Origin of the sequence: Nocardiopsis suaedae (assembly GCF_027706745.1) — a bacterium.
Taxonomy (GTDB): Bacteria; Actinomycetota; Actinomycetes; order Streptosporangiales; family Streptosporangiaceae; genus Nocardiopsis_A; species Nocardiopsis_A suaedae.
Genome location: NZ_JAQFWP010000044.1, coordinates 1 through 57,671, shown reverse-complemented (window position 1 = coordinate 57,671; position 57,671 = coordinate 1). Strand labels below are relative to the sequence as shown.

Sequence of the window (57,671 nt, the reverse complement as noted above, 5' to 3'; positions counted from 1 at the left end):
CCGTGTACGGGCTGTCCTACCTGCGCGTGGTCATGGAGCGGATGCGCGCGGCCCAGCAGCGGCTGGCGGGCGCCGCGGTCGCCCGGGAGCGCCTCCGCTTCGCCCGCGACCTGCACGACGTGCTCGGCTACAGCCTGTCCTCGATCATCCTCAAGGCCGAGCTCGCGCACCGGATGGCCCCGACCCGTCCGGCCCAGGCCCAGCAGGAGGTCGAGGACGTCCTGGCGACCGGGCGCCAAGCCCTGTCCGACGCCCGCTCGGTCGCCCACGGGTACCGCGACCTGTCCCTGGACGACGAGTGCCGCTCGGTGCGGTCGGTGCTCACCGCGGCCGGCGTCGACCTGCGGCTGCGCGCCGAGTACGGGGACCTGCCCCCGCGGGTCGGCACCGTGGTGGCCGCCCTGGTGCGCGAGGGCGCCACCAACCTGCTCCGCCACAGCCGGGCCGAGTCCTGCACGATCGCGCTCGTGCAGGGGCCGGAGCGGATCACCGCCGAGATCGTCAACGACGGCGCGCCCGGGGACGAGGGGGCGGCGCGGTACACGCGGGCCCTGGGCGACCTCGCCGGACGCGCCCGCGCCCTCGGCGGATCACTCACCGCGGAGTTCCTCGGAGGCGAACGCTTCCGCCTGGCGCTGGAGCTGCCCCTGGAGCCCCTCAGAGCCGGTCCTCACCGGCCGGAGACCGGCGCCCGGTCCGTCCGGCGACCGTCCCGCCGACACCTCGCGTAGACAGACAGGCACGGGCTCCGCCGTTCCGGTGCCGCCGCGCCCGCCCGCGGCCGCGGGGTCTGGGCCCCCTCCCCCGCTTCTCCGGCGTGCCCGGCGCGGGTTAGTTTGAGCGTGGGCCGGTCACGGACGCGTTCCCACTCGGCGCGTTCCGCCGCACCATCGCCCCCGGTCGGCCGACCGTGTCGACCGCCCGCCGCCTGCGAGAGGGAACGACGCCGTGACGACGGGACCGAACGCGTCCACCACCGCCTCCGCCGTCCTCGGCCCCTCCTCCGCGCCCCACGGCATGGCGCCGACCTTCGCCTGGGCCGTCTCCATCACGGCCGTGGCCGCCTTCTTCCTGAGCAACCTGCAGATCACCTACGTCCACCCGTTCACCGACCCGGCCCACCGCGCCGCCGCGTTCGCGGTGCTGCCCGTTCTGCTCGTCCTGCAGCTGCTGGTGTGCCTGTGGTACGGCCGGGCGGACCGGCGCACCGCCTCCCGCGCCTGCCTGGCCGCGCAGGCGGTCCTGGTCTTCGCGCCGCCGCCGGTCTTCCAGGACGCGTGGATGGGCATCTCGGGGTACCTGGCCGGCAGCACCCTGCTGGTCCTGGGACCCCGCGCCGGATGGACCGCCTTCACCGCGACCGCGGCGAGCGTGGCCGCGGTGCACGCCTGGTTCAACCCGCTTCCGGCGAGCGTCCCCGCCGGGCCGCTGTTCATGACCATCCAGGTGGTGGTGACCGGGCTGATCATCTACGGCCTCACCCGGTTCAGGAAGATGGTGGTCGACCTGCACGAGGCGCGGACCGAGCTCGCCGAGGCGGCGGTGGTCCGCGAGCGGCTGCGGTTCGCCCGCGATCTGCACGACCTGCTCGGCTACAGCCTCTCGGCGGTCACCCTCAAGGCCGAGCTGGCGCACCGGCTCCTCCCCCTCCGGCCCGAGCAGGCCCAGGACGAGCTGTCCGAGCTGCTGGACACCGGACGCCAGGCGCTGACCGACGTGCGCGCCGTCGCCCACGGCTACCGGGACCTGTCCCTGGAGGAGGAGTGCACGTCGGTGCGCTCGGTGCTGACGACCGCGGGAGTGAACGTGCGGATGGAGGTCGGCCACGGCGAACTGCCCACCCAGGTGGGCACGGTGGTCGCCACGGTGCTGCGGGAGAGCGCCACCAACCTGCTGCGCCACAGCCGGGCGGAGAACTGCGAGATCACCATCCGGGAGGAGGGCGACCGGGTCCGCGCCGCGTTCACCAACGACGGGGTCCGCCCCGAGCGCTCCTCCGGGTCGGGGGAGCGCTCGGGCGGCCTGGACAACCTGGCGGACCGCGCCGCGGCCCTCGGCGGCACCCTGGTCAGCGGGATCGGCTGCGACGGCCGGTTCCATGTCACCGTCGACCTGCCCAAGCACCGCCACGGCGACACCGGCGGCGCCCGACCGGCGGTCGCCGCCGCGTGGCCCCTCCGTCCGGCAGGGAACGCCCCGGAGCCGACGGAGGCCCAGCAGACAGGGACGAGCCCCTCCTGACCTGAACCGCTCGCGCATCCCTTCGCCGAAGCGGCGATGATCCTGGCGGTGCCGACGGCGGCCTCGCGCATCGGGAAGCGGTGACCCGCCCGCCCCCTCCATGACCCCCTCACAGGGGAAGCGGTGACGGAAGGGCCGGGAACGCAATGGATTCGAACAATACCATCGATGCTTTCCGCATATTGCTCCGAACAGGGCCGGAAAATAGCATTGCCACAACACCAGGAAAGACTGCCGTCATTCCCTGCCCAATCGGCGCGCCCCGCACCCCTCCGCGGCCCCCTTTCGCGGCGACGAGGCGAAGCACGCCCGGGCGACCGACGAGGAAGGGCACATTGCGCGCGTACTCTATTTCGGTATCTCCAATCCTCTGATCCCGAATCGGCTCCCCGTGACCCCGGGCGCTGTTCTCTCGCCTGACCGATCCCTCCGGAGGGGCAGAATGAGTGATACCACGGAAAAGCAAGCGGTGAAGGGATTCGGCGCGCCGGCCCCCGGGGGTCCGGCGCCCGCCGTCAAGGCACGGGACACCCCGCGCCTGCCCGGAGCGCTCCCCGCCCCGCCCGGCGCGGCGGGGAGCGAGAAGATCCTCGAAGAGCTGTCCGAGGAGCTGTTCGCCTCCCTGCGCCGCACCGACCAGCGGCGCAGGGGCTCCGACTATCTCCGCGGCCTGCTGACCACGCCGGGGCGCAAGTCCATCCGCAACATGGCGGCCCTGCTCGGGGGCATCGGGACCGGGCAGAGCCTGCACCATTTCGTCTCCAGCTCCACCTGGGACTGGGTGCCGGTGCGCAGGGCGCTGGCCGAGTACCTGGTCCGCACCGCGCCCCCGCGCGCCTGGGTGGTGCGCCCCCTGCTCATCCCCAAGACCGGGCGCCACTCGGTGGGCGTGGGCCGCTACGGCGGCAAGGACTACCCGGTGAGCGCCCAGATGGCGATGGGTGTGTGGGCCGCCTCCGAGTCCACCGCCGTCCCCGTCCACTGGAGCCTCCACCTGCCCGCCTCCGACGAGGCGCCCGGCACCGCCGCCGACGGCGTCGACGCCGGCCTGGAGGTGCTCACCGACTGGGGGCTGCCGCCCCGTCCGCTCGTACTCGACCTGGAGGGGGAGGCGGTGGCTCCGGCGGTCCGCCGACTGCGCGCGGCGAGGCTGCACCCGGTCGCCCGGATCACCGGCGACGTCCGCCTCCAGGTGGCCGACCCGGCACTGGTCGGCCACAACGGACGGGTGCTGCACGCCGAGGAGGTCCTGCGCGCCGCGCAGGACCTGCGCCGCCCGGTGCGCGGCACCGGCGGCGGACCGGGCACCCGGCCGCGCGCTCCGCGCCGCCCTCTCGCGGGGCGGCCGGACATGGCGGCCGCGGTCCGCGTCGGCCTGGCGGACCGGTCCCGCGCGGGGGCGGGACTCGTTCTGGTGGGGATCGGACCGGCGAACCGCTTCTGGCCACGAGAGGTATGGCTGTCGACCCTGCCCTATCCGCAGAGCACGGTGGCGATCCCCGCCTACGGCGGCCTGCTCCGCATGACCGACCACGTCCAGGACTCCATCGGCACGAGTGTGGGACTCCGGGACTACACCGGGCGCTCCTACGCCGGATGGCACCGCCACGCCACCCTGGCCTCCGCGGCGCACGCGGTGGCGATGCTCTCCCGCTGACCGCGATCACCCTGGAGACACCTGGAGAGAAGGGGCCAAGGCCCTGACGGGCGCGCCTTGCCCGGGACGCGACACCCGGGCGCCCGCGGGGCACCGCACCCGACCGGCCATCGGCCCCCGTCCGCCACACCTGGGCGACATGCAGCCGTGCGTGTCACGTACTTGACGAAGTCCCTGACGGCCTTTGGCGACCCTTCGCACAGCTCGCGCATGATGAGCCCCGCACTCAGCCGTGCGGCGGGCGGAACGCCCCGGTCCCTTCTGGGCCCCGGGCCGCCGCCCACTCCATCACCCGTTGAGGAGTCCGTCGTGGACGAACCCGCCCTGCTCGCAATCGACTCCCGGACCGTCCTCCAGCAACCCGACTGGGCACAGGACCCCTATCTGCCAACGGTCCGCCGTGCCCTGGGCGCCCGACCGCCGCTGGTGCGTGCGAGCGACACCGACCGCCTGCGCCGTACGCTGGCCGACGTGGCCGAGGGGCGCCTCCTCGCCGTGATCGCCGGGGACTGTGCCGAGGACCCGTCGGACTGCACCGCCTCCGACGTCGCCGCCAAGACCGGCCTGGTAGAGCTGACCGCCGGGGCCCTGCAGATCGCCGCGCGGCGCCCGGTGGTGCGCGCGGCGCGCATCGCCGGACAGTCCGCCAAGCCCCGTTCCCGGCCGACAGAGGTCTGCGGCGGCGTCGAGGTGCCCGCCTACCGCGGGCACATGGTCAACGGGCCCGAGCCCGATCCCTCCGCGCGGATGCCCTCCCCCTCCCGCCTGCTGACCGCCTACACCTCGGCCCGCTCGGTGCTGGGCCACATGGGGTGGCTGGGCTCAGGCGCGCAGGGCTCCCCCTCCGTGTGGACCGCCCACGAGGCGCTGCTGCTCGACTACGAGCTGCCGCAGATCCGCACCGCCGACGACGGCCGCCGCCTGCTCACCTCGACGCACTGGCCCTGGATCGGCGACCGCACCCGCGACCCGGACGGTGCGCACACGGCGATGCTGGCGGAGGTGTCCAACCCCGTCGCCTGCAAGATCGGCCCGTCCATCGACGCCGCCGAGCTGGTGGAGCTGTGCGCCCGGCTGGACCCCGGCCGCGAGCCGGGACGGCTCACCCTGGTCGCCAGGATGGGCGCCGGTACCGCCGCCGAGCGGCTCGGCGGCCTGGCGGCCGCGGTCCGCGCGGCGGGGCACCCCGTGGTGTGGCTGTGCGACCCGATGCACGGCAACACCGTCACCACCTCCTGCGGGCTGAAGACCCGGCACGTCGAGGCGATGGTCCGCGAGACCGGCGAATTCCAGGAGGCGGTGCGCAGGGCCGGAGGCGTGGCCGGAGGGCTGCACCTGGAGGCGACCCCCGAGCAGGTCACCGAGTGCGTGCGCGACCAGGGCGACGAGCACGAGGTGGTCGGCAAGTACACCAGTTTCTGCGATCCGAGGCTCAACCCGGTGCAGGCGGCGGAGGTGGCCTCGGCATGGTCGGCCTGAGCACGGCCCCGCACCCCGCCGCCCGGCACACCCCCCTGCACGCCCCTCGACGGAGGACGACCATGCCCGCGATCCCGCCCATCTCCGCCTACCCCATGCCCGACGAGGACGACCTCCCGGTGAACACCGCCGACTGGACGCCCGACCCCGACCGCGCGGTCCTGCTCCTGCACGACATGCAGCGCTTCTTCCTGCGCCCCTTCGACGAGGCCGGCGCGCTCCGCGACGACCTGATCGGCAACTGCGCCCGGCTGCGCCGCGCCTGCGCCGCGCTGGGGGTGCCCATCGCCTACACGGCGCAGCCCGGCGGCATGTCCGCCGAACAGCGCGGCCTGCTCAAGGACTTCTGGGGACCGGGGATGACCATGTCCCTCGAAGACCGGGAGGTGGTGCCCGAGCTGGCACCGGAGCCCGGCGACTGGACGCTGAGCAAGTGGCGCTACAGCGCCTTCCACCACACCGGCCTGCTGGAGCGCCTGCGCGCCTCCGGCCGCGATCAGATCATCGTCGCCGGGGTCTACGCCCACGTCGGCGTGCTGATGACCGCCGTGGACGCGTTCACCAACGACATCCGGACGTTCCTGGCCGCCGACGCCGTCGCCGACTTCTCCCCCGGGTTCCACCGGCTGGCCCTGGACTACACCGCCCGGCGCTGCGGGGTGGTCGCACTGACCGGGACGCTGGCCGGAGCGCTGGAGGGGGCCGCCGACGCACCGGCCCCCCGCGAGGAGGCGGTGGCATGAACACCGGAAGCACCCTGTTGGAGGAGGTGCTGGCCGACCGGAGGTCCTCCTTCGCCCTGCTGTACCGGCCCGAGTCGGCCGCCGGTCCGGACGCGGTCGAGGTGCTGGCCGGACCGGCCTCCACCACCGCGTCCCTGGCCGACCTGCCACTGGACCCCGCACCCGCCCGGGACGCCGGGGAGGGCACCACCCCGGCGCGGCACGAGCTGCTCGCCCTGGTCCCCTACCGGCAGATCCGCGAGCGCGGATTCGACTGCGCCGACGACGGCGCCCCGCTGATCACGCTGCGCGTCGAGGACCAGGGACGGGTGCCGCTGGCCGGATTCCGCGCCCGCGTCCCCGACACCGGCATCACGCTGTCCGACGGCGGGTTCGACGTGGACGACGCCGCCTACGCCGCCACCGCCCGCCGGATCATCGACGGCGAGATCGGCAACGGCGAGGGCGCGAACTTCGTGCTGAAGCGCTCCTTCACCGCGACCGTCGAGGGGTTCTCCGCCGCGAGCGCGCTGACCCTGTTCCGCCGACTGCTCAGCCAGGAGTCCGGCGCCTACTGGACCTTCGTGGTGCACACCCCGTACGGCACGTTCGTCGGCGCCTCCCCCGAGCGGCACGTCAGCCTGGACCGGGGCACCGCGGTGATGAACCCGATCAGCGGCACCTACCGATACCCCTCCTCAGGGCCGGCGCTGGAGGGGGTCAAGGCCTTCCTCGCCGACCGCAAGGAGGCCGACGAGCTCTACATGGTGGTGGACGAGGAGCTCAAGATGATGGCCCGGATCTGCGACTCGGTGCCCCGGGTCATCGGTCCGCGCCTCAAGGAGATGGCCCGCCTCGCGCACACCGAGTACCACATCGAAGGGGAGAGCTCCCGGGACCCGCGCGAGATCCTGCTCGAGACCATGTTCGCCCCGACGGTCACCGGCAGCCCGTTGGAGAGCGCCTGCCGGGTGGTGGCCCGCCACGAGCCCGAGGGGCGCGGCCACTACAGCGGCGCGGTGGCGCTGATCGGGCGGGATTCCGGCGGCGGGCGCGCCGTGGACTCGGCCATCCTGATCCGCACGGCGGAGATCTCGCCCGAGGGCGGCCTGCGCCTGGGGGTGGGTGCGACCCTGGTGCGCCACTCCGACCCGCAGGCCGAGGTCCAGGAGACCCGGGCCAAGGCGGCCGGGGTGCTCGCCGCGCTGGAGGCCGACCGCACCCGGGGGCTGGCCGACCACAGCGAGGTCCGTTCGGCCCTGGCCCGGCGCAACGAGCAGGTCTCCGGATTCTGGCTGGGGCGCTCGGGGCGGGCGGCCGTCCCGGAGCTGGCGGGGCTGGGCGTGCTGGTCGTGGACGCCGAGGACACCTTCACCGCGATGCTCGCCCACCAGCTGCGCGCCCTGGGCCCACACGTGGAGGTGCGCCGCTACGACGAGCCGTTCCGGCTGGACGGGCGCGGGCTGGTGGTCATGGGCCCCGGTCCGGGTGACCCGCGGGACACCGTGCACCCCAAGATCGCGGGGGTGCGCAGGGCCGTGCGCGCGCTGCTGGCCGCCCGGGCGCCGTTCCTGGCGGTCTGTCTGAGCCACCAGGCGCTCTGCCTGGAGCTGGGCCTGGAGGTGATGCGCCGGGACACGCCCAACCAGGGCGCCCAGCACACCGTCGACCTGTTCGGCCGCCACGAGCGGGTCGGCTTCTACAACACCTTCGCCGCACGCTGCGCCGAACCGGTGTTCGTCCCCGCCGGAGACCTCCCCAGCCCGGTCCAGGCCGCCCGCGACGCACGGACCGGGGAGGTGCACGCCCTGCGGGGGCCCGGCTTCGCCTCAATGCAGTTCCACCCCGAATCGCTGCTGACCCGGGACGGCGTGGGCATCCTGGCCCGGACCCTGTCCGGAGTCCTCCGGCCGGACGCCGTGCCGGTCTGAGGCGACGGGGCGGCGGCCCCGCCGGAAGACCGCCGCCCCGCCCGGACCGGCACCGCGCGTCACAGCCGCACGGCGCCGGTGTTGATGCAGGCGAGCAGCGTGCGCGCCTGGACGTTGACGTAGTGGCCGTGCCGGACCAGCGCGTTCAGCTGGCCGGGGGTGGCCCACACGAACCCGGGCGGCGGCGCCAGGGGCGTCAGCCCTTCGGCGTCGACCACCATGTAGCGGCTCCGCGCGTTCAGGAAGCGTCCGCCCTCCTCGGAATGGACGGCCTCGTAGCGGATCCGCTCAGGGGGAGACCCCAGCACCGCCGCGAGGAAGGGCGGGCGATCCGCCGAGGGCAGGTGGGCATGGTTGCGCGGGGTGCACTGGACGGTGGGGCCCAGCTCCACCGTGTCCAGGAAGCCGCCCTCCACCCGGGCGTTCACCAGGACGTGCGGCACGCCGCCGATCCTGCGGGTGAGAAAGGCGGTCACGCCCGTCCCGCACGGCTCGATCAGCGGCTGGGTCCAGCCGCCGACCTCGCGCGTGCCCGCCCGCACCCGCACCCCGACCACGTCGAAGTACCGCCCCTCCCGGTGGCGGACGCGGTCCGGCTCGCGCACCCAGTCGGGGATGCCGGCCAGCGGGACGGTCTCGGCCCGCACCCGGTAGCGGGAGCGCTCTCCGGTGAACCAGGACAGCAGTTCGGGGTCGGGGTGCAGCGCCTGCGGCTCCTCCTCGGCGACGGGGGCGCACGCCAGCACCGTGCGGGCGTCCATGTTGACCAGGTCGTCGTGGCGCAGCAGCTCTCCGAGTGCCCCCATGCTGACCCAGCGGAAGTCCTCGTGCACCGGCACGTCCGCGTCCGGTGGCACCTCGACGATCATGTTCCGGTTGCTCTTGCGCAGGAACCACGAGCCGTGCTCGGACTGCAGCGCGTCGGCCAGCACCCGGGCGCGGCCGGGCTCGGTGAAGTACTCGATATAGCGCACCGCCCGGCCGCCGTGCGCCCGGGTGTAATTGCTCCGGGTCGCCTGGACGGTCGGCGAGAGCTGGACGGTGTTGGCGTTGCCGGGCTCCATCTTGGCCTGCATCAGCATGTGCGGCAGGCCGTCGATCTCCTGGACGAGGATGCCCAAGACGCCGACCTCGTTCTGGTCGATGATCGGCTGGTGCCATTCGGGCACCGGAACACCGCCCTCGACCCGCACGTGCAGCCCCGACACGGTGAAGAAGCGGCCGCTGCGGTGGGCCAGGTCGCCGGTGCGCCGGTCGAAGCCCCAGCCGTCGAGGTCGGCGAAGGGCACCCGGTCGACGCGGAAGCCGCCCGCCGCGCGGCGCTCGGCCACCCAGTCGGCGACGCCGTCCGGACCGGAGAGCGGCGGCGGGGCCGAGTACACCTCCACCGAGCGGCGCAGGCGTGCGCCGACGGCGGCCTCCTTCCTCCATCGCAGGGCGGGACCGAGCCCTCGGGCGTCGGGGAGGGCGCCGACCTGTGTCGGCGCCGTACGCGGGTTCATCGGCTCCTCCTCTCGCCGCCGCGGCGGCTCAGGTGCGCACACCGGTCCGGCGCAGCGGCTTCCACCAGGCGGGGTTGTCGGCGTACCAGGCGACGGTGCGGGCCAGCCCGCGCTCGAAGGGGACGAGCGGGGCGTAGCCGAGCTCCTCGCGGATCCGGGTGTCGTCCACCGAGTAGCGGCGGTCGTGGCCAGCGCGGTCTTCGACCCGTTCCACTGCCGACGCGTCCGCGCCGCACAGCTCCAGCAGCAGCTCGGTGATCTCCAGGTTGGTGCGGTCCTCACCGCCGCCGACGTTGTAGACCCGGCCCGCGCGGCCGCGGGTGAGCACCTGGTGCACGGCCCGGCAGTGGTCCTCGACGTGGAGCCACTCGCGGACGTTGCCGCCGTCCCCGTACAGGGGCACCTTCTGCCCTTCCAACAGGTTGGTGATGAACCGGGGGATGAGCTTCTCCGGGTGCTGGTTGGGCCCGTAGTTGTTGGTGCAGCGGGTGACGGACACGTCCAGGCCGTGGGTGCGGTGGTAGGCCAGGGCCATGATGTCCGACCCGGCCTTGGAGGCCGAGTAGGGCGAGTTGGGGTCGACCGGCTCGGCCTCGTCCCAGGACCCTTCGTCGATGGATCCGTACACCTCGTCGGTCGACACGTGCACCACGCGCCCGGTGCCCGCCTTGAGCGCGGCCTCCATCAGCGCCTGCGTGCCCAGCATGTTGGTGCGGGCGAACGCGCCCGCGCCGGCGATCGAGCGGTCGACGTGGCTCTCGGCGGCGAAGTGGACCACGGCCCCGTGGCCGGGCAGCAGACCGTCCAGCAGGGCGGCGTCGCCCACGTCGCCGCGGACGAAGGTCAGACGGGGGTGGTCCATCGGCAGGTTGGCCGTGTTGCCCGCGTAGGTGAGCAGGTCCAGCACGGTGACCTCGGCGCCCTCGTACCCCGGGTAGCCGTCCTCGAGCAGCGTCCGGACGTACTGCGAACCGATGAACCCCGCGCCTCCGGTCACAAGGATCCTCATTGTCGGCACCTTCCTTTCCCGTGCCCGGCCGCGGCCGGGCACGGAAGCGACGCGGCCCGGTTCCCGGGGCCGCGAGTTCACCTCCGACCTTCGCGTCCGGGAATCATTTCGGGACAGCCGCTTCCGGCCGGTGTGTCACATCCGCACCTCTGGATCCGATTCCACGCCCGATCTCGGACGGCATCCCATGACGAATTCACGGGCCCGTTCACGGCGAACACGCCCATCGCCGTTCGAAGAGCGTCCGCACGGCGGCCGAGAATGCCTTGGAACGGGGATCTCGACGCCCCGCCCCGCCCTACGAGGGGCCCCTCTCGCCCGTGAGGAATTCATACGGCGACGGAGGACCGGAGCACTACCGGATCGGTGCCCCCGCCTTCACGATGCCCCCCTGCCGGTCGTTCTCGGCCGGGGCGAGCCGCTGGTCCGCGTCGGCTACGCCCATGACGGGCGCTCGATCACGGGGGTCTCCCGGGGGTCCTGGAACGGGGGCGCCAGCTCGGCCTCAAGGGTGAAGGCCGGGGTCGGCGCCGCGGCGAACGACTCGGCGACCTCCATCACGTAGCGGCCGTAGGGCGACTTGGCCAGGCGCTCGCCCAGCCGGTGGCACTCGACCGCGTCGATGAATCCCATGCGCAGGGCGATCTCCTCCAGGCAGGCGATGTTCACCCCCTGCCGCTGTTGCAGGATCTGGACGAACTCTCCGGCCTGGACCAGGGAGTCGTGCGTCCCGGTGTCGAGCCAGGCGAAGCCGCGGCCCAGGTCGACCAGTCGGGCCCGGCCCTGTTCCAGATAGGTGCGGTTGATGTCGGTGATCTCCAGCTCGCCGCGCGCGGAGGGGGTGAGCGTCCGGGCGATGTCGACCACCTGCCCGTCGTAGAAGTACAGCCCGGTGATCGCCCGGTTGGACCGCGGGCGCTCGGGCTTCTCCTCCAGGGAGAGCAGGCGGCCCTCCGCGTCGGCCTCGCCGACGCCGTAGCGCTCGGGGTCGGAGACCGGGTAGCCGAACAGCGTGCACCCGTCGACGCCGAGGGCGCTGCGCTGGAGCAGCCCCGACAGCCCCGGGCCGTGGAAGATGTTGTCCCCGAGCACCAGGGCGGAGGGCTCGCCGCCGACGTGCCGGGCGCCGATCAGGAAGGCGTCGGCCAGGCCTCGGGGCTCCTCCTGCACCGCGTAGTCGAGGGACAGGCCCAGCTCCTCGCCCGTGCCCAGGAGCCGCCGGAAGCCCGGCAGGTCCTGCGGGGTGGAGATGAGCAGAATCTCCCTGATCCCGCTGAGCATCAGCACCGAGAGCGGGTAGTAGATCATCGGTTTGTCGTAGACCGGGAGCATCTGTTTGGAGACTCCGCGCGTGATCGGGTGGAGTCGGGTTCCGCTGCCTCCGGCCAGGATCATCCCTTTCACGGGTACCTCCGATTCGGCCTGGGTCGGTTTCCTTCCAGCGTCCGTGCGCCAGCCGCCGACACGGGCTCTACGCCGGGCGGAACGACTTTTCCCCGGCCCCCTTCGCCGACGTGAGCGGCAGGGAGCCCTTGACGCTCGTCGCCCCGGGGATTATTCGCCCGCCGGGCTCCCGGGCGGGAGTGCGAGCCTCACGAACCCGGGGGTGGATGCGTCACAGCGGGCGGGAGGCGGTCACCCCACGGCCGACCCTCGATGAAGAATTCATAAACGGTTCGGTGATGTGCGCACTGCCGCCGCCGCCCCGTTTCAGAGCAGAATGACGGTGCCTCGAGCCTGAGGAGCAGTGTTGACGGCCGAACTGCACCGGAGACCGCGCGCGTCGCCCACCACCGGTCGGCGGACACCCGAACACCGCGTACAGAAAGGGACGAGAAGTGGAGAAGACGACGCCCGCCCGCGCCGGCCGACGCGAATGGATCGGGCTGGGGGTGCTCGCGCTGCCCACCGTGGTCCTGTCCATGGACCTGACGGTGCTGCACCTGGCGGCCCCCACACTCAGCGCCGACCTCGATCCCACCGGGAGCCAGCTGCTCTGGATCCTGGACGTCTACGGATTCATGGTCGCGAGCTTCCTCCTGGTCATGGGGAGCCTGGGCGACAGGATCGGCCGCAGGCGCCTGTTGTTCATCGGCGCCGCGGCCTTCGCCGCCGCGTCGGTCCTGGCCGCCTTCGCTCCGACGGTCGAGACGCTGATCGCCGCTCGGGCCCTGCTCGGCGTGGCCGGCGCCACACTGATGCCGTCGACCCTGGCCCTGTTGACCAACATGTTCCACACCTCGGCGCAGCGGACCTTCGCCATCGCCGTGTGGATGACCTGCTTCACCGCGGGTGAGGCGATCGGCCCGTTGATCGGCGGGGCACTGCTGGAGCTCTTCTGGTGGGGGTCGATCTTCCTGATCGGCGTTCCCGTCATGGCGCTGCTCCTGGCGGTGGGCCCCTTCGTGCTGCCGGAGTCCTCTGAACGGCTCCCCGGGCGCCTGGACATGGTCAGCGCCACGCTCCTCATCGCCTCGGTCCTGCCGCTGGTGTACGCGGTCAAGAAGCTGGCCCTGTCGGGCGTGGGGCTGGAGCCCATCGGCTGGGCCGTCCTCGGCCTGGCGGTCGGCGCCGTCTTCTGCCGGCGCCAGCTGCGGATGGACGACCCGATGATGGACCTGCGCCTCTTCCGTCTGCCCGCCTTCAGTGCGGGACTGACCACACAGGTGATCGCGGTGGCGGCGATGGCCGGCAGCCAGCTGCTGGTCCTGCAGTACCTGCAGTCGGTGCTGGAGCTGTCGCCGTTCCAGGCGGGCCTGTGGACCGTGCCGTCCATCGTCCTCGGCATCATCGCCACACTGCTCGCGCCCAAAATGGTCACGCGCATCCGCCCGGCGAAGGTGGTGGGCGTCTGCCTGGCCATTGCGGCCGTCGGTTCCGGCATGCTCGCCGTGACCGCACCCATGCAGAGCCTTCCGGCGGCCATCATCGGCTTCACCGTGCTCTACACCGGAGTGACGCCGACGCTGGCGCTCATCACCGACCTGATCGTCAGCTCGGCGCCCGAGGAGCGCTCGGGCATGGCCTCCGGCGTCGCCGAGAGCGGCGGGGAATTCGGCCTGGCGAGCGGCATGGCCTTCCTCGGAGCGGCGACGATGGCCGTTTACCAGGTACGCCTGACCGAAGCGGCACCCGCCGGGGTGGACGAAGGGTCCCTCGACGCCGCCCAGGAGACCGTGGGAGCGGGTGTGCGCATCGCCGAGGAGACGACGGGAGCCACCGGGGCCGCCCTATTGGAGGCGGTTCACGCGGCCTACTCCGACGGATTGCAGGTCGCCGCAGGCGCCGGAGCCGTGTTGCTCGCGGTCGGCGCCGTCCTCGCGCTCGGCTTCCTGCGGGGAGCGCCCGCCTCCGCCGAACAGGCCGGGGACAGCGCGTCCCCGGCCGAGCCGAAGAGCACTGCGGGGGCGACGACCGAGCACTGATGACGGCGCCCCCGCCTGAGGGGGACGGCGGCCCGGCGCTCTGATCGAGCGCCGGGCCGCCGTCCGTTCCGGAACCGATGGGCGGCGCCGTGTCGAGTTGACACCCTTTACGGCTTCCTGTTGTTCCGTTGCTCCGAAAAGCCGCATTCTGCCATGTGGGCGTTCCGGAGAAACGGATGCTCTCCACCTCCGGAAACCCTCTTTTCCCTTCTTTCGAACCAGAGCAGAGAGGATCGGCCGTGGCCGTCCAACGTGTATGGGACTATCTGCCCGAATACGCCGAAGAACGCGAGGAGATCCTCGCCGCGGTGGACCGCGTCTTCTCATCCGGAGTGCTCGTCCTGGGCGATGGCGTCCGGAGCTTCGAAGAAGAGTTCGCTCGCTACCACGGTGCCGCGCACGCCGTCGGAGTGGACAACGGAACGAACGCGATCAAACTCGGCCTCCAGGCCCTGGGCGTCGGCCCGGGAGACGAGGTCATCACCGTGTCCAACACCGCCGCCCCCACGGTCGTGGCGATCGACGCCCTCGGCGCCGTCCCCGTCTTCGTGGACGTGCGCGAGGACGACTTCCTCATGGACACCGACCAGGTGGCCGCAGCGGTCACCGACCGCACCAAGGTCCTTCTCCCCGTGCACCTGTACGGACAGTGCGTGGAGATGGCCCCGCTCAAGCGAATCGCCCGTCGGCACGGGCTGGCGATTCTGGAGGACTGCGCGCAGGCGCACGGTGCGCGGCATCACGGCGAGATCGCCGGGAGCATGGGGGAGGCGTCGGCCTTCTCCTTTTACCCGACCAAGGTGCTGGGCGCCTATGGGGACGGCGGGGCCGTGGTCACCTCGGACACCCGGCTCGACGAGGGCCTGCGCCGGCTCCGCTTCTACGGGATGCGGCCAGGGCGGTACTACACGTGGGAGACGCCGGCCCACAACAGCCGTCTCGACGAGGTCCACGCCGAGATCCTCCGAGGCAAGCTGTCCCGCCTGGACTCCTACATCGCCGGGCGGCGCGCGGTGGCCCGCCGCTACGAGGAGGGCCTGGCGGGGACCGGGCTGGAGTTGCCCCGCACCGCCCCCGGCAACGAGCACGTCTACTACGTCTACGTCGTCCGCCACCCCGAGCGCGACCGGATCATGGAGGCGCTCGAAGAGCACGGCATCTCGCTGAACATCAGCTACCCCTGGCCGGTGCACACCATGGAGGGGTTCGGCCGTCACGGCTACACCACCGGAGACCTTCCGGTCACCGAAAAGGTCGCCGACACGATCTTCTCTCTTCCGATGTACCCCTCCCTGCCCCGCTCCGCGCAGGACCGTGTGATCGACGCTCTGCGCACCGTGGTCGACCGGCTGTGAACCCACCCCGCCCCGCCCCACCATCACAGAGAGAGGTCCGCATGCAGCAGACGGAGACGACTTTCGACGACCGCTACCGCACCGGGCTCGACCTCGCCGCCCGCTTGGGCGGGGAAACGGACGGGACGGAGGCCTTCGAGCTCCTCGGGAGGCAGTGGGACCTGCTTCCCGGTGTCTTCTGGCCCCGTCCGGGCACCGGGACGGAGTGGTACACCACCGCCATCCCCTACCGGAACGCGCCCCGGTTCCTGGAGATCGGCTGTGGGGCCGGGGTCACCGCCGTGTGGGCCGCCCTGCACGGATGCGGCCACGTCACCGCCACCGACGTCGTGGAGTCCGCGGTGCGCAACACCGCCCTCAACGCGGCCCGCCACGGGGTCGGTGACCGCGTCCGGGCGCAGCGCAGCGACGTCTTCTCCGACCTGGCCCCGGATGAGCGCTTCGACCTCGTGTTCTGGAACTGCAGTGTGATCGAGGCGCCCGAGGACTTCGAGTTCACCCGCGACGTGGAGTGGGCGATCTTCGACCGCGGCTACTCGGCGCTGCGCCGCTACCTCAGTGAGGTGCACGACCGGCTCACGCCCGGCGGACGCGCCCTGGTGACCTTCAACAGCCTGGGCGACCAGCGGCGCATCGAGGAGACGGCGCGCCAGGCGGGTGTCGGGTTGCACCGTCTCGGAGAGTCCACCCGCCTCCTCTCGGGCGAGGGCGTCACCTTCCGGCTCTTCGAGATCCTGCGGCCTGAGGAGCCGAGAGGGGAGCGGGCATGAGGGTCCTCTTCGTCAGCAGGGGGAGCGCCGCTCCGGTCTTCGGCCTCGTCCCTCTGGCCACGGCGGCCCGCAACGCGGGCCATGAGGTCCTCGTCACCTCGACGGAGGACATGGTCCCCGTCGTGACCTCCGTGGGACTGCCCGTGGTCCCGGTCTCGGAGCGCTCCGAGGAGGACTACGGGGTCCGTGGCAGGGACGGTACGCCGCTCGCGTTCCCCGAGCGCGGAGCGCGGGAGCAGCGCCTGTTCGCCGGCGGCTGGTACGGCCGCCTGGCGGCGGGATGCCTGGACGGCCTGCGCGACCTCACCTGCTACTGGCGCCCGGACCTCATCGTCGGCGGTCGGCTGGATTACGCGGCCGCCCTTCTCGCATCCTCCATCGGCGTCCCGTTCGCACGCCAGGCCGTGGACATCGGCGAGTGGTCGGAGGTGGACGAGGGAGCGGCGGCCGAACTCGCGCCTGAACTCGCCCGACTCGGGGTGGACGCCGTTCCCGGCCCGGATCTGGCGATCGAGATCTGCCCGCCGAGCCTGCGCCCCGCGGGTGCCCCGGAGACCGAGTACATGCGCTGGCGTCCCGGGAACACGCAGCGGCGCGTCGAGCCCTGGATGCTGACCCGCGGATCGCGCCCGCGCGTGGTCGTCACGGCGGGGAGCCGGGCCACCCCGGAACAGCATGTGGACTACCTGCGGCCGCTCATCGAGGCGGTGCACGGGTTGGGCGCCGAAGTGCTGGTGGCCGTCCCCGGGGCGCTCGCGGAGGCGGTCGCCCCGATCGCCGGGCGGTCACGCGTGGGGTGGATCCCGCTCGACGTGGTCGCCCCCACGTGCGACCTGTTCGTCCACCATGCCGGAGGAACCACGTCCTTCGCCGCCATGGACTCGGGGGTGCCACAGCTGGTGGTCCCCGAGGAGGACGCCACGTTCGACCTCGGGCGGCGCATGGACGCCGCCGGGGTCGCGATCGCCCTGCACCCGGACGACCTCACCGCGCGGTCGGCCAGCGACGCATGCCGCAGGCTCTTGCAGGAACCGTCCTACCGCGTCCGCGCGGCAGAGGCCGCGGCGGAGATCCGATCGATGACGCCGCCCTCGGAAACGGTCAGGCGGCTGGAGAAGCTGGCCGGCTGAGGGCCCCGGCCCCGCACCGGCAGGGAAGGGACCTGCCCCGCCCACGGCAACGATGGCCCGGCACCGGTTGCCGGTCCGACCCGGCGGCCGTCTCGTGCAGGCCGCCGGGCCCCGGGCGCGCCCTGGGGCCCAGCCCGCCGTCCTGCCCTCGTCCGGGGGCCGGACCTCCCGAAGGAGTTCTCATGTACGGAAGTGAATCGGCCCCCCTCTACGACACCCTGCACACGGCGCGGGGCAAGGACTTCGCAGCCGAGGCCGCGGAAGCCACCGATGCCGTCCTCGGCCGCACGCCCGGGGCGCGCTCTCTCCTCGACGTCGCCTGCGGAACCGGCGCCCATCTGGAACACTTCGGCACGCACTTCGACCGCGTCGAAGGGGTGGACCTGTCCGGCCCCATGCTTCAGGCCGCGGCCCGGCGCCTCCCCTCGGTGCCGCTCACCCACGGCGACATGCGCACCTTCGACCTCGGGCGCACGTTCGACGCCATCACCTGCCTCTTCTGCTCGATCGCCTACGCCGGGGCCGCGGCCGATCTGAAGGCGGCCCTGGAACGGTTCGCCGCGCACCTGCGCCCAGGCGGGGTGGCGGTGGTGGAGCCCTGGTGGTTCCCGGAGAATTTCACCCCCGGCCATGTGGCCGGGGACGTGGTGCGCTCCGGTGACACACTGATCTCACGCATGTCGCACAGTCGGCGGGAAGGCGAGCGGGCGGTGATGCGCGTGCACTACGCGGTGGCCGATTCGCAGCACGGCCTCAGCGACTTCACCGAGGAGCACCGCTACACGCTGTTCCGCCGAGAGGACTACGAGCAGGCGTTCGCGGGCGCCGGATTCGACGTCGAGTACGTGTCCGCGGAGTACACGGCGCGGGGCCTATTCGTCGGAGTACGGCGGTGAAGCGGGTCCTGGTCTTCGGCGCCACCGGATTCGTCGGCCGCCATGTGTGCTCCCAGTTCACCGAAGAAGGAGATGAGGTGATCACGGCCTCCCGCGGCGGCGGCGAGCCGCACGGGGCCGACCACCTCACCATCGACCTCGCGGAGGCCTCCCCGCTGGAGCTCGCCGAGCTGCTCGCCCGGATCCGGCCCGACACGGTCGTGAACGCGGTGGGCAGCATCTGGGGGGCGTCCGATACGGAGATGGAGCGCCGCTGCTTGACACCGGTCCGCACCCTGGTCGAGGCGCTTTCGCTGATCCCGGGCACACCCCGCCTGGTCCACCTCGGCTCGGTCCTGGAGCACGGTTCTCCTCCGAGCGGGGCGTACGGCAGGGCCAAGCGCGCGGCGACCCAGGAGATCCTGCTGGCGACGGCGGAAGGCCGCATCGAGGGGACGGTTCTGCGGGTGGCCAATGTCATCGGTCCGGGCACCCCGGAGATCAGCCTGCTGGGCAAGGTGGCCGGAGCGCTCACCGAGGCCAAGCGCGAGCGCGGGGAGGCGGTCGTCGAACTGGCACCGCTGAGGGCCCAGAGGGACTTCGTCGACGTCCGCGACGTGGCCGAGGCGGTCTGCGCGGCCGCCCGGAGCGACCCGCCGGGTGCGGTCGTCGACATCGGTTCAGGGCACAGCGTTCCCGTCCGTGAACCGGTCGACCTGCTGGTCTCGGCGAGCGGCGTCCCCGCCCGGGTGATCGAGTCCCCGCCCCCCGTGCAGGAGCGGGCGCCCCGGACCGAGGACCGGATCGTGGTGGACACGGCGCGCGCCTGGTCCCTCCTCGGCTGGCGCCCCCGCCGCACACTGGCCGCAGCGGTCACCGCCTACTGGCGCTCACTGGAGGCGACGCCCTGAGCGAGGTGTTCGGGGAGGCGGAAGGACCGCTGATCGCGGTGGGGAACCGGCGGTGGCCGCGGCGGTGCCCGGCTCGGAGTTCACGGATCGGGGTTCACGGATCCGACATGACGAACCCATGCGCCCACCCGTGAGGTGCGCACTATGTCCGGCTCGCCCCTTCTGTGGAGAATGTCTTTCGTTCCGATCGACACGGACCGGATACGGAAACCGGATCACGAAGGAGACGGCAATGGCCCCCACCGCCCTGTCCGCTCAGGCCCTCACCGACACCGAGCTGCAGATCGACGTCTTCGACAGCTGGACCCTGCCCTCCCACGTCGTCGCCGCCGCCACCGGCGGCCGCTGCGGGCTGCCGACACCGCGCCGCACCACCGCCCCCGCTCCCGAGCGCACCCCCACCCCCGCCCCGGCCTCGGCGTGAGCACCGGCGCCCGGCGATGCCGCTGAGCCGCGCAACGCAGCACACTCCGGGCCGCCCGTCCTACGGGCGGCCCGGAGTGTGTCACCTCCGCCCCTCTGCGGCCTGACGCCATGAGGAATTCACACGCCCCCGCATGACGAACACACTGCAGGCCCGGCCGTACCGACGTCCACAATGAGACCGCCCCGCCGGACCAGGAGGCCCTCTGATGCACCCCGAACCGACCTCCGAGACGCCGCCGTCCCCTGCCCTCCACACCGCCTCCGCCCCCGCGGAGCCGCTGGGCTTCCGGGCCGGTCTGCGCGCCGAGACCGTCTCCGGCGAGGGCGTCTACCTGTTCTCCGAGGCCGGTGTGACCACCCTGCGCGGTGCGGGGGTCGAGGCACTCGCACCGCTGCTGGACGGCACCCGCGACATCGGGGCGCTCCGGCGGGACGCGCCCGCCGATCTGGCCCCCGGCACCGTCGACCGGGTCGTCGGCCGCCTGCACGAGGCCGGACTGGTCGCCCCGGCCGCGCCGCAGCCGCCCGCGGAGGCCGCCTACTGGGCGGCGGCCGGGCTGGATTCGGCCGCCGTCGCCCGCACCGTCGCCGCCTCCCCCGTCCAGCCGGTGGCCGTCGGCGGCGCCGACGCCGCGGCGGCCCTCCACGCCCTGGCCGCCACCGGGCTGCACACCGCCGACGCGCTCACCCACCTCCCCGGCTCCCGCCACACGCCCGCCGAGGGCACCGCACTGTCGGTGGTGGTCTGCGGCGACTACCTGGACGCCGGACTGGACGAGATCGACGCCGCGCACCGGGCCCAGAACCTGCCCTGGCTGCTGGCCCGCCCCGCCGGGGCCCGGGTGTGGATCGGCCCCTTCTTCACCCCGGGGCAGGGCGGCGCCTGCTGGCACTGCCTCGCCCACCGCCTCCGCTTCCACCGCCAGGCCGAACTGCGCGCCCAGCGCGACCTGCGCCTGAACGGGCCCATCTCCTGCCCCGCGCCCACCGTCCCCGCGCTGTCCTCGGCCGCACTGGGGCTGATCGCCCTGGAGGCGGCCAAGTGGACCGCGGGCCACCGCGACGCGCACCAGAGCGCGGTGTGCACACTGGACAGCCTGACCCTGCAGACCCGCCGGCACGAGCTGCGCGCCCGCCCGCAGTGCACGTACTGCGGCGACCCCGGCCTGGTGCGCGCCCGGACGCGGCGCCCGGTGCAGCTGCACACCCGCCCCAAGACCGCCGACGGCGCCACCGGGCACCGCTCGCGCACCGCCCAGGAGGTGATGGACGCCTACGGGCACCTGGTCAGCCCGGTCACCGGCCTGGTCAAGGAGCTGCGCCCCGAGCCGTCCGCCCCCCGGGGTGCGCACATCTACCGCAGCGGCCCCAACATGGCCGCCGCCTGGGCCGACCTCGAACAGATGCGCGTGGTCACCCGGGCGGAGAACGGCGGCAAGGGCACCACCGACCTGCACGCCCGGGTCAGCGCGCTGTGCGAGGCGCTGGAGCGGCACAGCGGCGCCTACCACGGCGACGAGGAGGTGGTCCGCGGCAGCTACGCCGAGCTGGCCGACCGGGCCGTGCACCCGGACGCGTGCACGCTCTACGACCCGCGGCAGTACCCCGGCCGGGAGCGCTGGAACGCCGAGCACGGCCTGTTCCAGCACGTGTGCGACCCCTTCGACGACCACAGCCCGCTGGACTGGACCCCGGTGTGGTCGCTGACGCGGGAGTGCACCACCCTGCTCCCCACCGCCCTGCTCTACTTCGGCGCGCCGCACGAGCCGGGGTGGGCCCCCGTGGTGGCCGACTCCAACGGCAACGCGGCCGGGACCAGCTTCGAGGACGCGGTCCTCCAGGGCGCCCTGGAACTGGTCGAGCGGGACGCCGTGGCCCTGTGGTGGTACAACCGCACCCGCCAGCCGGGCGTGGACCTGGACGCCTTCGCCGATCCGTGGGTGGACCGGATACGCGGGGCGTTCTCCGACGCCGGGCGGCGGCTGTGGGTCCTGGACGTCACCTCCGACCTGGGCGTGCCCGCGATGGCCGCGGTGTACCGCGACACCGGCCCGGGGCCGCAGAACGTGATGTTCGGCTTCGGTGCCCACCTGGACGCCCGCACCGCTCTGCGGCGGGCCGTCGCCGAGGCCTGCCAGATGCTCCCCTGCGCGCAGGGCCTGCTGGGCTCGGACGACCCCGACGCGGCCCGCTGGCTCGCCGGGCCCGGCACCGACGGCGCCTCCTACCTGCTGCCCGACCCCGGGCGGCGCCCGCTGCGGCCCGACGACTACGACGACGCCTCCGGCGACGACCTCGCCGGGGACGTGCGCGCCCTGCGCGACCGGTTCTCCGCCGCGGGCCTGGAGACCCTGGTGCTCGACCAGACCCGGCCGGACATCGGGCTCCCGGTGGCCAAGGTGATCGTGCCGGGCCTGCGCGGATTCTGGTCCCGGTTCGCGCCGGGACGGCTCTTCGACGTCCCGGTGGAGCTGGGCAGGCTCGCCGCGCCGACGCCGTACGAGGAGCTGAATCCGGTCCCGATATTCCTGTGACCCTTGGACGGCGGATGTTCCAGCACGGCGGGGGGACGCGCCCCCAGCGACTGCTCTCCCTCATCGACGGCGCCCTGGTCGAGGAGGGCGCCGACGGTTCGCTGACCGTCGCCTCGCGGTGGGGGGACGTGCGCGTCGCCGACCCCGGCCCCGCCGTGCGGACGCTGCTGGACCGGATGTCGCTGGGGCCGGTCAGCCCGGACAACGTGCTCCCCTGCGGGGGGCCGGAACGGGACCGGGCGCTGGACGGGGTCCGGCGCGTCCTGGAGGACCTGGACGGGTGCGTGGTCCATTCGCTGTCCGATGGGAATCTGGGCGGCCCGGTGCTGTCCGTGGAACCGGTCGCGCCGTGGGCCCGGTTCACCCCGCCGCTGCGGCCCCGCCTCCCGGCGGGGCTGGTGGTGCGGATGTCGCGGTACGCGGTGGTGCGCACCTCGGGCACCCTGCTGCTGGCCGAGTCCCCGCTGGCGCTGCACCGGGTGGTGCTCCACCGGTCCGAGGCGCTGCGGGTGATCGGGGCGCTGGCCTCCCCGGTGGGCCCCGAGGAGCTGGCCGCGGAGCTGGACGACATCGCGCCCGCGGTGCTGTGGGAGGTGGTCGCCCACCTGACCGCGGCCGGGGTGGCGGTCCAGGGGCGGCGCGGGCCCGAGGGCGGCCGCCCGCTCCTGCTGGAGGACACCGACACCCGCCTGGCCCCCTGGTCCCCGCACGACCTGCTGTTCCACTCCCGGCGCCGACCCGGTCGCGACGGCCGGTCGCTGGCCGCGTCCGCCCGGACCGGGCCGGGGAACCGGCCGCCGCCCCGGCGGGTCCCGCTCCCCGGGGCGAAGCCGCCGGTGCGCGCCGTGGTGGTCCCCCCGGACCCGGGACGCCCCCTGCGCGCCGCCGAGCTGGGGGCCCTGCTCTCACGTGCGCTGGACCAGGGCGCCCCCGGCGTCATGGACGCGGTGCCCGCGGTGCCGGGGCCGGAGCGGTCGCTGGACTTCTACATCACCGTCAACCACAGCAGCGACGTGGAGCGCGGCATCTACCGCTACTCCCCGCGGGGCCACGCGCTGCTGCTGGTCAACTCCGACGAGGAGGACACCCGGGCGCTGCTGGACTGCGCCCGGGTGGCCGGGGGCAGCGGCCCGGTCCCGGCGGTGCTGATCACCATCGCGGCGCGGATGCCGGCCATCCCGCGGTCGGTCGAGGCCAGCCCGTACGCCACCGCCCTGCTGTTGACCGGCGCCCTGCAGGAGCGGCTGCGCCAGGCCGCCCAGGACCTGCGCCTGGCCGCCTCGGTCCTGGTCACCGGCGACGGCGAGACCTCGGCCCGGGCCCTGCGCCTGGACGGCATCGCCGAGGTCCCCACCGGCGACTTCAGCGCCGGGTGAGGCGGGCCGCCTCCGGTCAGATCCAGCCCGCCTCCGCGGCGATGCGGATGGCGTCCACCCGGTTGCGGGCGTTGAGCTTGGTGGTCGCCGAGGTCAGGTAGTTGCGCACGGTCCCGGCGGTCAGGAAGAGCCGCCCGGCGATGTCGGTGACGTCGATCCCGTCCGCCGCCAGGCGCAACACGTCCAGTTCCCGGGGGGTCAGCGGGCACTCCTCGGTCTCGAACGCGGCGAGGGCCAGTTCCCCGTCGACGACCCGGCGCCCGGAGTTGACCCCGCGCACGGCGTCGGCGAGCTCCTTGGGCGGGGCGTCCTTGAGCAGGAAGCCGCCGACCTTGGCCTCCAGGGCGCGCCGCATCGTCCCCGGCTTGCCGAGGCTGGTGAGGATGAGCGTGCGCGTCTCGGGCGCCTTGTCCCGGATCTCGGTCGCGGCGGTGAGGCCGTCCTTGCCCGGCAGGTCGATGTCGATGATCGCGACGTCGGGGCGGTGCTCGAGGACGACCGGGAGGATCTCGTCCCCCGAGACCACTTCGGCGACGACCTCGATATCGTCCTCCAAGCCGAGGAGGGACACCAGCGCTCCCCGGACCATGTGCATGTCTTCGGCCAGGATCACCCGGATCACTGCTGTGTTCTCTTCCTTCCGGCGGTGGACGGCGACGGCTGTCCTTCATGGCCGCCCCGGGGGCGGTGGCCGCCTTCGGACACTTTAGTGGGTCCCGACCTCGTCCCGACTTTTCACAATTGTCCACTTTCGGACAAGATGTTCACGGCAGGACTAATCGACTTCGGTTTCCCTGCGCCTCGCGCCGCACCGCCGACCGATTCCGCGTCATGAAACGGCAAGGAGGCAGGCTTCCGTCATTCCGCGTCGTTGGCGAGCAGGGCGATCTGTACCCGGTTGTTCAGATCGAGCTTGGTGAGGATGCGGGACACGTGCGTCTTCACCGTGGGCAGGCCCATGTACAACCCGTCGGCGATTTCGGCGTTGGACGCGCCGCGGCCGATGGCCGCCGCCACCTCCCGCTCGCGGCCGCTCAGCAGCGCCAGCCGCTCGCGCGCCCGGTTCCGGCGGCGCAGCGCCTCGTCCCCGCCCCCGGCCACGTGCGCGATCAGGCGCCGGGCCACCGACGGGGACAGCACCGGCTCGCCCGCCCGCAGGCGGCGCAGCGCCCCGACGATCTCCTCCGGGCGGGTGTCCTTGAGCAGGAACCCCGCCGCGCCCGCGCGCAGGGCGCGCAGCACGTGCTCATCGGTGTCGAAGGTGGTCAGGATGATCACCTCCGGGGCGTCCGGCCCGGCGCGCAGCGCCTCGGTGGCCTCCAGGCCGTCGGTCCCGGGCATCCGGATGTCCATCAGGACGACGTCCGGGCGCAGCCGCCGGGCCAGGGCGCAGGCCGCGTCGCCGTCCCCGGCCTCCCCGGCGACCTCGACGTCGGGCGCGCCACCGAGCATCAGCGCCAGCCCGGAGCGCACCAGCGGGTCGTCGTCGGCCAGCAGGACGCGGATGCTCGTCATGGTGCCCAGGGTAGCCACGCCCGGACCGCGAACCCGCCGTCGGCACGGGGGCCGTGCTCCAGGGTGCCCCCGGCCAGCGCCACGCGCTCGGACAGGCCGACCAGGCCCGCGCCCGACCCTGCCCCGGGGCCGGGCGCGGGGCCGGGGCAGGGATCGGAGACCACCTCCACGTCGAGCCCGTCGCCCGGCCCACCGGCCACGCGGACCGCGACCCGCGCGCCCGGGGCGTGCTTGCGCGCGTTGGTCAGGCACTCCTGCACGACGCGGTAGGCGCTGCGCCCGGCCGCGCCCGGGGCCGCCCCGGGTTCGGCGACGTCCTCGTCCAGGCCGACGTCCATCCCGGCGGCCCGCGACTCCTCGACCAGGGCGGCGATCCCGTCCAATCCGGCGCCTCCGCCGGCGCTGCCGCCGTCGCCGCCGTCATCGTCGTCGGACCGCAGCATGCCGATCACTTCGCGCAGGTCCTCCAGCGCCTTGTGCGCGCTGTCCCGGATCACCCCGGCGGCACCGGCGACCTCCTCCGGCGAGGCGTCGCGGCGGTACTCCAGCGCCCCGGCGTGCACGCTCAGCAGGGACAGCCGGTGCCCCAGCACGTCGTGCATCTCCCGGGTGATGCGCTCGCGCTCGGACAGCCGCGCCCGGTCGGCGAGCAGCACCGCCTCCCGCTCGGCCAGCCGGACCCGCTCGGCCTGGGCCCGCGCCTCCCCCTCCGCGCGGACGGCGCGCTCGCGCAGCGACTCCACCAGGCTGCGGCGGGCGCGCGCGTACATCCCCCACCCCAGCACCGCGAACGACAGCACGCCGCCGACGGCCGCGGCGAAGAGCAGGTTGAAGGCGAAGGGCAGGCCGGGCTCGGGGCGCAGCGCGCCGAAGACCAGGCCGGCGGCCACCGCGGCCGCGCCGACCGCCGCCGCGGTGCGCGTGGGGCGGCGCAGGGCCACCCCGTACAGGGCGACCAGCATCGCCCCTCCGACCAGTTCGGAGAAGGTGCTCAGGGCGACCAGGAACAGGGCGGTGCCCACCGGCCACCGCCGCCGCGCCCACACTGCGGCCGCGGCCGCGACCCAGGCGAGCGTGTCGGCGGCCACCACCGGCTCCGGGACGTCCCGCGGCGCGCCGTCGACCGCGTGCACCACCGCCATGATCGGCGCCCACGCCAGGACGAACCCGAAGACGAGCAGGTCCTGGGCCCACCGCCGCACCGACCGCGCCATCGCGCACCACCCCTCCGGTCGATCCCGGCACCGACCCTACCGCCGGACATTCCCCCCGATGCAGTAACGAACGTGCAATCCCGCCCTCCCCGCCCGTCATCGCCGATAACCGATCAACACCCCAAACGAATTCACTCAGACATAGCGGATGAGGATGACCGGACCTCGGGGATGCGCGCCGAATACATAACGGGTCCGCAAGGGCGGAAACCCGTGCTCCCTCCTTCATTGCGGAGAATATTGGAGCCTGTCCGCAACCGCGCGCGTCCCGACTCTTCGCAGGAAGGACCGGTGCGACCCCACTCGTCCCCACCCCGCCCGCCGGGGCCGAATCACCCCGTGCGTACTCCGGGGAGCGAATTTCCCCCGCTGCCGCGAATACGCCCCGGCATGTCCCGAGAAAGGCGGGGGTAGGACGTCGGTCGACCGAGCGGGCTTTCAATCCCCTTGTGTCGGCGCGGTTCCCACGCGGTCCCCTCCCCCCGAGGAGGCCGCTGCGCGGGCATCGCGCCGTCCACCCCCGTGAAGAGTTCACACGACTGCAGAAATGGCGGTGCTCCGTGACCGAGCAGCTCGAATCCGGTACCGAAGCCCAGGACGGCGGCGCTCCCCGGCCCCAGCTCAGCCTCGGGACGGCCGCGGCCCGCAACCTGGCCACGACCACCAAGTCCCAACCGCAGATGCAGGAGATCTCCTCCCGCTGGCTGCTGCGCCTGCTCCCCTGGGTCCGCTGCGCGGGCGGCGCCTACCGGGTGAACCGCCGGCTCAGCGCCGTGGTCGGCGACGGCCGGGTCACCTTCACCACCCGCGGCGCCGAGATCTCGGTGATCCCCCAGGAACTGCGCGAACTGCCGCTGCTGCGCGGCTTCGACGACGACGCCCTGCTGACCGAGCTGGCCGGCCGCTTCCAGCAGTCCGAGTACGAGGCCGGGCAGCCCATCGTGACCGCCGGGGACGCCGCCGACCGGGTCCACCTGGTGGCGCACGGCAAGGCCAACGAGATCGGCACCGGCGAGTTCGGCGACCCGGTGGTGCTGGAGACCCTCGTCGACGGCGACCACTTCGGCGACCTGTCGCTGGTCGGCGGGGCCGACCGGTGGGAGATCACCGTCAAGGCGGTCACCCCCACCACCGTGCTCTCCCTGGACCGGTCGGCCTTCCAGGAGGTCGCCGACCGCTCCGAGGACCTGCGCGCGCACATCGAGGCCTTCCTGTCCGGCCTGGGCGCCCCCGCCAACGAGCACGGCGAGGCCGCCATCGACATGTCCTCGGGCCACGTCGGCGAGCCCGACCTGCCGGGAACCTTCGTCGACTACGAGATGGAGCCGCGCGAGTACGAGCTGAGCGTGGCCCAGACGGTGCTGCGGGTGCACACCCGCGTCGCCGACCTCTACAACGAGCCGATGAGCCAGGTCGGCGAGCAGCTCCGGCTCACCATCGAGGCCCTGCGCGAGCGCCAGGAGGCCGAGATGGTCAACAACCGCGAGTTCGGGCTGCTGCACAACGCCGCGCTGGAGCAGCGCATCCCCACCCGCAGCGGGCCGCCCACCCCCGACGACATGGACGACCTGCTCAGCCTGGTGTGGAAGGAGCCCGCGTTCTTCCTGGCCCACCCCAAGGCGATCGCCGCCTTCGGCCGGGAGTGCTCCGAGCGCGGCCTGTACCCGCAGACCGTCGACCACGGCGGCCACCAGATCCCGGCCTGGCGCGGGGTGCCGATGTTCCCCTGCAACAAGATCCCGGTCAGCTCCACCCGCACCTCCTCGATCATGCTGATGCGCACCGGCGAGCAGACCCAGGGCGTGATCGGGCTGAACCAGACCGGGCTGCCGGACGAGTACGAGCCCGGCCTGTCGGTGCGGTTCATGGGCATCGACGAGAAGGCGATCATCTCCTACCTGGTGAGCACCTACTACTCGGCGGCGGTCATGGTGCCCGACGCCCTGGGGATCCTGGAGCACGTCGAGCTCGGCCGGGAGGCCGGGTAGCACCGTGCACCCCTACCGGATCCCGCCGTTCTACGCGCTGTACCCCGCGCGGCTGAACCCCCATGTGGAGGCCGCGCGGGAGCACTCCAGAGCCTGGACCGAGGAGATGGGGATCTTCGACGACACCGGACCGGACGGCACGCCCGTGTGGACCCGGGAGAAGTACGAGGCCCACGACTTCCCGCTCCTGGCCGCCTACACCCACCCCGACTGCGACGAGCGGCTGATGAAGCTGGCCGCCGACTGGTACGTGTGGGTGTTCTACTTCGACGACCACTTCCTGGAGATGTTCAAGCGCACCCGGGACAAGGAGGCCGCCAAGGCCTACCTGCTGGGCCTGCGGGCGTACATGCCGCTCGACCCCGGGGACGGGGTGCCCGAGGCGGGCGCCCCCGTCGAGCGGTCCCTGGCCGACCTGTGGCTGCGCACCGCCCCGGCGATGTCCCGCGACTGGCGCGAGCGGTTCCTGGGCTACACCCGCAACCTCACCGACGAGTCGCTGCGGGAACTGGTCTCCATCGCCAAGGACGAGGTCGCCAACCCCATCGACTACCTGCAGATGCGGCGCCGGGCCGGCGGAGCCGAGTGGTCGGCCGGCCTGGTGGAGGCGGTGCTCGGCGCCGAGCTGCCGGCCCGGGTGGCCCGCACCCGGCCGCTGCGGGTGGTCACCGACGCCTTCGCCGACGCCGCCGGGATGCACAACGACGTGTACTCCTACGTCCGCGAGGTCGAGGAGGAGGGCGAGCTCGACAACGGCGTCCTGGTGATGGACACCTTCCTGGAGTGCGGGCCGCAGCGGGCCGCCGAGGTGATGCGGGACGTCGTCGGGTCGCGGATGCGCCTGATCGAGAACACCGCCGCCACCGAGCTGCCCCCGCTCTTCGCCGAGCACGCCCTCGACGACGCGGAGAAGGGGCGCGTCCTGCGCTACGTCAAAGGGCTCCAGGAGTGGTTCTCCGGGACCGACGCCTGGCACCTGGAGTCGGGGCGCTACCCCGGCGCCGCGTCGGTGGCCGCCACCGACGGCCTCCCCGTGCCCAAGGGGACGGGCACCGCGGCGGTCCGGGCGGCGGCCACCGTCGCCCTGGGCTCCCGGGCGTTCGCGACCTCGCACGGCCCGGTGCAGCGCACCCCGGCCGAGCCGGTCGAGCCGCCCGATTTCGCGATGCCCTACCCGGCGCGCACCAGCCCCCACCTGGACCGGGTGCGGGCGCACACCAAGGGGTGGGCCGGGACGACGGGCATGCTGTCGACGCCGGTGTGGGACGAGGCGGCCTTCGACGCCGCCGACTACGGGCTCTTCGCCGCCCTCACCCACCCCGAGGCCGGCGCCGAGGAGCTGGACCTGGTCGCCGACTGGCACGTGTGGGGGTTCTACCTCGACGACCTGTTCGTCCAGGAGTTCAAGCTCACCCGGGACCGCGCGGGGGCCCGCGCCTACCTGGAAGGACTGGAGGCCTTCCTGCCGGAGGAGCCCGGGGCGGCGCCCGCCCCGGCCGACCCGGCCCAGCGCGGGCTGGCCGACCTGTGGCGGCGCACCGCGCCGCTGCTGTCGCCCACGGCCCGGCGGTCCTTCCCCCGGGTCCTCGCCGACTTCACCGGGTCGTGGCTGTGGGAGCTGGCCAACGACGCCCAGCACCGGGTGCCCGACCCGATCGACTACATCGAGATGCGCAGGCGCACCGGCGGGACCCTGTTCTCGCTGGAGCTGGCCCGGCTGGCGGACGGGGACGGCCCCGGCGGGCCGCTGCCCGAGGACTTCCTGGCCGACGACGCGGTGCGGTCGCTGAACGAGTCCTGGGCCGACGTGGGGCCGCTGCGCAACGACATCCTGTCCTACCGCAAGGAGATGGAGGAGGAGGCCGACGTCAACAACGGCGTCCTGGTGGCGCAGCGGTTCTTCGGGACCTCCGCCCAGGACGCCGCCCGGATCCTCTCGGCGGCGGCCGACGCCCGGCTGGAGGAGTTCGAGCGGGCCGCCCGCGAGGACGTCCCGGCGCTGTGCGCCGAGATGGAGCTGGGACGCGAGGCGACGGCGCGGGTAGAGCGGTACATGAACGCCCTGCGCCTGTGGCTCGCCGGAGACCGCGCGTGGTCCGCCGCGACGGGGCGCTACCGGGCCGTGCCGGCCTCCGGGGCGCCCGGGGCCACCAGCCCGGTGCTGCGCCGCCTCCTCGGCGGCCCGCGCGGCCCGGGGACCGCGGCCGCCCGCCTCCCCCGGCCCTCCGCTCCCGACCACCCCCACACCCGACCGCGACTCGACGAACGGTGCGCACCATGACCCAGACGCACGACGGTCCCGGAGCGGCCGCGGACGGGGTCCCCCCGCCTCCGCAGAGCCTGGCCACCGGGGCCGCACGGAAACTGGCCACGACCACCAAGACGCCCCCGGCCACCCGGGAGACCACCCCCCGCTGGCTCTCCCGGATGCTGCCCTGGACCGACGTCCCCGGCGGCGCCTACCGGGTGAACCGCCGCCTGACCCACTCCCTCGGCGACGGCCGCGTGCCCGTGGTCCGCGTCGGCACCGACCACCGGCCCCTCCCCGCCGGGCTGCGCGAACTGGCCCTGCTGCGCGGGGCCGACGAGGGGAGCGCCGCGGGGATGGAGGCGCTGACCGCGGTCGCCGACGCCTTCACCCAGGTGCGCTACCGGCCCGGCGAGACCATCGCCGAGGCCGGATCGCCCGCCGACCGGGTGCTGCTGGTCGCGCACGGCAAGGTGCGGCGCACCGGCACCGGCCCGTTCGGCGACCCGGCCCACCTGGGGCTGCTGTCGTCCGGGGAGGTCGCCGGGGGCTCGGCGCTGGCCGGGCCGGCGTCGCAGGCCGAACCGTGGGCGGAGACCCTGACCGCCGCCACCGGGTGCACGGTGCTGGCGCTGGCGGCGGACGACTTCGCCGCGCTGCGCGACCGCGTCCCGGCGCTCGACGCCCTGGTGCGCCGGGCGCGGAACGGCCCCCGCCCGGAGACCAACCGGCTCGGCGAGGCGGCCGTCGCCATGGCGGCCGGGCACACCGGGGAGCCGGTCGTCCCGGGGACGTTCGTCGACTACGACCCCTCGCCGCGCGAGTACGAGCTGGGCATCGCCCAGACGGTGCTGCGGGTGCACACCAGGGTGGCCGAGCTGTACAGCCAGCCCATGGACCAGCAGGGGGAGCAGCTGCGCGTGACGGTGGACTCGCTGATGGAGCGGCGCGAGTTCGACCTGCTCAACGACCGGGGCTTCGGCCTGCTGCACAACGCCGACCCCCGGCAGCGGGTGTCCACCCGCTCCGGGCCGCCCGGCCCGGACGACCTGGACGAGCTGCTCAGCAGGCGCCGCAAGTCGCAGTTCTTCCTGGCGCACCCCAAGGCGATCGCCGCGTTCGGGCGCGAGTGCTCCCGGCGCGGGGTGATGCCGGGGACCGCGCGGGTGGAGGGGCAGGCCGTGATGACGTGGCGCGGAGTGCCCCTGCTGCCCAGCGACAAGGTCCCGGTCAGCCGCGCCGGCACCACCTCGGTCCTGGTGATGCGGACCGGGGAGCAGGACGAGGGGGTGATCGGCCTGCACCGCACCGGGCTGCCCGACGAGCACGTTCCCGGGGTGTCGGTGCGCGCCATGGACATCGGTGACCAGGCGGTCCGGCGCTTCCTGGTGACCGCCTACCACTCGGTGGCGGTCCTGGTCCCCGACGCCCTGGGCGTGCTGGAGAACGTCGAACTCGGCCGGTGAACCCGTCCCCGGGGCCGCCCGCACAGCGGCGGCCCCGCCCCTCCTCCGAGAGAACCGAGGCCCGACCGGCCGCGCCGACCCGTTTGGGAGGTCCCATGTCCCCCACAGAATCCGCAACCGAGCCGACCGCACCGGCCCCGCCCGCCGCCGCGGGCCCGCCGCCGCGCAGCGCCGCCGGTGTGCTGTCCGACTCCCGCGACCTGGTGGTCCCGGCGCTGCGCGAGGCCGTGGAGGGCCTGCCCCCGGCGATGCGGCGCATCGGCGGGTACCACTTCGGCTGGTGCGACGGAGACGGGGCACCGGTGGCCGGGGGCGGCGGCAAGGCGCTGCGCCCGGCGCTGGTGCTGCTGGCGGCCGAGGCCGTCGGCGGCGGCGCCCGGCCGGCGCTGCCGCCCGCGGCCGCCGTGGAGCTGGTGCACAACTTCTCCCTCCTGCACGACGACGTGATGGACGGGGACACCACCCGCCGCCACCGGCCCACCGCCTGGACGGTGTTCGGCGCGGGCCCGGCGGTCCTGGCCGGGGACGCGCTGCTCACCCTGGCGTTCGAGGAGGTGTCCCGGGGCGGGTCCCTCGTGGGGGCGCACCGCGCCGCCGAGGCCGGGCGGGTGCTCGCCGCCGCCGTGCAGGACCTGATCGGCGGCCAGTCGGCCGACCTCTCCTTCGAACGGCGCGAGGACGTGGACCTGGACGAGTGCCTGTCCATGGCGCACGGCAAGACGGGGGCCCTGATGGCCTGCTGTACCGCCCTGGGCGCGCTGTGGGCGGGGGCGGGACCGGCCCGGGTGGGGGCGATGCGCGACTTCGGCGCGAACCTGGGGCTGTCCTTCCAGATCGCCGACGACCTGCTGGGGATCTGGGGCGACCCGGAGGTGACCGGCAAGCCGGTCCACTCCGACCTGCGCAGCCGGAAGAAGACGCTGCCGGTGGTGGCGGCGGTGGCGTCGGGGACCCCCGCCGGGGACGAGCTGCACGCGCTGATGGCCGGGCACGAGCGGCTCTCCGGCGCCGAGGCCGAGCACGCGGCGGGCCTCGTGGAGGCGGCGGGCGGCCGGGCGTGGGCGACCGAACGGGCGGACGCCCTGCTGGAGAACGCGTTGGAGGCCCTGCGCACGGCGGTCCCCCCCGGCCGCCACCGGGAGGAGCTGGCGTCCCTGGCACGCCTGGCCGCCCACCGCGACGGCTAGGACGGGCCGGGCGGGCCTCCCGCGGCCGCGGCACCGGCGCGGGACGCCCCGCCCCCGTCACCGAGAGGGGCCGTATCACCACTATCCGTCGACTTCCGACACGACGACCCCCGAGGAGGAAGCCATGACCGTTTCCAGCGGTGCGACGGGCCTTCCGTCGCACGCGGCCGGACCGCCCCCCGGCGGCACCGGGCCCACGGCGGCGCTGGTCGCCGACGTCCTCGTCCCCGACGACGGGCCGCCCGTCCCCTGCCCCGCCGCCGACCTGCTCGACGGTTCCCTCACCCGCGCCGGGGTCCCGGTCCGGCGCGGACCGGTCTCCCTGCCCGGCCCCGGCGGCACCGGCGCGGGCGCCGTCCTCGCCGCCGTCCTCGACGGCACCGGCGCCGAAGGCGCCGACGCCCGTATCGGCCTGGGGGTCGAGATCGAGGACCTGCGGGAAGGCGCGGCCGCGCGGACCGAGGAGGCCGCCCGTGCGGCGTTCTCCTCCTGGCGGGAGGCGGCCGGTGTCCCCCGCCGGGTTCTCCTGGCCGCTCCGCGCTCGTTCTGCGCCGGGGTGGAGCGGGCCATCGAGATCGTCGAACGCGCGCTGGAGCAGTGCGGCGCCCCCGTCTACGTGCGCAAGCAGATCGTGCACAACACCCGCGTCGTGGCCGACCTGCAGGAGCGCGGCGCGGTCTTCGTCGACGAGCTGGACGCCGTCCCGGCCGGGCGGACCGTCGTCTTCTCCGCCCACGGGGTGTCCCCCGCCGTCCGCGAGGAGGCCGACCGGCGCGGCCTCGACGTCATCGACGCCACCTGCCCCCTGGTCACCAAGGTGCACACCGAGGCGCGCCGGTTCGCGTCCCGCGGGGACACCGTGGTGCTCATCGGGCACGGGGGGCACGAAGAGGTCGAGGGCACGCTGGGCGAGGCGCCCTCCCGCACCGTCCTGGTGCAGACCCCCGAGGAGGCGGCCCGGCTGGAGGTGCCCGACCCCGGCCGGATCTCCTACCTCACCCAGACCACGCTGGCCGTGGACGAGACGGCCGAGATCGTGGACGTGCTGCGCGCCCGCTTCCCCGCGCTGCGCGGTCCCGCCTCCGACGACATCTGCTACGCCACCACCAACCGGCAGGACGCCCTGGCCGCCATCGCCGACGAGTCCGACACGGTGCTGGTCGTCGGGTCGGACAACTCCTCCAACTCCGTGCGCCTGGTGGAGCTGGCCGAGCGGAACGGCACCCCGGCGCACCTGATCGACGCCCCCGGCGACATCCGCCCCGAGTGGCTGGCCGGTGCCCGCACGGTGGGGCTGACGGCCGGGGCCTCCGCGCCGCCCGCCCTGGTCGACGCGGTGGTCGCGGCGCTGCGCGGGCTGGGGCCGCTGTCGGTCACCGAGTACGAGACCGCCCGCGAGACCGTGCACTTCACCCTGCCCGCCCCGGTGAGGCGCCGATGACGGGGGCGAACGGGGCCGGTCCGCACACGCCGCTGCTGGACCGCGTCGACTCCCCCGCCGACCTGCGCGCCCTGCCCGACGCGCTGCTGCCGGACCTGGCCGGGCAGATCCGCTCCTTCCTCATCGACCGGGTCTGCCGGACCGGCGGGCATCTGGGCCCCAACCTCGGGGTGGTGGAGCTGACGCTGGCCCTGCACCGCGTGTTCGACGTCCGCGAGGGCGGGGACGTGCTGCTCTTCGACACCGGCCACCAGTCCTACGTGCACAAGCTGCTCACCGGGCGGCGGGAGGGGTTCGACGGGCTGCGCGCGGAGGGCGGGATGTCCGGCTACCCCAGCCGCGCCGAGTCGGGCACCGACGTCATCGAGAACTCGCACGCCTCGACCGCGCTGTCCTACGCCGACGGGCTGGCCAAGGCGCTGGCCCTGCGCGGTGAGCGGCGCCGCCGGGTGGTGGCGCTGGTCGGCGACGGCGCGCTCACCGGCGGGATGAGCCTGGAGGCGCTGAACAACCTGGGCGCCGCGCCCGACCGGCCGGTCGTGGTGGTGCTCAACGACAACGGGCGCTCCTACTCCCCCACCTCCGGCGGGCTGGCCGCACACCTGGCGCGCCTGCGCGGGTCGGACGGCAGGGAGGCGGCGGGCGAGGACGGGGGCGGCGTGTTCACCGCCCTCGGCCTCGCCTACCTGGGGCCGGTCGACGGGCACGACACCCGGGCGGTGGAGGACGCGCTGCGCGAGGCCGCCGCCCTCGGACGGCCGACGGTGGTGCACTGCGTCACCGGCAAGGGGCACGGGTACCCGCCGGCCGAGCGGGACCGGGCCGACCACCTGCACACCGTGGGCGTGGTCGACCCGCGCACCGGCCGCGCGCGGTCCCCGTCCGGCCCGTCCTGGACCTCGGTGTTCGGCGAGGAGATCGCGGCGATCGGCGCCGAGCGCCCGGACGTGGTGTGCGTGACCGCCGCCATGCCCGGGCCGACCGGGCTGGAGGCGTTCGCGCGCCGCTTCCCCGGGCGCGTCTTCGACGTGGGCATCGCCGAGCAGCACGCGGTGACCTCCGCCGCCGGGCTCGCGCTGGGCGGGGCGCGGCCGGTGGTGGCGGTCTACTCCACCTTCCTCGGCCGCGCCTTCGACCAGGTGCTGTTGGACGCGGCCCTGCACCGGCTGCCGGTGGTGCTGGTGCTGGACCGGGCGGGGGTGACCGGCCCGGACGGGCCCAGCCACCACGGGATGTGGGACGCGGCGCTGCTGCCGGTGGTGCCGGGGCTGCGGCTGGCCGCGCCCCGGGACTGCGCCGCGCTGCGGGAGCTGCTGCGCGAGGCGGTCGACGAGGACGGCGGGCCGACCGCACTGCGCTACCCCAAGGCCTCGGCCGGGCCGGACGTGCCCGCGCAGGCCCGGATCGGCCACTGCGACCTGCTGCGGGAGGACCCCGCCGCCGACGTGCTGCTGCTAGGCGTGGGGCCGATGGCGGGGGCCTGCCTGGAGGCCTCCCGGATGCTGGCGGCGCGCGGGGTGCGCACCAGCGCGGCCGACCCGCGGTGGATCGCGCCGCTCGACAACGCCCTGGTGGAACTGGCCGCCGCGCACCCCCTCGTGCTGACCGCCGAGGACGCCACCGCGGCCAACTCCCTGGGCGCCCGGCTCGGCCAGGAGCTGGCCCGGCGCGGGTCGGCCACCCGCACGGTCACCCTGGCGCTGCCGCCGCGGTTCCTCCCGCACGGCCCACGCGCCGGGATCCTCGACGAGCACGGCCTCGACCCGGCGGGGATCGCCGCCGCCGTCCTCGACCACCTTCCGCACGGCGGCTCCCGGCCCGGAGCCTCCGGGCACTCCGGGGTCCGCCGGGAGAGGAGCACACCATGACCGCGACCGAACTGGGCTTCCCCCGCATGCCCTCCGACCCCGAGCCGTGGACGGGGCCGCGCGCGCCCGACCGCCGCCCCACCCGCCGCCTCGACGTGGGCGGCGTGCCGGTGGGCGGCGGCGCGCCGGTGTCGGTGCAGTCCATGACGACCACCGTCACCGCCGACGTCGACGCCACGCTGCAGCAGATCGCCGAGCTGACGGCGGCCGGCTGCCAGATCGTGCGGGTGGCGGTGCCCAGCGCCGACGACGCCGGGGCGCTGCCGAGGATCGCCGCGCGGTCGCAGATCCCGGTGGTCGCCGACATCCACTTCCAGCCCAAGTACGTCTTCGCCGCGATCGAGGCCGGGTGCGCCGCGGTGCGGGTGAACCCGGGCAACATCAAGAGGTTCGACGACCGGGTCGGCGAGATCGCGCGGGCCGCCGCCGACGCGCAGGTGCCCATCCGCATCGGCGTCAACGCGGGGTCGCTCGACAGCCGCCTGCTGGCCAAGCACGGCGGCGCGACGCCCGAGGCGCTGGTGGAGTCGGCGCTGTGGGAGTGCTCCTTGTTCGAGGAGCACGGGTTCGGCGACATCAAGATCTCGGTCAAGCACCACGACCCGGCGGTGGTGGTGCCCGCCTACGAGCTGCTGTCCGAGCGCTGCGACTACCCGCTGCACCTGGGGGTGACCGAGGCCGGGCCGCCGCCGCAGGGCACCGTGAAGTCGGCGGCGGCGTTCGGGGCGCTGCTGAGCCGGGGGATCGGGGACACGATCCGGGTGTCGCTGTCGGCGCCGCCGGTGGAGGAGGTCAAGGTCGGCATCCAGATCCTGGAGGCGTTCGCCCTGCGGGAGCGGGGGCTGGAGATCGTGTCCTGCCCGTCGTGCGGGCGGGCCCAGGTGGACGTGCACACGCTGGCCCAGGAGGTGGCCGCCGCGTTCGAGGGGTTCCCGGCGGCGCTGCGGGTGGCGGTGATGGGGTGCGTGGTGAACGGCCCCGGGGAGGCGCGGGAGGCCGACATCGGCGTGTCCTGCGGCAACGGCAAGGGGCAGATCTTCGTGAAGGGCGAGGTGGTGGCGACCGTACCGGAGTCGAGGATCGTGGAGGCGCTGATCGAGAAGGCGATGGAGATCGCGGAGGTGTCCGAGGACGGGTGACCCCCGCGCCCCGGCCGGAGGAGGAGGCCGCCCGGGGCGCGACCGGCGCGGCGCGTCGACCCGTCCCGCCCGCCGGGGTAGCCAGGGAGCGGACAGCGGACCGAGGAGGCTGCCGTGGAGGAACGGTTCGACACCGTCGTCATCGGAATGGGGCCCGGCGGGGAGACGGTCGCGTCCCGCCTGGCGGCGGCGGGCAGGCGGGTCGCGGTCGTGGAGCGGGAGCTGATCGGCGGCGAGTGCGGGTACTACGCCTGCATCCCGTCCAAGACGCTGCTGCGCCCGCCCGAGGTGCGGTCCGAGGCCGCGGGGTCGGCCGGGGTCGCGGAGCCGGGGCTGGACTGGCCGGGCATCCGGAACTACCGCGACACCCTCGTACGGCACTTCGACGACTCCCGTCAGGTGGCGGGCTACGAGGAGCAGGGCGTCACGGTGGTCAAGGGGGCCGCCCGGGTGACCGGCCGCGGCCCGTGGCGGGTGGAGGCGGCCGGCCGCACCCTGGCCGCGCCCGACATCGTGGTGGCGACGGGGTCGTCGCCCGCGCTGCCGCCGCTCCCCGGGCTGGACGCGGTGGAGACGTGGACCAACCGGGAGGCGACCACGCTGGAGCGCGTCCCCGCGTCGGTCGCCGTGATCGGCGGGGGCGCGGTGGCCGTGGAGATGGGGCAGTTCCTCGCGCGCATGGGGGCCGGCGTCGAACTGCTGGAGCGCGGGGACCACCTGCTGGGCCGGGAGGAGCCCGAGGTCGGCGCGGAGGCCGCCGCGGCGCTGGAGCGCGACGGGGCGCGGGTGCGCACGGGGACCAAGGTGGTCAAGGCGTTCCGCGACGACGCCGGGCTCAGCGCGCTGGAGCTGGACGACGGCTCGCGGGTGGAGGCCGAGGTGGTGCTCGCGGCCACCGGCCGTACCCCGAACACGGCCGGGCTGGGACTGGAAGAGCAGGGGGTCGACGTCGGCCGCAGGGGGCTGGAGGTGGACGACCGCTGCCGGGCCGCGGAAGGGCTGTGGGCGGTCGGCGACGTCACCGGGGTGGCGGCGCTGACGCACGTCGCCAAGTACCAGGGGCGCGTGGTCGCCGACAACCTCCTGGGGCGGGACCGCCGTGCGGACTACACGGCGGTGCCGCGGGTGCTGTTCACCGACCCGGAGACGGCGGCGGTGGGGCTGACCGCGCGGCAGGCGGCCGAGCGCGGCATCGCGACCGCGTCGGCGGAGGTGGACCTGCCGACGGAGCTGGCGCGTCCGTGGACCTACTCGACCGACCCGCGGGGCCGCCTGGGCGTGCTGGCCGACACCGGGCGCCGGGTCCTGATCGGGGCGTGGGCGGTGGCGCCGATGGCCGGGGAGTGGATCCATACCGCGGCCTTGGCGGTGCGCGCGGAGGTCCCCCTGGACGTCCTGGCCGACGGGATCGCCCAGTTCCCGACCTTCAACGAGGCCTACGTGAACGCGGTGGAGAAGCTGGAGGGGTGACCCCGCGGCGGGCCACGGCGCCGTCTCGTCCGCTACCGTCCCGCGTGCTGCCCCGGGTGGGGCGGGTACGGGCCCGGCTGATGCGGGGCGGGGGCCTGGACCGGAGCCGGGGCCGCCTTCTCCGTGCTCTGGCGCTTCAGCGTCCACTTCGACGGCGCGAACGCGCCCCCCAGCAGCGCGAAGATGATGAACGTGTTCGATATGAGCAGGTCCTCGTTCACCATCTCCTCGCCGCTGGTGGCGAACACCAGCATGGCGATGCCCCCGAACGCGGCGATGAGCAGGCAGACGACCTGCAGTGCGTGCAGGATGATGCGCAGGGCGATGTTCATGTCCGTCGTTCCTTCGTTCCTTCGTTCCTTCGTGATCGGTTCCCGCCGGCCTCACCGGGCCGCGGTCAGGGGGACCACCGGTCCGTCGTCGTAGGGGTCGGTCGGCGCGCCCACCGCGAACCCGCCGTCGATCTCCACGGCGTGCACGGCGCCCGCGGCGTTGTAGGACTGCTCGGGCAGGCCCGTGGCGAGCACCCGGGCGCGGCCCTCCCCGTCGAGGGGCAGCCGCAGCACGCGGGTCTCCTCTTCCGTGCTGTCGCCGTATTCGGCCACCGCCAGCACGCCCCGGTCGTCCGCGCCGACCACCTGCACCGCGTGCTCGTCGACGCGCCGGTTCCACAGGATCTCCCCGGCCTCCAGATCGATCGCGACCATCCGCTCGTCGGCCGACCAGTTCCCCGGGGACGCGTACAGCACCCCGTCGTGGGAGGCCAGCGCCGTCTCGGAGTCGCCCAGCCGCCACTCCTCGCTGGCCGCCCCGTAGCCGGACTCCTGGGTGGCGTCGATCCGCTTCCACCCGTCCTCGCCGTCGGCGATCAGCAGTTCCGAGCCGATGGTCGGCTCCTCGTCTCCGTCCCCGTCCGACAGCAGCGACGACAGCTCCGACGACAGCGACGCGTGCACCACGGCCAAGGGGTCCGTGCTGACGACGCTGACCGAGCTCAGGAAGTCGATGTTCATGTCCGTGGGGAAGGCCCGCACCCCGGACACCTCCCCGGTCGCGGTGTCCAGCCGGGCGGCGAACGGTGCGCTCGTGCCGTCAGAGGTCTCGCAGCTCCCCGCGACCGCCGCGCTCCCGCCTTCGGTCATCACGTCGTTGCCGTGCGAGACGCAGTCCTCGCCGGGCCCCTCGATCCCGGTCTCGGCCCACAGCGTCTCACCGTCGGCGGCGTCCACCCCGACCAGCAGCGGCCCCCAGGCGGCCAGCGCCCTCGGACCGTCGGCCCACACGTGCACGTCCCGGCCGGGGATGCCTTCGGCCTCGTTCAGCTCGGGCACCTCCCAGCGCCACCGCTCCTCGCCGGTGTCCAGGTCGAGCGCCACCAGGGTGTCGCACAGCGCGCCGTCGTCCCCGGCGCCGCCCTCGCGCTCGACGATCACCAGCGCCAAGCCGCCGTCCTCCCCGGCGGGGTCCTGGGCGGCGGCGCACAGCCCCTCGCCCTCGGTGAAGCGCCAGGAGGCGGAGCCGTCCTCGACGCCGTAGGCGGTCACGCCCGCCCGGTCGGCGCGCACGGCACCGCCGCCGCCCGGCCACAGGGCGAAGACCTCGTCGAAGTCGGTGGTCGCCCCGCCCGGCCGGTGGACGTCGTCCGCCGGGGCCTCCCAGACGGGGACGGCGGCCGTGGACTCCCCCTCGGTCTTCATGGGCGGGTCGAAGATCGCCGTGATGTTCTGGCTCCCCCAGTAGTAGGAGACGAACACCGACGCCGCGAGCCCGGCGGCCAGGAAAGGGAGGCGCTTGAGGGTGAAGAGGCGCTTGAAGTCCTTGCGTTTGGGCCCCTCGCCCATGCGGGCCAGGCGGGATTCGCGCGCGTAGAGGCCCGAGCGGACGTGCTTGGGGTCGAGGGGGACGCCCCATTCGTCGCGGGGGATGTTCGAACCGCCCCCGCTGCCGCCGCCGGCGTTCTTACGGGCATTGCGCCGCGCTTCGCGCGCGAGCTTCTTGATCCGATCCTCGTCGGCCATGGGGATGTGCTCTTCCGGGAGATTCGAGGAGCGCTGGGGAGGCGCCCGTGCGGAGGTCTGACGCGACTGTGCGCTGGGCGGTTCCGGTGAGCACGGCGCCGGCGCCCATGTCGGGGTGACGGCCGGGGGCGAGCGGCCCCCGGCCGTCCGGGAGCGCACCGGATCTGGGGGGATCGATCGGCACGCCGGCGCGGTGGACCGAGGGGCGCCTCCGCCGTGCGGAGAGGAGGGGATGGACGGCGGAGGCGTCCTCGGTGCGGACCCATGATGCCCGCAGACGCTCGGGGCGCGGCAAGGTGTTTCGACGATCATGGAAACGCCCTGGAAGACCGGCGGGCAGGCGGCGCACGCGGGGGCGCGCGGGGGTCACCCCTGGCCGCGGTAGGGGCCCTGCGGCGGCACGGGGGCGTTGTAGTGCTGCTGTGCCGGGGCCTGCGGGGCGAGGGCGTTCCGCCCGCCCTTCCGCTCGACGGGCGGGATCGACCACAGGGTGGGCGAGAAGGCGATCGCGAGGAGGCCGAACATGGTGAACGACCCGATCATCAGGTGGTCGTTGGGGCCCGGGTCGTCACTGGCGACGATGATGGCGATGGTGCCGATGACGGCGAATCCCAGGCAGATGGCCTGAAGGATGTGCAGGATGACACGGGCGGCCGTGATCATGGGGTGTTCTCCTCGGTGTGGGCGGGCCGTGTGCCGGACCCGTGGTGATTCATCCTCTATGTGACCGAATATCCGGTGTTTCGGTTCCCGTGGCGCCGACCGCGCGCGGGCGCACCGGCACGGGTCGTCACGCCGCCGCTTGGAAGACGCCGGTCGCGACCATGCCGGCGAGCAGAACGCCCGCGAGGGCCGACGCCTCGACGATCCATCCCTTGACCAGCCACAGGTCCGACTCGCCCACGGCCGTCCCCGGGGCCGGGTGGAACAGGTCCTGGCGGTGGTGGGCCGCGAGGTCGGCGACGTACCGCACCCCCTCCGCCCGGGACGCCGCGGTGGCTCCGATGCGCAGCAGGTAGGGGGCCACGGGGCGGCCATAGGCGTCGCGCGAATCCCCGGCCCCGGCCTCCCGGAAGGCGGCGAAGTCCGGAAGGTTCTCGAAGGGGCGGTCGAGGAAGAGTTCGAAGACGGGGCGCATGACGGTGGTGTACCGGCCCGCGCGGAAAGGGGCTTCACGGGACACGGCGAGGCGGACCGCCTCCCACGGCACCCGGGTGGTGCGGCCGCGCCGCCACAGCTTCGTGTGCTCGGTGATCTCCACCCCGAAGGGGCCGACGGAGACGGAGCAGCGCGCCAGCATGCTCGGAAGGGCCGCCACGAGCCCCACCAGCAGGCCGGCCCCGAGGAGCGCCAGGCAGACGAGCGCGAGCGCCGCGGGGAGCGGCGCCTGCCAAGGAGCGGCCAGCGCCGCCTTGGCGCCGGGGTCGTCGGACGCCGCGGTCACGAGCATGCTCCCGATCCCCAACGTGTACATGAGGGAGAAGGCGGCGATGCCGACGCGCCGCGGCTTGGCCCGCCCGAAAGGCACGCTCTGCGGAGGTGCGTGGCGGGGGCTGAAGGGCATGGGGCCGTGCATCGGGTCCTTCCCGGTCGTGTACTCCGTCGGCGGCGCGGCACCTCCGGGCGCACCGCCAAGAAGGTTCCCAATGGGCACGGCCCCGGGACAACGGTTTTCGACCACCGTCGAAAGGCGCAGAACGGAGGCGGTGCGGGACGTCGGCCCCCGGTCGGGGCCCTACCGGGCCGAACGCCCCTCCCCGCTCCACAGGTCGCCGAACCCGTGGCACAGGTCGGGGCGGAAGGCGTACAGCGCGGCGCGGAGGCTCGTCGCCGGGACCTTGTCGGGGCGGGGGCCGTTCCCCAGGAGCGCGTCGCGCAGCGGCGGACCGCTCTGCGAAGGTCCGGCAGGGGAGAGCATCCGCAGCCGGTACGCGGGGAAGGCGACCCGCTCCGCCACTGCGGTCGAATCCGGCCTCTCCTGCCGTCCACAGGTCAGCTTGAGGCCGGTCCCGGGAACGCCCCACCCCGACAGCGGGTCGCCGCCCCGCAGGAAGACGTCGACGACCTCGGTCTTGAGGTCCTCCCGGACCGAGTTCCGGTCGGAGCGGTCGCGCGTGATGATCGCCTGGACGCGTTCCCACTCGATGGCGGTCGTCACCGTGGCCCGCAAGTGCATCGGCTTCTTCCGGACGAACTCCAGGCCGCCCTCGCCGACGCGGACCGCGAGGGGCGCGGTGGACCGGGGGAGCGTCCACAGCGCGGCCCCGAACAGCAGGGCGCAGCCGATGCACGGGACGACCAGGACCAGCGCGAGCAGGCCGGCCGCCAGGGTCCCCCACCCGAACGGGTTGGACATCAGATACCCGCTCCCGGCGACCACGGCCGCCGACAGCGCGACGACGCCCAGCTGCGACAGCACGGAGGCCCGGTAGTCGACGGTGACCGGGGGACCGGTCACCGGACGGTCGGCCTCCTCGGTGTGGGCCTCCGGCGGCCGGTCGGCGGCGGGAGGCACGAACCACTGCTCGGCGCGGAGTCCCTGGGGAAAGATGCCGGGCCGCACCGCGCCCAGCATCGGGGCGATCTTCCGGACGGCCTCCGCGTACTCCTTCCTGTCGCCGCCGAGGCGGACCCGGAACGCGGGGGCGGTCACGTCCTCCACGTCGATCTCGTCGTCGGGGACGCGCTTGGGGCGTGCCGCGTTCGGCAACCCGGAGACCTTGCGGCGGAGATAGACGTCCAGCACCGGGCGCCGCACGGTGCCGCCTTCCGAGCCCTTGCGGTAGTTCACCGTGCGCGCGCTGACCGCATGGACGTCGTCCCAGGCGAGGACGGCGCGGCCGCCCGGCGCCCACCAGCGCCGCCGCTCGGTGATCGCGAGTCCGGTGGGAAGGACCTCGACTTCCAGGTAGGTGTGGCGGTACGGCACCCGGTAGGCGGCGTAGACCAGCCCGGCGGTCACCGCGAGGACCAGGACGCGGTGGAACAGGTAGCCGTCCTGCCACAGCGCGGCGACTCCCTGGAGGCGCAGCGTGGCGGCCGTGCCGTAGTACAGGCCGCAGACGATCGCGGCGACGACCGCCGTCAGAAGGAGGAACGGGACGGTGCCGCTGCGGCCGCCGCGGATCTCGACCCGGTGCGTGTTTCCCTGGGCGGGGGAGGGAGCCATTCCCCAAGGATTCCAGAGGGTGCTCGTCAGGCGTCCAGGAGCCCGGTGAAGTGGAAGGCGGGAATGACCATGCCCGAAGAGAGGGAGAAGCGGTGCGCGGGGTGGCGGTCGGTCCCCGAGTCCAGGTGGAGCTGCTCGCAGCCGCGTGCGCGGACAGGTGCTCCGCGTTGATCTCGGGAGAAACGACGCTACCGGCCCACTCTTAGGGGCGCTTTTCCCGAGATCGACAGCACAGGGGGGCCACACCGGCGCCTGTCCGATTCCGGCCGGAGTGTCCGAACTGCGGAACCCGTTGCGCGGCGGGGCCGTCCTCTCCTATGAGCGTGGAACATCTCCGGCAGTGGATGACGGATGTCATCCCCGCCGCACAGCGGTCCGTCACGTCCGGCCGGTGACACCGGCGCCTACCCGACGCCCCCCACACGGCGGGAACCTGGACGCGGCGGAGCGACAAGGAAGGACGGAACATGAACGAGCCGACGGAACGGGGACCGGGCGACGGCGGGACGCCGCCCGGCGGGCCGCTTCCGCCGCCCCCCTACGGCGCCCCCGCCGCGGTCGCGCCCCCTCCCCCCGCGGTGGACCCGGTCCCCGAGGGGGAGCCCTACCACCTGCTCGCCCGCACCGCCCGGAACCGGTGGTGGCGGCCGGTCGTCGGCTCGCTGTTCATCCTGGGCGTCGGCGCCGTCTTCGTGCTGGGGCTCGGCATGGTGCTGGGCATCGTGGCCGCCTTCTCCGGCGTGGACATGACCGACCCCGAGGCCCTGTTCACCGAGATGCCCCTGCTCACCCTGGTGACCACGGCGCTCGGCCTGGCGCTGACCCTCCCGCTGGTGCTGTTCGCCGTCCGGTTCGTCCAGCGGCGCCCCGCGGGCTCGGCCTCCTCGGTCGCCGGCAGGCTGCGGTGGGGCTGGATGGCGCTGTGCGCCGCGGTCGCGCTCGGCGCCATGCTGGTGAGCTGGGGGGTGTCGCTCACCTACTCCCTGCTCTCCGGCCAGGGCCTGGGCGAGTTCGAGGTCGACTGGGCCGGGTGGGGCGCCTTCCTCCCGGCGGCGGCGGTGATCGTGGTCCTCATCCCCTTCCAGGCGGCCGCCGAGGAGTACGTCTTCCGCGGCTGGCTGATGCAGGCCTTCGGCGCCTTCATGCGCACCCCCTGGCCGGGGGCGCTCGTCAGCTCGCTGGTCTTCATGTCCCTGCACGGCTACCGGGACTGGGGCATGGCCTGGGTGTTCCTCTTCGGCCTGTGCCTGGCCTACGTGACCATCCGCACCGGCGGCCTGGAGGCGGCGATCGGGCTGCACGTGGTGCACAACGTCGGCGGCTTCCTGCTGGCCGCGGCCGCGGGCGAGACCGCCTCCCCGCTCGACCAGGGCTCGGTGTCCTGGGAGATCATGCTCGGCCCGGGGGTGGAGCTGCTCATCTTCCTGGCCGTCGTCCTCCCGCTGGCCAAGCGGAGGAACGTGGCCACCCGGTCGTGAGGCCGCCGCGGTGAACGGGTCCGGGTCAGCGCTCGTGGCGCAGGCGCTGCCGGACCCAGTAGACGTTGAGGCAGGCCCCCAGGAACCCGGCGCCGAACACCACCGCCAGCAGCGTGTGGTGGGCCCACACCACCGCGAGCACCGTCGCGGCGAGCAGCACCGCCGCCCCGAACCAGGCCAGGACCAGCCGGAACGCCAGGGCGCTCGCCGGCCGGTCGTGGCTGCCCAGGGCGCCCCTGAGCCGGCCGCGGCGGCCGCGCCGCCCGTACCCGCCGTGCGCCATGCCCGCATCGGTCATCATGCACCTCCGAAGCCGTGCGCCGCCTGGGGGGCGGACCGGGTCCGCCTCCCAGGCTACGCCCGCCTATTCGGCGTCGAAGATCTCCGGCAGCGTGGAGGCGTGCGCCGTGCGCAGCTCCTCGACGGGGATCTCGAACCCGCCGCCGTCGAAGGAGACCGAAAGCGCCCCGCCGCCGACCGTGCCGATCGCCGACGCCGGGACCCCGTGCCGCACGCACAGCTCACGGAAGGCGTCCTCGGCGTCCGGACGCACCGCCACCACGGCCCGCGCCGTGGACTCGCTGAACAGCGCGGTGAACGCGTCCTGCACGCCGCCCTCCAGGCGCACCGAGCAGCCCGCGCCGCCGCGCATCGACGACTCGGCCAGCGCCACCGCCAGCCCGCCGTCGGACAGGTCGTGCGCGGCCGCCGCCACCCCGTACTCGGCGGCCGAGGCCAGCACCTCGCCCAGTGCCCGCTCGGCCTCCAGGTCCACCCGCGGCGGGAGCCCGCCCAGGTGGCCGTGGACCGTGCCCGCCCAGGCCGAGCCGCCCAGCTCGTCGCGGGTCTCGCCGAGCAGGTACAGCGCGGCGCCGTCGTCGGCGGCGCGGAACGCCGAGGTGAGCCGGTCGTGCACGTCCCCGATGACCCCGAGCACGCCGATCACCGGCGTCGGGTCGATGGCGCGGTCCCCGGTCTGGTTGTAGAAGCTGACGTTGCCGCCGGTGACCGGGGTGCCCATGTCCCGGCAGGCCTCGGCCAGGCCGCGGGTGGACTCGGCGAACTGCCACATCACCCCCGGGTCCTCCGGCGAGCCGTAGTTCAGGCAGTTGGTCACCGCGATCGGGCGCGCCCCTGTGGCGGCCACGTTCCGGTAGGCCTCGGCGTAGGCGGCGCGGACGCCGGTGTAGGGGTCGAGCCGGGTGAAACGGCCGTTGCCGTCGGTGGCCAGCGCGATGCCGCGGTCGGAATCGTCGGCGATGCGGACCATGCCGCCGTCGGCGGGCGCCCCGAGCACGGTGTTGCCCATGACGTAGGAGTCGTACTGCTGCGTGACCCACGCCGGGTCGCACACGCCGGGCGCCGCCAGCACCGACAGCACCTGCTCGCGCACCCCTTCGGCGTCCTTGGGCCGGTCCAGCCGGTCCGGGGTGTCGGCCTGCAGCGCGTCCTGCTCGGCGGGGCGCGCGTAGGGGCGGTGGTAGACCGGCCCCTCGTCGGCAGCGGTGCGCGGCGGCAGGTCGACGATGGTCTCGCCGTGCCAGGTCATCACCAGGCGCCCGCCGCGCTCGGCCTCGTCCGCGGACACGTCGGTGACCTCGCCGATCACCGCGGCCTCGATGTTCCACTTGCCGCAGGCCGCCAGGAACGCCTCCAGCTTGGCGGGCTCCACGACCGCCATCATGCGCTCCTGCGACTCGCTCATCAGGATCTCTTCCGGCTTGAGCGTGGAGTCGCGCAGCGGCACCCGGTCCAGCTCGATGCGCATCCCCCCGGTGCCGCCCGCGGCCAGCTCGGTCGTGGCGCACGACACCCCGGCCGCGCCCAGGTCCTGGATGCCGACGACCAGGTCCTCGGCGAACAGCTCCAGGCTGCACTCGATGAGCAGCTTCTCCAGGAACGGGTCGCCGACCTGCACGCTGGGCCGCTTGGCCTCGCTCTCGTCGTCGAAGGTGGCGCTGGCCAGCACCGAGGCGCCGCCGATGCCGTCGGGGCCGGTGGTGGCGCCGAACAGCACCACCTTGTTGCCGGGGCCGGGGGCCTGGGCCAGCTTGATGTCCTCGTGCCGCATGACGCCCACGCACAGCGCGTTCACCAGCGGGTTGGCCGCATAGCCGGGGCCGAAGCCCAGCTCGCCGCCGATGTTGGGAAGCCCCAGGCAGTTGCCGTAGAAGGAGATGCCGGAGACCACCCCGGGCAGCACCCGGCGGGTGTCGGGGGCGTCGGCCGGGCCGAACCGGAGCGCGTCCATGACCGCCACCGGGCGCGCGCCCATGGTGAGGATGTCGCGCACGATGCCGCCGACACCGGTGGCCGCGCCCTGGTGCGGCTCCACATACGAGGGGTGGTTGTGCGATTCGATCTTGAAGGTGACGGCGCGGCCCTCGCCGACGTCCACCACGCCCGCGTTCTCGCCCATGCCCACCAGCAGGGCGTCGGACTCGGGGGCCATCTCCCCGAACTTCTTCAGGTGCACCCGGGAGCTCTTGTAGGAGCAGTGCTCGCTCCACATCACCGAGTAGATCGCCAGTTCGGCCGCGGTCGGGCGGCGGCCGAGGATCTCCCGGACGCGCGCGTACTCGTCGTCGGCCATGCCCAGCTCGGCGTAGGGCTGCGGGGTGTCCGGCGTGGTCTCGGCGTTGGCCACGGTGTCCATGGCGCGGGTGTGGGACATGCGGAGATCTTCCGTTCGGTGCGCTGCGGTCGTGGTGCGCGGTGGTCTGCTGCGGTGGGCGGGCCGGGGCGGCCGGGGGCGGTCAGTAGTGGGCGAGCACCACCGCCGCGGGGGTCGAGGAGTCCGCGGGGACCGGGCTCGCCATGGCCATCACGGACCCGTCGGAGAGCACGAACTCCTCGGCGGACACGTCCTCGGGGTCGGTGCCCTGCGGGACCAGCGGCTCCCACCCGTCGTCGATCAGGTGCCCGCGCACGTCCTCCAAGGCGTCCTCGGCCTCGATCTCCTCGCCCTCGGCCGGCTGCAGGCCGACGGTGCGGTAGCACTCGCCGGGCTGCCCGCCCTGCCCGGATCGGCACTGCTGGCCCAGGTCGACATAGCCGACCGTGGAGGGCGAGCCGCCGAGCGCCTCCATCGCGGGGGCGTCCTCGGGGGGCGCCTGGTCCTCCTGCGGCGGCGGCGTGCTCAGCGCGTTGAACAGCCCCGCCGCGCCGGTGGCCACCATGGCGACGATGACCAGGCCGACCATGACGGCCATCGTCCGCCGGGACCGCATCAGCGCCATCATCGAAGGACCGCCCCCTCGCGTTCGCGTGTCAGCCTGTTCAGCCCGACCGGTCGGCCCCGGCCGGCACGGCCCCGGCCAGGTGGGCCAGGACGGAGGTGAAGAAGCCCAGGCCGTCCTCGGACGGGCCGGTCAGGGCCTCGACGGCGTGCTCGGGGTGGGGCATGAGGCCCACCACGTTGCCGTGCCCGTTGGTGATCCCGGCGATGTCCCGGTCGGAGCCGTTGGGGGCCTGCCCGGCGTAGCGCACCACCACCCGGCCCTCGCCCTCCAGCGCGTCCAGGGTGGCCGCGTCGGCGGTGTAGCGGCCCTCGCCGCTCTTGAGCACCACGGTGATCTCCTCGCCCGCGGTGTAGCGGCCGGTCCAGGCCGTTTCGGCGGACTCCACGCGCAGCCGCTGCTCACGGTTGATGAAGTGGAGCGACCGGTTGCGGGTGAGCGCGCCGGGCAGCAGGCCGCTCTCGCACAGGACCTGGAAGCCGTTGCAGATCCCCAGGACCGGCAGCGCGCCGGAGCGGGCGGCGGGCACCAGCTCCCCCATCACCGGGGCGAACCGGGCGATGGCGCCGCAGCGCAGGTAGTCGCCGTAGGAGAAGCCGCCGGGCAGCACCACCGCGTCCACCCCCTTGAGGTCGGCGTCGGCGTGCCACAGCGGCACGGGCTCGGCGCCGGCGATCCGGACGGCGCGCACGGCGTCCCGGTCGTCGAGGGAACCGGGGAAGGTGACGACGCCCACACGGGCTGTCATGGGCACTCTCCGATGAGTCGGTGGAGGCGCCGCGGCTCGCGGCGCGGCGAACGGACCGGCCGGTGCCCGCGCGGCGGGCGGGACCTGGGGCGCGTCGGGGACGCGCCCTCGTCACGAGGTTACCGGTAGCCGGGGCCCGGGCGCGTCCCGCCCCCAGGGGCCGAGGTCCTCGGTGAGCAGCACGGTGGTGCGGCCCTGCCGCCCCGGCGGCGGGGTGCTCACCCGCACGTCGGAGACGAGGCCGTCCATGAGAAGGAGCCCGCGCCCGGATTCGGCTCCGGGCGCGGGCGTACGGGGCACGGGCACGAACCCGCGGCCCCGGTGGCTGACGGCGATGCGGCAGCGGCGGGCGTCGGCCTGCACCCGCACCTGGAACTCGCGGGCGGGCTCTCCGTGCTCGACGGCGTTGGCGCACGCCTCGGAGGCGGCGGTGAGCAGGCGGAACGCCCGGTCCCCGCCGATCCCGGCCGTGCGCAGCACGGTGCCGACCCGGTCACGCATCACGGAAACGGAGGAGGTCCGTCTCGGAAGGGCGAAGGAGATGTCGACGTCCATGCCGGATGTCCTGGGTGCTCCGCTGTCGGTGGCGCTACTCCCACCGCTGCCCGCGGACCCGGCGGTGAAACGGGCAGTTCGGGTCCGACATCCCTGAATCGGGAGCTTTCGGACCCTACTCCGCGACGCGCAGTTCGAAGTCCTCGATCACCGGGTTGGCGAGCAGCGTCTCGGCCAGGCGGCGGACCTCCTCCAGGCGGGCCTCGTCGGCCTCGCCCTCGACCTCCACCTCGAAGCGCTTGCCCTGGCGGACCTGCTCGATCCCGGAGAAGCCGAGGCGGCCGCAGGCCCCCACGACCGCCTGGCCCTGCGGGTCCAGGATCTCGGGCTTGAGCATGACGTCGACGATGACGCGGGCCACGGTTCCTCCGGCTGGTCTGGGAGTGGAGTCGAGGGAGCAGGGAAAGCGTACGGTACCTGCGGCATCGCACGGGTAGCGGGACCCCGCGGGCGCCCCGGACGGGAGCCGAAGGTAAAGGTCCGCGCCGGAAATTCCCGATTCCCAGGCCGATACGTGATCCGTGACGCGCATCACCCGGATGGTTGTCATCATTCGGCGCTAGTGTGCGCGTCTAACAGTTCGGTACCGATCGGTACCGGACACCCGGTCGTCCCGAGGGGGAGTTTTGACGACCATCGAACTCGAGCGCACCGCCCCGCAGGCCGAGGACCAGGACACGGCCCTCGACTTCGCGGAGGCCGTGACCCCGTACGCGGAGCAGCTCTACCCGACGGCGCTGCGGATGACCCGCAACGCCGCCGACGCCGAGGACCTGGTGCAGGAGACCTTCGCCAAGGCCTTCGCCAACTTCCACCAGTTCAAGGCCGGCACCAACCTCCGGGCCTGGCTGTACCGCATCCTGACCAACACCTTCATCAACGGCTACCGCAAGAAGCAGCGCGAGCCGCGCCAGGACTCCACCGACGAGATCAAGGACTGGCAGCTGGCCGCCGCCGAGGCGCACACCTCCGCCGGCGCCCGGTCCGCCGAGGCCGAGGTGCTCGACCACATGCCCGACTCCGGGATCCGCTCGGCGCTGGCCGCGCTCCCCGAGGAGTTCCGCCTGGTCGTCTACCTGGTCGACGTGGAGGGCTTCTCCTACAAGGAGGTCGCCGCGCGCATGGGCACGCCGCTCGGCACGGTCATGTCGCGGCTGCACCGCGCCCGGCGCCAGCTCCGCGAGCAGCTCGCCGGTTACGCCCGCGAGCGCGGGGCGCACGCCGCCGCCTGAGCGGCCGGCGCTCTTTCCGTCCCCCGCGACGCTCACCTCAGGTGATCACCGGTGACCGTCGCCCCCCAGGAACATCACTGTGAGTAGCCGAATCCGCGGTGTTCGTGGCCGGTCCCTCCTCCCCGGGGGCCGGCCGTCCGTGTGCTTTCCGGGGGTACGCCGGGCGGCGGACGCGGGTGCTCGGTGGTCCGAATTTTTCTTCGGACGACCTTGTGCTTCCTAGGAAGTCCTGGTAGTTGCGGTTTTCCCGGTCTGGGGGATCATGGGCCCGCAGCCGAAAAGGTGGCGCCGGGGCTTGCGCTGGGCACGGTGAGGTCTGTCACGATATGCCCAGGGCCGCCCGACAGACCCGTTACCCCGGGTGAGCGGGCGGAGGACCGGCCGGCGGCGTCCACCCACGCGGCTCGGCCCCGACGTACCCGAGGAGCGACAGGTGTCGGACACCACCGCGCACGACGAACCGGAGCTCGTCCAGCTCCTGACACCCGACGGGGAGCTGGTGACGCACCCCGACTACCCGCTGGAGGTCGACGCCGACCAGGCCCGGTCGCTCTACCGCGACCTGGTGCTGGTGCGCCGCGTGGACACCGAGGCGGTGGCCCTGCAGCGCCAGGGCGAACTCGGCCTGTGGGCGTCGCTGCTGGGGCAGGAGGCCGCACAGATCGGCTCCGGCCGCGCCCTGCGCGATGGCGACATGGCCTTCCCCTCCTACCGCGAGCACGGCGTCGCCTGGTGCCGCGGCATCGCCCCCAGGGAACTGCTCGGCATGTTCCGGGGCGTCACCAACGGCGGGTGGGACCCCGACGAGCACGGATTCCAGCTCTACACCATCGTCATCGGCAGCCAGGCGCTGCACGCCACCGGCTACGCCATGGGCGTCCAGCGGGACGGCGCCCTCGGCGACGACGGCGAGGCGGTCATCGCCTACTTCGGCGACGGCGCCACCAGCCAGGGCGACACCAACGAGGCCTTCAACTACGCCGCCGTGAACAACGCCCCGGTGGTGTTCTTCTGCCAGAACAACCAGTGGGCCATCTCCGAGCCGCTGGACCGCCAGTCGCGGGTGCCGATCTACAAGCGCGCGTCCGGCTTCGGCTTCCCCGGCGTCCGGGTGGACGGCAACGACGTGCTCGCCACCCTGGCGGTGACCCGGGCCGCGCTGCAGAACGCCCGCGAGGGCAACGGCCCCACCCTCATCGAGGCGTTCACCTACCGGATGGGCGCGCACACCACCAACGACGACCCCACCCGCTACCGGGCCTCCGCCGAGCTGGAGGAGTGGAAGCGCAAGGACCCCATCCTGCGGCTGCGGACCTACCTGGAGAAGCAGGGCCTGGCCGACGAGGCGTTCTTCGCGGGCGTCGACGAGGAGGCCGACCGGATCGGCGAGCAGGTGCGCGCCGAGTGCCGCGCCCTGCCCGACCCCGGGCCCCTGGAGATCTTCGACGAGGTCTACGCCGAGCCCAACGTCCACATCGACCGCCAGCGGGCGGACTTCGCCGACTACCTCGCGTCCTTCGAGGACGCCGGGGCCGAAGGGGGTCGCTGACCGATGAGCACCAACCTGACCATCGGCAAGGCCATCAACGCGGGGCTGCGCCGCGCCATGGAGGCCGACCCCAAGGTCCTGGTCATGGGCGAGGACGTGGGCCGCCTGGGCGGCGTCTTCCGGGTGACCGACCAGCTGCACAAGGACTTCGGCGCCGACCGGGTCATCGACACCCCGCTGGCCGAGTCCGGCATCGTGGGCACCGCCATCGGCCTGGCCCTGCGCGGGTACCGGCCGGTGTGCGAGATCCAGTTCGACGGGTTCTTCTTCCCCGCCGCCAACCAGACCTTCACCCAGCTCGCGAAGCTGCGCCGCCGGTCGGCGGGCAAGGTGAGCGTGCCGGTCGTGCTGCGCATCCCCTACGGCGGCGGCATCGGCGCGGTGGAGCACCACAGCGAGTCCCCCGAGGCCTACTTCGCGCACACCGCCGGGCTGCGGGTGGTCACCGTCGCCAACGCGGTGGACTCCTACTGGATGATCCAGCAGGCCATCCGCAGCGACGACCCCGTCGTCTTCCTGGAGCCCAAGCGCCGCTACTACGAGAAGGCCGAAGTCGACACCGACGCGGCGCTGGAGAGCGCCGCGCCGATGGGGCGGGCCCGCATCGCCCGCCCGGGGACCGACGCCACCCTGCTCGCCTACGGCCCCATGGTCAAGACCGCCCTGCAGGCGGCGGAGGCCGACGAGGAGCGCTCCATCGAGGTCATCGACCTGCGCTCGATCAGCCCGGTCGACTACGCGACGGTGACCGAGTCGGTGCGCCGCACCGGCCGCCTGGTCATCGCGCACGAGGCGCCGCTCAGCCTCGGCCCCGGCGCCGAGATCGCCGCGCGCGTCACCGAGGAGTGCTTCTACCACCTGGAGTCCCCGGTGGTCCGGGTCGCCGCCTTCGACACCCCCTACCCGCAGTCCCGGCTGGAGGAGCACTACCTGCCGGACCTGGACCGGGTGCTGGACGGGGTCGACCGCGCGTTCGCGTACTGAGCAGGGAGTCGGAGAAGAGCATGGCGCACAGTGGCATTCAGGAGTTCCGGCTGCCCGACGTCGGCGAGGGCCTCGTCGACGCCGAGATCCTGCAGTGGTACGTCGGGCCCGGTGACCGGGTCGAGGTCAACCAGATGATCTGCGAGATCGAGACCGCCAAGGCCGCGGTGGAGCTGCCCAGCCCGTACGCGGGCACGGTGCACGAGCTGCTCGCCGAGGCCGGGGCCACGGTCGAGGTCGGGAGCCCCATCATCCGGGTGGACGACGGCAGCGGGGGCGGCGAGGCGGCCGGGTCCGCGGAGTCGGCGTCCCCGTCCGGGGACGCCGGGGAGGAGAAGGAGAAGCCCCTCGTCGGGTACGGCGAGAAGGCCGCCTCCACCAAGCGGCGCCCGCGGCGCCGTCCGGCGGCCGCCGCGAACGGGAGCGGGCCCGCCACGGCGGTGGAGGAGCCGCCCGCCCCCGAGCCCGCACGGGAGAAGGAGGCGGTGGCCCCCGTCCTGACCAAGCCGCCCGTGCGCAAGCTGGCCAAGGACCTGGGCGTGGACCTTCGGACGGTGGAGCCCACCGGTGAGGGCGGCCTCGTCACCCGCGAGGACGTGCGGCGCGCCGCCGAGGGCCCCGCCCCCGCGGCCTCCGGTGCCCCCGCCGCCCCGGCGGAGGCACCGGCAGCGGCACCCGCCGCCCCGGCGGTGGACCGGTCGGCGCTGGAGGAGCGGATCCCGGTCAAGGGGGTGCGCAAGCGCACCGCCGCGGCGATGGTGGACAGCGCGTTCACCGCCCCGCACGTCACCGAGTTCCTGCAGGTGGACGTCACCAGGATGATGAAGGCGGTGCGGAGGCTGCGCGAGCGGCCCGAGTTCGCCGACACCAAGGTGTCGCCGCTGCTGCTGGTGGCGCGGGCGCTGCTGACGGCGGTCCGGCGGCACCCGGAGGTCAACGCCTCCTGGGACGAGCAGGCGCAGGAGATCGTGCTCAAGAAGTACGTGAACCTGGGGATCGCGGCGGCGACCGAGCGCGGCCTGGTGGTGCCCAACGTCAAGGACGCGCACGCCAAGCCGCTGCCCGAGCTGGCGCGGGACCTGCAGGCGCTGACCGAGACGGCGCGGGCGGGCAGGACGTCCCCGGCGGACATGACCGGCGGGACGATCACCATCACCAACGTCGGCGTCTTCGGCGTCGACGCGGGCACGCCCATCCTCAACCCGGGCGAGGCGGCGATCCTGGCGTTCGGCCAGATCCGCGACATGCCCTGGGCGCACAAGGGGAAGCTGAAGCTGCGGAAGGTGACGACGCTGTCCCTGTCCTTCGACCACCGCCTGGTCGACGGCGAGCTCGGCTCCAAGGTCCTGCGGGACATCGGCGCGATGCTGGAGGACCCCGAGGGCGTCGCCCTGGCCTGGGGGTGAGGTCCGGCCCAGAGGACGGTGGTGGGCCCCGGCGGCGCGACGGCGCACCGCCGGGGCCCACCCGGCCGAGGCGTCAGAGGGCGCCCCCGTCGGCCACACCCCCGCCGATGTCGATGGTGCCCTCCGGGGCCGGGCGGGTGCGGATGAGGGAGGCCCTGCCCTGGCGGATGTCCAGGGGGCGGCCCTGTTCACCGGCGAGGACCAGGGCGGCGGCCCCGGTCGCCTCGTCCTCGACGACGTCGCCCCGGCGGGGGAAGCCGCGGGCGCGGACCAGCCCCCGGCCTTCGTCGATCCAGGCCCACGCGTACAGCCAGCCGTCGCCTTCGGGCGGCCCCGGAAGGGCCTCCAGCTCCCCGGCGGAGGGGTACCGCTCGGTGCGGCGGCCGGCGGCCCATTCCGGCCGGGCGCGGATCCACACGGTGCCGTCGGCGTCCTCCCGCACGGGCACGGTGCCCGCCTCGGGGCGCAGCTCCCGCACGGGGCGGCCGGACCGGCGCAGCAGCCAGGCGGTGCCCACCAGGGGGTGGCCGGCGAAGGGCAGGCGCACGCCCGGCGTGTAGATGTCGACCGCGCCGGTGTCCGGGTCGTCGACGAACACGGTCTCGCTGAAGCCCAGCCGCGCCGCCAGGGCCTGGCGCGCCTCCCGCCCGGGGAGCGCGGGGCCGTCGAGGACGACGCCCAGGGGGTTGCCCCCGCCGCCGTCGGGCCCGATGAAAACGCGCAGGACGTGTACGGTCGGGGCTCCGGTTGCGGCGGTGTCGTCGTCCACAGGACGATTGAACCACCGCCACTCGGGCGCGCGGAACTTCGTCCGGTTATGGGGGTGTTGATGCGTGTCCGTGTCCGGCCGCGCCGAGGGCCTCCCTGGGCGCCCGCACGGGTGATATACGACGCGTGAGGGCGCAGCCGCAGGTGAAGGGAGCATGGTCGCGTGACCATCGTCGAGTTCCTCTATGCACGGTTGGACGAGGACGAGAGGGCCGCGCACGCCGCCTCCCCCGGCACCGGCGGCCCCGGGCGCGTCCGCGCGGACGTGGCGGCCAAACGGCGCATCGTGAACGAGTACGTGCGGGCCTACCGGTCGGGGGTGGACGCCATAGGAGGCCGGGGGGCGCCCGCGAGCGACGACTCGTGGGGCGCGCTGCACGCGTGGCGGAAGGCGCTGGAGCACCTGGCGTCGGCCTACGCGGGCCACCCGGACTTCGACCGCACCTGGGCGGTTCCCCAGGGAGAGAACGTCCCCCGGAGGTGAGGCGGCCAGGAGGCGCAAGAGGCTCGTCACACGGAGGCGCCTCCGGCACCCACGCCGGGGAGGGACGGCAACGACGGGACGAGCTGGTGCCCCGCTGACGGGCCCTGGCCGGGCGGCGGGCCGCAGGGGTGCGAGGTGGAGGGCGGCGACGGCGCGGACGGGGTGGTTCCCCGGGCCTGCTTGCCGTCCGCTGGGTCCCTTGCGGTGCGGGTGGGCGGCGGCTCGGCCGGTACCCCGCTGACGGGCCCCGGCCGGGCGTTGGGCCGCCGGGGCGCAGGCAGTAGGAGGGACTGCACGAGTGGCGCATACCGGGCATGAATACTCCGGCCTGCCCGTCCTGGGTGGCGGATCCGCCACCCGATCCGCCTCAAAGCGTCGGTTCCGCCACCCGGGATGCCCCCGGAGGGGCGAGGGGATGGGCCGGGCTGGACCGGCGGGGGCGGGTAGGCGCGCCCGCGCGCGGCACCCGCCCCCGCCGCCACCCGAGACCTCTGCCCGGAGATGATCTTGGCGGGTCTGACCTGGGGTTCCGTGGTTTTCCCACAGGGGCCAGATCCGTCCCCGTTCTGTCGTACCCCTGTTCTAACGTTGGGAGCATGGCAAGCGAGAAGCACCCCAGCGGGCCCCCGCCCGGATCGCGCGCCCAGCGCATCCAGACCGCCCTGGCCGGTGTGCTCGACCAGGCCCACGGGGCCCTTGCCGAGGACCTCCCGTCCGGGGCCCAGCACCTGCTCGGCGACCTCGTGGCGGTGCTGGCCGCCGGGCTCGGCCCGCTGGACCTGGCCCTGGCCCGCCTGGCCGCCCGCATCAACCACACCGGCGCCCTGGCCGGATCCGGGAACACCACCGTGGCCGGGCTCCTGCGCGAGCACGGCCGCTCGGCCGCCCAGGCCAAAGCGATCACCACCGTGGCCGACCACCTGGACGACTACCCCGAGGCCGTCGCGGCGGCCGAGGAGGGGCGGATCGGCTTCGCCCACCTCGCCCAGATCATGGACCTGTCCGAGAAGGCCGTGGCGGGACGGTGCACCGAACTGCACCCGGACGCGGCCGATTACCGGTCCAAGGCCGAGCACATCATGGTCACCGCCGCCCAGGAGGGTGCCACCGACCGCGCCCTCAAGCGCATCGGCAACCACCTGCCCCAGCGCCTCGACCCGGG

47 protein-coding genes and 1 pseudogene (1 of these 48 running past the window's edge) are annotated in these 57,671 nt (G+C 74.0%); 30 read left to right on the top strand and 18 right to left on the bottom strand.

What is annotated here, in order from left to right; translation table 11 throughout:
- From O4U47_RS20935 to O4U47_RS20910, 6 genes are all read left to right on the top strand, one after another.
- A protein-coding gene (locus O4U47_RS20935; RefSeq protein ID WP_270679616.1) for a sensor histidine kinase crosses the window boundary here: on the top strand, positions 1-731 show its 3' portion. 472 nt of this gene lie to the left of the window's left edge; 731 of the gene's 1,203 nt are visible here — the last part of the coding sequence; its start codon lies off the left edge, out of view; the stop codon is at positions 729-731.
- A gap of 217 nt (positions 732-948) precedes the next feature.
- Entirely contained in the window at positions 949-2,241 is a 1,293-nt protein-coding gene (locus tag O4U47_RS20930) for a sensor histidine kinase (protein WP_270679615.1), read from the top strand.
- A gap of 469 nt (positions 2,242-2,710) precedes the next feature.
- Entirely contained in the window at positions 2,711-3,898 is a 1,188-nt protein-coding gene (locus tag O4U47_RS20925; protein ID WP_456299841.1) for an IS701 family transposase, read from the top strand.
- Positions 3,899-4,207: 309 nt separating this feature from the next.
- Complete coding sequence (locus O4U47_RS20920; RefSeq protein ID WP_270679613.1) at positions 4,208-5,377, top strand: 3-deoxy-7-phosphoheptulonate synthase; 1,170 nt, start codon at positions 4,208-4,210, stop codon at positions 5,375-5,377.
- Between the two features lie 62 nt (positions 5,378-5,439).
- Positions 5,440-6,120 (top strand): isochorismatase family protein, encoded by a 681-nt coding sequence (locus tag O4U47_RS20915; RefSeq protein ID WP_270679612.1) that lies wholly within the window; start codon positions 5,440-5,442, stop codon positions 6,118-6,120.
- Positions 6,117-8,030 (top strand): anthranilate synthase family protein, encoded by a 1,914-nt coding sequence (locus O4U47_RS20910; protein ID WP_270679611.1) that lies wholly within the window; start codon positions 6,117-6,119, stop codon positions 8,028-8,030. Before O4U47_RS20915 ends, O4U47_RS20910 begins: the two co-directional genes overlap by 4 nt.
- 59 nt (positions 8,031-8,089) lie before the next feature.
- Here O4U47_RS20910 and O4U47_RS20905 read toward each other — a convergent pair whose 3' ends face one another.
- From O4U47_RS20905 to rfbA, 3 genes are all read right to left on the bottom strand, one after another.
- Complete coding sequence (locus O4U47_RS20905; protein WP_270679610.1) at positions 8,090-9,532, bottom strand: NDP-hexose 2,3-dehydratase family protein; 1,443 nt, start codon at positions 9,530-9,532, stop codon at positions 8,090-8,092.
- 28 nt (positions 9,533-9,560) lie between these two features.
- Positions 9,561-10,541, bottom strand: a complete 981-nt coding sequence (gene rfbB, locus O4U47_RS20900; RefSeq protein ID WP_270679609.1) for a dTDP-glucose 4,6-dehydratase — start codon at positions 10,539-10,541, stop codon at positions 9,561-9,563.
- 435 nt (positions 10,542-10,976) lie between these two features.
- Positions 10,977-11,945, bottom strand: a complete 969-nt coding sequence (rfbA, locus tag O4U47_RS20895) for a glucose-1-phosphate thymidylyltransferase RfbA (RefSeq protein ID WP_270679608.1) — start codon at positions 11,943-11,945, stop codon at positions 10,977-10,979.
- Between the two features lie 434 nt (positions 11,946-12,379).
- Here rfbA and O4U47_RS20890 point away from each other — a divergent pair, with 434 nt between their 5' ends.
- From O4U47_RS20890 to O4U47_RS20850, 9 genes are all read left to right on the top strand, one after another.
- Positions 12,380-13,966 carry an MFS transporter gene (locus O4U47_RS20890; RefSeq protein ID WP_270679607.1) on the top strand — a complete coding sequence of 529 codons (1,587 nt, stop codon included), beginning with the start codon at positions 12,380-12,382 and terminating at the stop codon, positions 13,964-13,966.
- Between the two features lie 239 nt (positions 13,967-14,205).
- A complete protein-coding gene (locus tag O4U47_RS20885; protein ID WP_270679606.1) occupies positions 14,206-15,321 on the top strand; it encodes a DegT/DnrJ/EryC1/StrS family aminotransferase in 1,116 nt (371 codons plus the stop codon).
- Positions 15,322-15,362: 41 nt separating this feature from the next.
- Positions 15,363-16,091 carry a methyltransferase domain-containing protein gene (locus O4U47_RS20880; RefSeq protein WP_270679605.1) on the top strand — a complete coding sequence of 243 codons (729 nt, stop codon included), beginning with the start codon at positions 15,363-15,365 and terminating at the stop codon, positions 16,089-16,091.
- On the top strand, positions 16,088-17,221 hold the full coding sequence (locus O4U47_RS20875; RefSeq protein ID WP_270679604.1) for a nucleotide disphospho-sugar-binding domain-containing protein: 1,134 nt from the start codon (positions 16,088-16,090) through the stop codon (positions 17,219-17,221). Before O4U47_RS20880 ends, O4U47_RS20875 begins: the two co-directional genes overlap by 4 nt.
- A gap of 182 nt (positions 17,222-17,403) precedes the next feature.
- Entirely contained in the window at positions 17,404-18,117 is a 714-nt protein-coding gene (locus tag O4U47_RS20870) for a class I SAM-dependent methyltransferase (RefSeq protein WP_270679603.1), read from the top strand.
- A complete protein-coding gene (locus O4U47_RS20865) occupies positions 18,114-19,007 on the top strand; it encodes an NAD-dependent epimerase/dehydratase family protein (RefSeq protein WP_270679602.1) in 894 nt (297 codons plus the stop codon). The genes O4U47_RS20870 and O4U47_RS20865 overlap by 4 nt, the downstream gene beginning before the upstream one ends.
- A gap of 232 nt (positions 19,008-19,239) precedes the next feature.
- Entirely contained in the window at positions 19,240-19,431 is a 192-nt protein-coding gene (locus O4U47_RS20860) for a hypothetical protein (protein ID WP_270679601.1), read from the top strand.
- 208 nt (positions 19,432-19,639) lie between these two features.
- On the top strand, positions 19,640-21,967 hold the full coding sequence (locus tag O4U47_RS20855; protein ID WP_270679600.1) for a TOMM precursor leader peptide-binding protein: 2,328 nt from the start codon (positions 19,640-19,642) through the stop codon (positions 21,965-21,967).
- 14 nt (positions 21,968-21,981) lie between these two features.
- Complete coding sequence (locus O4U47_RS20850) at positions 21,982-23,343, top strand: nitroreductase family protein (protein ID WP_270679599.1); 1,362 nt, start codon at positions 21,982-21,984, stop codon at positions 23,341-23,343.
- 16 nt (positions 23,344-23,359) lie between these two features.
- On the opposite strand, the gene O4U47_RS20845 is transcribed toward O4U47_RS20850, so the two are convergent.
- The 3 genes from O4U47_RS20845 to O4U47_RS20835 all read right to left on the bottom strand — a co-directional run bounded on the left by O4U47_RS20845 (position 23,360) and on the right by O4U47_RS20835 (position 26,072).
- Positions 23,360-23,965, bottom strand: a complete 606-nt coding sequence (locus O4U47_RS20845; RefSeq protein WP_270679598.1) for a response regulator transcription factor — start codon at positions 23,963-23,965, stop codon at positions 23,360-23,362.
- Positions 23,966-24,201: 236 nt separating this feature from the next.
- Complete coding sequence (locus O4U47_RS20840) at positions 24,202-24,858, bottom strand: response regulator transcription factor (protein WP_270679597.1); 657 nt, start codon at positions 24,856-24,858, stop codon at positions 24,202-24,204.
- Positions 24,855-26,072, bottom strand: coding sequence for a sensor histidine kinase (locus O4U47_RS20835; RefSeq protein ID WP_270679596.1), 1,218 nt, complete (start codon positions 26,070-26,072; stop codon positions 24,855-24,857). Before O4U47_RS20835 ends, O4U47_RS20840 begins: the two co-directional genes overlap by 4 nt.
- Positions 26,073-26,632: 560 nt before the next feature.
- Between O4U47_RS20835 and O4U47_RS20830 the strand changes: the two genes are divergently transcribed.
- From O4U47_RS20830 to O4U47_RS20795, 8 genes are all read left to right on the top strand, one after another.
- Complete coding sequence (locus O4U47_RS20830) at positions 26,633-28,060, top strand: family 2B encapsulin nanocompartment shell protein (protein ID WP_270679595.1); 1,428 nt, start codon at positions 26,633-26,635, stop codon at positions 28,058-28,060.
- 4 nt (positions 28,061-28,064) lie between these two features.
- Complete coding sequence (locus tag O4U47_RS20825) at positions 28,065-30,341, top strand: terpene synthase family protein (RefSeq protein ID WP_270679594.1); 2,277 nt, start codon at positions 28,065-28,067, stop codon at positions 30,339-30,341.
- The gene (locus O4U47_RS20820; protein WP_270679593.1) at positions 30,338-31,774 is read left to right on the top strand and encodes a family 2B encapsulin nanocompartment shell protein; all 1,437 of its coding nucleotides are present in this window, start codon (positions 30,338-30,340) and stop codon (positions 31,772-31,774) included. Before O4U47_RS20825 ends, O4U47_RS20820 begins: the two co-directional genes overlap by 4 nt.
- Before the next feature lie 95 nt (positions 31,775-31,869).
- Positions 31,870-32,961, top strand: coding sequence for a family 2 encapsulin nanocompartment cargo protein polyprenyl transferase (locus O4U47_RS20815; protein WP_270679592.1), 1,092 nt, complete (start codon positions 31,870-31,872; stop codon positions 32,959-32,961).
- 124 nt (positions 32,962-33,085) lie between these two features.
- A complete protein-coding gene (gene ispH, locus O4U47_RS20810; protein ID WP_270679591.1) occupies positions 33,086-34,402 on the top strand; it encodes a 4-hydroxy-3-methylbut-2-enyl diphosphate reductase in 1,317 nt (438 codons plus the stop codon).
- Positions 34,399-36,270 (top strand): 1-deoxy-D-xylulose-5-phosphate synthase, encoded by a 1,872-nt coding sequence (locus tag O4U47_RS20805; RefSeq protein WP_270679590.1) that lies wholly within the window; start codon positions 34,399-34,401, stop codon positions 36,268-36,270. Before ispH ends, O4U47_RS20805 begins: the two co-directional genes overlap by 4 nt.
- Positions 36,267-37,409: a flavodoxin-dependent (E)-4-hydroxy-3-methylbut-2-enyl-diphosphate synthase gene (ispG, locus tag O4U47_RS20800; RefSeq protein ID WP_408639003.1), complete on the top strand. Its 1,143-nt coding sequence runs from the start codon at positions 36,267-36,269 to the stop codon at positions 37,407-37,409. Before O4U47_RS20805 ends, ispG begins: the two co-directional genes overlap by 4 nt.
- A gap of 114 nt (positions 37,410-37,523) precedes the next feature.
- Positions 37,524-38,879, top strand: a complete 1,356-nt coding sequence (locus O4U47_RS20795; protein WP_270679589.1) for a dihydrolipoyl dehydrogenase family protein — start codon at positions 37,524-37,526, stop codon at positions 38,877-38,879.
- A 32-nt stretch (positions 38,880-38,911) separates the two neighbouring features.
- Here the strand turns inward: O4U47_RS20795 and O4U47_RS20790 are convergent, their stop codons facing one another.
- The 5 genes from O4U47_RS20790 to O4U47_RS20770 form a co-directional block, all read right to left on the bottom strand.
- The gene (locus O4U47_RS20790; RefSeq protein WP_270679588.1) at positions 38,912-39,211 is read right to left on the bottom strand and encodes a hypothetical protein; all 300 of its coding nucleotides are present in this window, start codon (positions 39,209-39,211) and stop codon (positions 38,912-38,914) included.
- Between the two features lie 51 nt (positions 39,212-39,262).
- Positions 39,263-40,897: an outer membrane protein assembly factor BamB family protein gene (locus O4U47_RS20785; protein WP_270679587.1), complete on the bottom strand. Its 1,635-nt coding sequence runs from the start codon at positions 40,895-40,897 to the stop codon at positions 39,263-39,265.
- A 366-nt stretch (positions 40,898-41,263) separates the two neighbouring features.
- A complete protein-coding gene (locus tag O4U47_RS20780; RefSeq protein ID WP_270679586.1) occupies positions 41,264-41,560 on the bottom strand; it encodes a hypothetical protein in 297 nt (98 codons plus the stop codon).
- 127 nt (positions 41,561-41,687) lie between these two features.
- Positions 41,688-42,461, bottom strand: coding sequence for a hypothetical protein (locus tag O4U47_RS20775; RefSeq protein WP_270679585.1), 774 nt, complete (start codon positions 42,459-42,461; stop codon positions 41,688-41,690).
- Between the two features lie 171 nt (positions 42,462-42,632).
- Positions 42,633-44,066 carry a hypothetical protein gene (locus O4U47_RS20770; protein WP_270679584.1) on the bottom strand — a complete coding sequence of 478 codons (1,434 nt, stop codon included), beginning with the start codon at positions 44,064-44,066 and terminating at the stop codon, positions 42,633-42,635.
- A gap of 467 nt (positions 44,067-44,533) precedes the next feature.
- On the opposite strand from O4U47_RS20770, the gene O4U47_RS20765 reads away from it, so the two are divergent.
- Positions 44,534-45,544, top strand: coding sequence for a CPBP family intramembrane glutamic endopeptidase (locus tag O4U47_RS20765; RefSeq protein ID WP_270679583.1), 1,011 nt, complete (start codon positions 44,534-44,536; stop codon positions 45,542-45,544).
- A gap of 25 nt (positions 45,545-45,569) precedes the next feature.
- Here the strand turns inward: O4U47_RS20765 and O4U47_RS20760 are convergent, their stop codons facing one another.
- From O4U47_RS20760 to purS, 6 genes are all read right to left on the bottom strand, one after another.
- Positions 45,570-45,842 (bottom strand): hypothetical protein, encoded by a 273-nt coding sequence (locus tag O4U47_RS20760; RefSeq protein ID WP_270679617.1) that lies wholly within the window; start codon positions 45,840-45,842, stop codon positions 45,570-45,572.
- A 66-nt stretch (positions 45,843-45,908) separates the two neighbouring features.
- Positions 45,909-48,218, bottom strand: a complete 2,310-nt coding sequence (gene purL / locus O4U47_RS20755; RefSeq protein WP_270679582.1) for a phosphoribosylformylglycinamidine synthase subunit PurL — start codon at positions 48,216-48,218, stop codon at positions 45,909-45,911.
- A gap of 82 nt (positions 48,219-48,300) precedes the next feature.
- Positions 48,301-48,774 carry a hypothetical protein gene (locus O4U47_RS20750; RefSeq protein ID WP_270679581.1) on the bottom strand — a complete coding sequence of 158 codons (474 nt, stop codon included), beginning with the start codon at positions 48,772-48,774 and terminating at the stop codon, positions 48,301-48,303.
- Positions 48,775-48,823: 49 nt separating this feature from the next.
- Entirely contained in the window at positions 48,824-49,531 is a 708-nt protein-coding gene (purQ, locus tag O4U47_RS20745; RefSeq protein WP_270679580.1) for a phosphoribosylformylglycinamidine synthase subunit PurQ, read from the bottom strand.
- 111 nt (positions 49,532-49,642) lie between these two features.
- Positions 49,643-50,086: an ATP-binding protein gene (locus tag O4U47_RS20740; RefSeq protein ID WP_270679579.1), complete on the bottom strand. Its 444-nt coding sequence runs from the start codon at positions 50,084-50,086 to the stop codon at positions 49,643-49,645.
- A 115-nt stretch (positions 50,087-50,201) separates the two neighbouring features.
- Complete coding sequence (purS, locus tag O4U47_RS20735; protein WP_270679578.1) at positions 50,202-50,447, bottom strand: phosphoribosylformylglycinamidine synthase subunit PurS; 246 nt, start codon at positions 50,445-50,447, stop codon at positions 50,202-50,204.
- Between the two features lie 265 nt (positions 50,448-50,712).
- Between purS and O4U47_RS20730 the strand changes: the two genes are divergently transcribed.
- The 4 genes from O4U47_RS20730 (at position 50,713) to O4U47_RS20715 (ending at position 55,257) form a co-directional block, all read left to right on the top strand.
- Positions 50,713-51,318 (top strand): sigma-70 family RNA polymerase sigma factor, encoded by a 606-nt coding sequence (locus O4U47_RS20730; RefSeq protein WP_270679577.1) that lies wholly within the window; start codon positions 50,713-50,715, stop codon positions 51,316-51,318.
- A gap of 433 nt (positions 51,319-51,751) precedes the next feature.
- Positions 51,752-52,867: a pyruvate dehydrogenase (acetyl-transferring) E1 component subunit alpha gene (pdhA, locus tag O4U47_RS20725; RefSeq protein ID WP_270679576.1), complete on the top strand. Its 1,116-nt coding sequence runs from the start codon at positions 51,752-51,754 to the stop codon at positions 52,865-52,867.
- A 3-nt stretch (positions 52,868-52,870) separates the two neighbouring features.
- Positions 52,871-53,851 (top strand): alpha-ketoacid dehydrogenase subunit beta, encoded by a 981-nt coding sequence (locus tag O4U47_RS20720; protein WP_270679575.1) that lies wholly within the window; start codon positions 52,871-52,873, stop codon positions 53,849-53,851.
- A 20-nt stretch (positions 53,852-53,871) separates the two neighbouring features.
- Positions 53,872-55,257, top strand: a complete 1,386-nt coding sequence (locus O4U47_RS20715) for a dihydrolipoamide acetyltransferase family protein (protein WP_270679574.1) — start codon at positions 53,872-53,874, stop codon at positions 55,255-55,257.
- A gap of 73 nt (positions 55,258-55,330) precedes the next feature.
- Here O4U47_RS20715 and O4U47_RS20710 read toward each other — a convergent pair whose 3' ends face one another.
- Positions 55,331-56,026, bottom strand: a complete 696-nt coding sequence (locus O4U47_RS20710) for a PhzF family phenazine biosynthesis protein (RefSeq protein WP_270679573.1) — start codon at positions 56,024-56,026, stop codon at positions 55,331-55,333.
- Positions 56,027-56,188: 162 nt separating this feature from the next.
- On the opposite strand from O4U47_RS20710, the gene O4U47_RS20705 reads away from it, so the two are divergent.
- Together O4U47_RS20705 and O4U47_RS20700 are read left to right on the top strand one after the other, a co-directional pair.
- Entirely contained in the window at positions 56,189-56,509 is a 321-nt protein-coding gene (locus O4U47_RS20705; RefSeq protein ID WP_270679572.1) for a DUF6221 family protein, read from the top strand.
- Between the two features lie 596 nt (positions 56,510-57,105).
- Positions 57,106-57,671, top strand: a pseudogene (locus O4U47_RS20700) (HNH endonuclease); the annotation flags it as partial.

Excerpts from the sequence above, each read along its gene's own strand:
- O4U47_RS20790 (WP_270679588.1), bottom strand. The coding sequence starts at position 39,211 with ATGAACATCGCCCTGCGCATCATCCTGCACGCACTGCAGGTCGTCTGC.
- O4U47_RS20835 (WP_270679596.1), bottom strand. The coding sequence starts at position 26,072 with ATGGCGCGGTCGGTGCGGCGGTGGGCCCAGGACCTGCTCGTCTTCGGG.
- O4U47_RS20805 (WP_270679590.1), top strand. The coding sequence starts at position 34,399 with ATGACGGGGGCGAACGGGGCCGGTCCGCACACGCCGCTGCTGGACCGC.
- O4U47_RS20780 (WP_270679586.1), bottom strand. The coding sequence starts at position 41,560 with ATGATCACGGCCGCCCGTGTCATCCTGCACATCCTTCAGGCCATCTGC.
- rfbB (WP_270679609.1), bottom strand. The coding sequence starts at position 10,541 with ATGAGGATCCTTGTGACCGGAGGCGCGGGGTTCATCGGTTCGCAGTAC.
- O4U47_RS20915 (WP_270679612.1), top strand. The coding sequence starts at position 5,440 with ATGCCCGCGATCCCGCCCATCTCCGCCTACCCCATGCCCGACGAGGAC.
- ispH (WP_270679591.1), top strand. The coding sequence starts at position 33,086 with ATGACCGTTTCCAGCGGTGCGACGGGCCTTCCGTCGCACGCGGCCGGA.
- purL (WP_270679582.1), bottom strand. The coding sequence starts at position 48,218 with ATGTCCCACACCCGCGCCATGGACACCGTGGCCAACGCCGAGACCACG.
- O4U47_RS20775 (WP_270679585.1), bottom strand. The coding sequence starts at position 42,461 with ATGCCCTTCAGCCCCCGCCACGCACCTCCGCAGAGCGTGCCTTTCGGG.
- O4U47_RS20870 (WP_270679603.1), top strand. The coding sequence starts at position 17,404 with ATGTACGGAAGTGAATCGGCCCCCCTCTACGACACCCTGCACACGGCG.
- O4U47_RS20715 (WP_270679574.1), top strand. The coding sequence starts at position 53,872 with ATGGCGCACAGTGGCATTCAGGAGTTCCGGCTGCCCGACGTCGGCGAG.
- ispG (WP_408639003.1), top strand. The coding sequence starts at position 36,267 with ATGACCGCGACCGAACTGGGCTTCCCCCGCATGCCCTCCGACCCCGAG.
- O4U47_RS20750 (WP_270679581.1), bottom strand. The coding sequence starts at position 48,774 with ATGCGGTCCCGGCGGACGATGGCCGTCATGGTCGGCCTGGTCATCGTC.
- O4U47_RS20720 (WP_270679575.1), top strand. The coding sequence starts at position 52,871 with ATGAGCACCAACCTGACCATCGGCAAGGCCATCAACGCGGGGCTGCGC.
- O4U47_RS20815 (WP_270679592.1), top strand. The coding sequence starts at position 31,870 with ATGTCCCCCACAGAATCCGCAACCGAGCCGACCGCACCGGCCCCGCCC.
- O4U47_RS20860 (WP_270679601.1), top strand. The coding sequence starts at position 19,240 with ATGGCCCCCACCGCCCTGTCCGCTCAGGCCCTCACCGACACCGAGCTG.
- O4U47_RS20850 (WP_270679599.1), top strand. The coding sequence starts at position 21,982 with ATGTTCCAGCACGGCGGGGGGACGCGCCCCCAGCGACTGCTCTCCCTC.
- purQ (WP_270679580.1), bottom strand. The coding sequence starts at position 49,531 with ATGACAGCCCGTGTGGGCGTCGTCACCTTCCCCGGTTCCCTCGACGAC.
- O4U47_RS20785 (WP_270679587.1), bottom strand. The coding sequence starts at position 40,897 with ATGGCCGACGAGGATCGGATCAAGAAGCTCGCGCGCGAAGCGCGGCGC.
- O4U47_RS20840 (WP_270679597.1), bottom strand. The coding sequence starts at position 24,858 with ATGACGAGCATCCGCGTCCTGCTGGCCGACGACGACCCGCTGGTGCGC.
- O4U47_RS20855 (WP_270679600.1), top strand. The coding sequence starts at position 19,640 with ATGCACCCCGAACCGACCTCCGAGACGCCGCCGTCCCCTGCCCTCCAC.
- O4U47_RS20880 (WP_270679605.1), top strand. The coding sequence starts at position 15,363 with ATGCAGCAGACGGAGACGACTTTCGACGACCGCTACCGCACCGGGCTC.
- O4U47_RS20875 (WP_270679604.1), top strand. The coding sequence starts at position 16,088 with ATGAGGGTCCTCTTCGTCAGCAGGGGGAGCGCCGCTCCGGTCTTCGGC.
- O4U47_RS20905 (WP_270679610.1), bottom strand. The coding sequence starts at position 9,532 with ATGAACCCGCGTACGGCGCCGACACAGGTCGGCGCCCTCCCCGACGCC.
- O4U47_RS20740 (WP_270679579.1), bottom strand. The coding sequence starts at position 50,086 with ATGGACGTCGACATCTCCTTCGCCCTTCCGAGACGGACCTCCTCCGTT.
- O4U47_RS20760 (WP_270679617.1), bottom strand. The coding sequence starts at position 45,842 with ATGACCGATGCGGGCATGGCGCACGGCGGGTACGGGCGGCGCGGCCGC.
- O4U47_RS20820 (WP_270679593.1), top strand. The coding sequence starts at position 30,338 with ATGACCCAGACGCACGACGGTCCCGGAGCGGCCGCGGACGGGGTCCCC.
- O4U47_RS20770 (WP_270679584.1), bottom strand. The coding sequence starts at position 44,066 with ATGGCTCCCTCCCCCGCCCAGGGAAACACGCACCGGGTCGAGATCCGC.
- O4U47_RS20910 (WP_270679611.1), top strand. The coding sequence starts at position 6,117 with ATGAACACCGGAAGCACCCTGTTGGAGGAGGTGCTGGCCGACCGGAGG.
- O4U47_RS20765 (WP_270679583.1), top strand. The coding sequence starts at position 44,534 with ATGAACGAGCCGACGGAACGGGGACCGGGCGACGGCGGGACGCCGCCC.